We start from the raw sequence: 57,462 nt of genomic DNA, 5'->3' as shown, positions 1-57,462 counted from the left end.
GTCGTCTTGAGGACGTCGCCGGCCAGCGACACATCGACCAGCGCCGTCGTGTTGCCGGAGGCGGCGAGCACGTCGGCGGCGCTGAGCGCCCGGTTGTAGATCGCGAACTCACGGATCTGGCCGCGGAAGCGGTTGTCGCCGTCGTAGTTCGAGCGTCCGATGAAGTTGGCCAATGTGGATCCGCCGCCGATGTCCTTCGGGTCGGTCGTGACGGTGCCGCTGGCGACCTTCACTCCGTCGAGGTAGATCGTGCCGGTGGTCCCCTGGAGCGTGTAGGTCAGGTGCGCCCAGGTTCCGCGCGGGAGGGCGGAGCCGCCCGCGACGGTCTGCTCGGTGGTCCAGTTCCCGGTGGCGAGGCTGGTGCGGTAGTTGTTCCCAGAGGTGAAGAGGTAGCCGTCGCCGGCGCCGTTCGTGGTGTTGCCCAGGCCGTAGAGGAAGTAGGGGCTGGCCTGTGCGGGGTCGATCCAGACGTCGGACTGGATGGTGAGGTCCGTCACTCCGGCGAGCAGGTCGTTCGGCAGCTTCACGTAGTCGTCCGTGCCGTCGAGCTGCAGGGCGCCGTCCTTCCAGGTGCCGCCCGAGGGCAGCGTCCCGTTCTGGTTGTTGCCCGAGCTGTCGCGCACGGTGGTGCCCGAGCCGCCGTCGAAGGTGTAGCGGAGGATCTCGCCGGCCGCGGTGACCGGCTTCGCGGCGGGGCCGGTGCTGCTGGTGCCGTAGGCGGCCATGATGCGCGCCTCTTCGGCGCTGGAGAGGCGCAGCACCGAGCCGTGGCGGAACGGCTTCGTGAACGAGGAAGTGTTCGCTCCGGTCGCTCCGGTCGGCAGCGCCGTGAACTGCAGGCTCGCGAGCGAGTCGGTGACGTACGCGGAGTAACCGCCCGAGTCGCCCATCACGACCCAGCGGCCGTCCGGCAGCTGGTAGACGGTCAGTCCCTCGATGTGGTCCGAGAGGCCGTGCGCCTTCTCCTCGCCGCGGGCGATCACTCGCGTCCACGGGCCGGCGAGGCTCGTGGCCGTGTCGACGACGGTGCGCCAGTCGGAGGTGGAGAAGCGGTAGTAGGTGCCTCCCTCCTTCGCGATGGTCGTGTCGATGATGTTCGGGCCGTCGGCGTTGTTGGTCGGCGAGTTCTCGTCGAGCCAGACCGTCGGAGTCGAGAAGGTCACGAAGTCGCGGGTGGTGCTGACGTAGACGCGCAGGGCCCAGTCGTCGGTACCGACCTGCGTCTTGTCGCGGCCGGACCAGTAGACGTAGTACTGCCCGGTCGTCTCATCCCACATCGCCTCGGGAGCCCACACGTTGCCTGCGTTCGGCGAACCGGCGAACACGAGGCTCTGGTCGCTCCAGTTCACGAGGTCGGTGGAGCGCCAGACGACGAGCTTCTGGCTCGCGTTCACCTGGTCCCACGAGCCTCCGCCCGCGGTGCCCTCAGCGTGCAGATCGGTGCCGAGGATCCAGTACTCATCGCCCGTGGGCGAGCGGACGAGGTGCGGGTCGCGGACGCCGAGGGTGCCGGCGAGGTTGGCGAGGACGGCTTTGTCGTTGTTGAGCTTCGACCAGTGCAGGCCGTCGGTGCTCGAGCCGAAGTAGATCTTCTCGTAGTCGGTCGAGGCGAAGTGGGTCCAGAGGTAGCCCGCGTCGTAGTCGGTGTCGAGGTTCGCGGGGGCGGCGGTGACCGTCACAGGCAGCTGACGGGTCGCTGTGGTGCCCGCGATCGTTGCGGTGAGGGTGACGGGAGTGGCGGCGGCCTGGCGCTTCACCACTCCGGTCGCACTGAGCACGGCGGGGTTCGAGGAGGACCACGCGACGTCGTAGGAGCCGGCCTTCGTGGGCAGCGTGACGGTGCCGCGGACGTCGCCGGCGTTGACGATCGAGAGAGCGTCGAGCGCCTTCTGCGCGTCGGCGTTCACGTCCTTGGCCGGCACGGTGGCGGTGAAGGTGCGGGTGGTCGAGGCCGAGCCGCGGGTGATCGTGGCGGTCAGGGCGACCGGGGCGACGCCGGTGGCGGACGGAGTGACGACTCCGCTGGTCGAGACGACCGCGGTGTTGCTGGAGGCCCACGCGATCGTGGAGCCGTTCGAGCCACTGGTCGGCAGAGTGAGGTTCGCCTGCACCGCAGAGAGGTCGCCGAGGTTCAGTGCAGCGGAGTCGCGCGAGACGCGGGTGCTGTCCGAGGCTTGGAGAGTGGCGACATCGGCGGCGCTGAGCGCCGTGCTGTAGACGCGGAAGTCGCGGACCGAGCCAGCGAGGGTCTTGTCGGCGGTGTAGACGGAGCGGCCGATCGCGTTGGCCGTGGTGGCGCCGTTGCCGATCGCGGCGGGAGTGATCGTGACTCCGGTCTGCTGCGCGACCTGGCTGCCATCGAGGTAGAGGCGGGCGGTGTCGCTCGCGTCGTCGAGTGTGTAGGTGAGCGTCTTCCAGACGCCGCGGGCCAGGTTCGCGCCGGAAGTGACGGTCTGCTCGGTGGTCCAGTTGCCGGTGGCGATGGAGGTCTTGTAGCCGTTGCCGGTCGTGTAGAGGTAGCCGTTTCCGGCGCCGTTCGTCGTGTTGCCGAGGCCCCAGATGAAGTAGGGCGTGCCCTGGTTCGCGTTCACCAGAACCTCGGTGCTGACCGTGATCGAGTTCAGCCCCGCTAGGAGGTTGTCTGGCAGCTTCACGTAGTCGTCGGTGCCGTCGAGCGCGACGCCCGCGGCTCCGCGCGGTGCCGCTCCGTTGACCAGCGTGCCGGTGCGGCCGTTGCCCGAGCTGTCGGCGGCGACCGTGCCGCTGGTCTCGTCGAGCGCGTAGCGCAGGACCAGGCTGTCGGCGGGGGCGGCGCTCGCCGACTGGGCCGTCAGGAGGGGGATCGTCAGCGCGACGGCGGTCGCGAGGACGAGTGGTCGCAGGAAAGGCTTCATCGCGCTTGCTCCAGGATCGGCACCATTGCTGAGGGAGGGGGGGCCGACTGATCGTCAGCGATGTTCACGGTAACACGCCGGCGAGTCGCCCGTGAACCCCCAACCCCGCCCTCTGCGGCTTTCCCTTCGTCGCAGATGGTCGCCACCACGGACCCAGACGAACCATGTGTGACGAGTCGGCCCTGCGCACGGGGTGTTCTGCGCGTTGCCGAGACGAGCCGTGTAGACCACTCCGACGAGCGCGGTTCCGCTTGGGTGCCGGCCGTTACCGTGACACGGTGGCGGCGGAAGAGCGTCGATGCACGGCCCTACTCGCGTTCACCCGCTGACGGCGGAGGAGGTGTGCCCGTTCCTGCGCTGTGGAGAAGAAACTGAAGGATACGCGGGTGTTCACCCGGGATCTCGCGAATCTGATTCTTCCTCAGAGAAAAGCTGAAGACAAGTCCCTGGACGGGGGACCAGGTGCGGATGTGTGGAATCCGGGGCGCAGGGGCTCCGTGAGGGCGGCGCGGCGCTCACGCACGGCGCCCCCTCGTCCGCCGGGGGACGAGGGGGCGCCGTGCGTGCGTGAGCGGGCGGGAGCCCGGTTTACGTCTTGCTGCGGGCCATAACCGCGCGCTGGAGGAGGACGAAGATCAGCAGGATGCCGCCGGTGATGATCGTGGTCGCCTCCGGCGGGATGCCGCCGTCGCGGGTGATCAGGACGTTCATCAGGCCGAGCACCAGGGCGCCGACCACCGAGCCGAGCACGAAGCCGACCCCGCCGGTGAGCAGCGTGCCGCCGATGACGGTCGCCGCGATAGCGTCGAGTTCCCAGCCGGTGCCGGTGATGTTCTGCGCGCTGCCGAGACGGGCCGTATAAACCACTCCGGCGAGACCGGCGAGGGTGCCGCTGATGATGTAGATAAACAGCTTCGTCCGCACGACCGGCAGGCCCATCAGGGCCGCCGACTGCTCGGAACCGCCCATCGCGTAGACCGTGCGGCCCAGACGGGTGCGGTGCAGGACGAAGAACGCCGCGGCCACGACGACGACCGCGATGATCACACCGGGGCTGATCACGAAGTCGTTGACCTTCGGCCCGTCGATCAGCTTGATCGGGGCGGCGAGGCTCAGCACCGCGGAATCCTCGGGGAGGCGCTCCGGGACCGTGCTGAGCATCGAGGCGAGGCCGCGGGCCAGGAACATCATCGCCAGGGTCGCAATAAACGGCTGGACGTTGAAGTACTGAATCAGGACACCCGAGATCACGCCGAAGAGAGCGCCGATCACAACCATCAGGACCATCACGAGCCACGGGTTCCAGCCGGCGTTGATCAGGAGCACGCCGCTCACGCTGCTGAACGCGATCACTGCGCCGACCGAGAGGTCGATTCCGCCGGTGAGGATCACGAAGGTGAGGCCCACGGCAAGGATGATCAGGTGCGCGTTATTGACCAGCAGGTTCGAGATCGTGCTCGCCTGCAGGATGCGGCCGTAGGCGGCCTCGCCGTACACGATCATCCCGAAGAAGATGATCAGCGCGGCGAGGGTGGGCAACTTGTCGAGGTGCTGGCTCAGCCAGCCGCGCGCCCCGGAGGTGCGCTTCGTGCTTGCCGGAGGAGCGGAGCGGGTCATCACGGCACTCATGCGGGGATCGCCTCTTTCTGCGGGGCGCTGCGGCGCGCCTCGCGACGGGATGTGAAGGCGGAGCGGATGCGCTCGGACTGCAGGAGGCAGAGCGCGACGATGACGATCGCCTTGAAGGCGGGGGTCGCCGACGACGAGATTCCGAGGAACACGACCGTCTTGTCGAGGGTGGCGATCAGGATCGCGCCCACGGCGGCTCCGGTGATGTTGAATTTGCCGCCGGCGAGCGAGGTGCCGCCGATGACGACCGCGAGAATCGCGTCGAGTTCGAGCTGGTAACCGGTGCGCGAGACGTCGACCGTCATCACGCTCGCGGTGGCGAAGACACCCGCGACTCCGGCGAGGATGCCGCTGCCGATGTAGGCGGTCATCAGCAGGCCCCGGCGGTTGATACCCGCGAGGCGGGCCGCCTTCGGGTCCATGCCGATGGCCTCGATCATCAAGCCGAGCGCACTTCGGCGCACCAGGACTCCGACGACCACGACAATCGCGATAGCGAGGAGGAACACGACCGGAAGTCCGAAGACGTATCCGTTCGCGAGCCAGCGGAAGGGCTCGTTGGTGGCGGCGGTGTTCTGACCGCCGGTGATCACCTTCGCCAGGCCGCGGCCCGCGAGCATCACGACCAGCGTGCTGATGAAGGGTTGAAGGCCCACCACCGAGACCAGGATGCCGTTCACGGCTCCGAGCACGGCGGCCACCAGCAGCGCAACCGCGAAGGCTCCCGCTGCAGCGCCGAGCGACTCGGGCGCTCCGGCGGAGTTGAGGAACTCCATCGAGACGGCGCCGGCGACCACCATGATCGAGCCGACCGAGAGGTCGATGCCCCCGGTCGCGACGACCAGGCACATGCCCACGGCGATCATCAGGATCGGAGCGGCGGCGCGGGCGATGTCGATGACATTGCCGACGAGGTAGCCGGTGGTCGGGCTGACCGAGACGGCCAGATAGCCGGGGTCCTTCACGACGTTGACGAGGAGGAGCAGGGCGATCGCCACGACTCCCCAGAAGTACTGGCGGCGGATGATCCCGCCGAGGACGGATCCCCGGGCGGGTCGGGTGTCGCTGCTCATGATGCGGCCTCCTGCGTGGCGCTCGCGAGGACGACGACGTCCTCGTCGACGACTCCCTCTGCGGCGATGGTAGTGACGATCGACTCCGCAGTGACAGCGGGACCGTTGAGGATCTCCGCGATCACGCGGTGGTCCTTCAGGACGATGATGCGATCGCTGAGCCGGACCACCTCGTCGAGCTCGGACGAGATGAACACCACGGCGACGCCCTCGCCGGCGAGGGCGATGACTTTCTCCTGGATTTCGGCCTTCGCTCCGACGTCGATACCGCGGGTCGGCTCGTCGAGGATGAGAATCTCGGGGGCGGTGGCGAGCCAGCGGCCGAGGAGGACCTTCTGCTGGTTGCCGCCGGAAAGCTTGCTGATCGGTCGGTCGGGGTCGGCCGGACGCACGTTGAGCTCCACGAGGTACTTGCCGACGATCTCGTCCTTCTCCTTTTTGGAGAGAGGGCGGGCCCAGCCGCGCTTGGCCTGCACGCCGAGGATGAGGTTCTCGCGGACCGAGAGGTCGCGGATGATGCCCTCGTCGCGGCGGTTCTCACTCGAGAACGCGATCTTGTGCGCGAGTCCGGCGGTCGGTGTGGGAACGTCGATCTTTGTGCCGTGCATCGTGATCTCGCCCGTGTCGGGCTTGTCGACGCCGTAGATCAGGCGCGCGAGCTCGGTGCGGCCGGAGCCGAGGAGCCCGGCGAAGCCGACAACCTCGCCGCGGTGCAGGGTCAGGTCGGTGCTCTCGATGGAGCCCTTCTTGCCCAGACCGGTCGCGGTGTAGAGCGGAGCGTCGCGGTAGAGGTGGTCCTGGCTCTCGCGCTCGGAGTCGAGGGAGCGCAGTGTCGCGATGTCCTTGCCGATCATCTTCGAGATCAGCGAGGTGCGGTCGAGCTCGTGGGTGAGGTATTCGCCGACGAAGGTGCCGTTGCGCAGCACCGTCAGGCGGTCGCTGATCGCGTAGACCTGGTCGAGGAAGTGCGAGACGAAGAGGATCGCGACGCCCGCCGCACGCAGGCGGCGAATGACGACGAAGAGGTTCTCTACCTCGTTCGCATCCAGGCTCGAGGTCGGCTCGTCGAGGATGAGCACCTTGGAGTCGCTCACCGTCGAGCGGCTGATCGCGACCAGCTGCTGCATCGCGATCGAGAGCGAGGCGAGCGAGGAGCGGGTGTTGAGGTGGCCGAGGCCGAGCTTCTCGAGTGCGATCTTCGCTGCCTGGTGGGTGGCCTTCCAGTTGATGCCGAAGGGGCCGCGGACCTCGTAGCCGAGCATCACGTTCTCTCCGATGGAGAGGTTCGTGACGAGGTTGACCTCCTGGTACACGGTGGAGATGCCCGCGGCCTGCGAGTCGGCCGTGCCGGTGAGGCGTCGGGTCTCCCCGTCGATCACGATGTCCCCGCTGTCGATGCGGTAGACGCCGGTGAGGGCCTTGATGAGCGTGGACTTGCCGGCGCCGTTCTCGCCCATGAGGGTGTGGACCTCGCCCGGGAACAGGCGGAAGTCGACGCCGTCGAGGGCTTTCACGCCGGGGAAGCTGATCGAGATGTTCGTCATCTCGACGATCGGAGGCGAACCTGTCATGTCGCGTCGTTCCGTTCTCGAGCGGGGCGCAGCCGAGCGGGTGCGCCGAAGGGTCGGAGCGACCGGGGTCGGCGGGAGGGCCGGCCCCGATCGCTCCGGGTGGGTGCTGCCGCGTGTGGGCGCGGCGGCCAGTGGTGCGCGGCGACTAGAACTTGCGGTCGGGCAGCGCTGTGGCGGCGGCCTCGGGCGAGTCGAAGGTCTCGCTCGGGACGACGATCGAGGACTCGACCTTCTCGCCGGCGAGCGTCTTCTTCACTGCGTCGAGGGCGGTCTCGCCGAAGAGCGGGTTGTACTCGGCGACGAAGCTCAGCTCGCTGTCGGCCAGCGCCTGGAGGGCGTTCTTGGTGCCGTCGATCGTGGCGATCTTGACGTCGGTGCCGGGGGTGAGGCCGGCCTCCTGGACGGCCTGGACGGCACCGAGGCCCATCTCGTCGTTCTGAGCGAAGACCAGCTGGACGTCGTTGTTGTTCGACTTCAGGACGGTCTCGAAGACGCTCTTGGCCTCCTCGGTCGACCAGTTCGCGGTCTGTGCGCCGATCTTGGTGAAGGCGGGATCGGCGCCGATGACCTCGTCCCAGCCCTCATTGCGCTCGTTCACGACCGAAACGCCCGCGGGACCCTCGAGGGTGAAGTACTTGCCTCCGCTCGGGAAGGTGGTCTTCGCCCAGTCGGCGACCGAGGTGCTGACCGCGATGTTGTCGGGCGCAATGCGGGTGACGTAGAGGTCGGTGGTGTCCGGCTCGATGCCGCGGTCGATCAGGATGACCGGGATCTCGGCCTCCTGAGCGCGCTCGAGCGAGTCCTCCCAGCCGGAGCCCTCCGTGGCGGAGAGCAGGATGATGTCCACGCCCTCGTCCACGAAGGAGGTGAAGGAGTCGATCTGCGACTTCTGGTCTCCGTTGGTGGCGGGTGCGTACTTGAGGTCGAAGCCGGCGTCCTTCGTGAACGTGTCCTCGATGTTGGTCTCGTTCGCCTGGCGCCATGCGCCCTCGGGGCCGACGGCCACGAAGCCGATGGTGGTGAGGTCACCGCTCGAGCCTGAGCCCGAATCGGAGCCGGAACCGCCCGAGCATCCGGCGAGTCCGAACGCGAGTGCGCCGACTGCTGCGAAACCCAGGAACTGGCCGATACGCCTCGTCTTAGACATAGATCTCCTCCTTGAGATCGCGGGCGCGACGAGCGCGCCCGAGATGGTGGACCCTGAAGGGCCTCGAATACGGGCCTAGCGGCCCGAGGTGCGGTGAGTGCAAGATGTGCAGTAGGCGCCGGCCGAAGCAGCGCCGCGTCGAAATGTTACCGTGAACAATTCTAGCGACGCAACAGCGCGCCGCGCCCCTTCGATAACGATCCGGTCGCGGGCCCCCTCGGACCGGGGATCCGAGCGCTCAGGGAGTGTCGGCGCGGACGTGGACCTCGTTGCCCTCCAGGGTGAAGCGCAACGCCGTGCCGACCGGGTACTCCTCGCGCAGCTGCTCCGAGGCCTCCGACGTCACGGTGAACTGCGCGACCGCGGGAAACGCCCCGGCCGTGCAGCCCTGGAAGAACGGGCCGTCCTGCGGATCGACGGTGCGCACGATGTACAGGCACGAGCCGGCGCTCGGGGAGCGCCGCTGCCGGACGACGGTGAGACCGGTGTCGGCGGGACGGCTCTGCCGCACGACGGTGAGCCCGCCGAAGTCGTCCGTGGTGACCGAGCCGTCGAAGCCCAGTCCCTCCCAGCCGGGGATGTCGGTGCCGTTGGTCAGCGGCAGTACGGCGACCTCGCGGCCGGGCGGCTCCGGGGTTCTCGTGACGAGGAGGGTGGCGCCGACCGCGACGGCGGCCGTCAGCAGGAGCGCCGTCGCCCGGCCGAGGACGCTCCGGGCCCGAGCGGAGCGCGGAGCAGGGGGATGCTCCGGATCGCCGGAGTCGGGCTGTTCGAGGGCGGGAGTTGCCGCGACGGGTGGGGCGGGCTCGTCCGTGGCGGACGGAGCTCCGGCCTCGAGCGCGACCAGCCGGGCACGCGCGAGCGGATCGCGGTCGATGTCCGGACGGCGTCCGTAAGCGCGCCGCCTCAGCTCGGCGAGTTCGTCCCTAGCGTGGTCGTCCACCTCCGGATTCTCGCAGGCCGACGGCTCGCAACCGAGGTCGAGAACCGGCAGAAGGCCGGAACAGGCGCATCACGTCGATGCGGGCCTCGGTTGCGAACCGATCCTCAGCGCGCCGCGGCGGCGTGGAGCAGATCCAGCAGATACGGAGCCACGATCTGCGGCGAGATGCGCAAGTCCAGAAGGAGGAACGGCCGCACAACGGGGTCCTGCCCCGTCCACACGGCGAGGGCGCTCAGGTCCGCCATCGTCCGGACGACCACGCCCTCCGCGCCGAGGCTCGTGGCGACTCCGGCGAAATCAACCTCCGGGATCAGCATCGGGCCTTCGGCGAGGCCCAACGCGCCGTAGACGTTGAGCTCGGCACCGTACGCGGCGTCGTTCCAGACCACGGCGACGCCCCGGCCGCCCGCCACGCGGATGGCGGACTCGAGATCAGCGAGCGCCATCAGGCCGCCGCCGTCGCCGGTGACCAGGACGACCGTCGTCTCCGGTCTCGCCAGCGCTGCTCCCACCACTGCCGGGATCCCCAGGCCGACCGCCTGGAACGCGGTGCCGAGCGTCACCAAGCGCTCGGGTGAGGCGTGCGGCCAGTGCATGATCGGCCAGCCGAGGAAGTGCCCGCCGTCGGTGACGACGACGCGGTCCTCCGGCAGGAGCGCCGCCAGAGCGACGGCCGTGGAGCGCGGATCGAGCCGGCCGTCCGCGGCCCGCTGGTCGCCTTCATCACGGGCCAGGTGCAGGTCCGGGTCGACGCAGTCGCGCCATTCGCCCCGCGAGCGCCTTCGAGTGCGCAACTCCGCGACCAGGGCCTCGGCGACCAGGCGAGCGTCGCCCCGGATGTAGTCGTCGACCCGGCCGTCCGTTGCGGCTGGGGTGATGTCGACCTGCACGACGCGGGTGGCGGGGGCGAACAGTTCACCGCAGCGCAGGAAATGGCGGTCCAGCGACGACCCGATCACGAGCGCGAGGTCGGCGTCGTGCACGAGCGAGAGCGCCCCTGTTGCACCGAAGCCGCCCAGTACGCCGAGGTCGTGGCTGCGGGAGGGAAACGTTCCCAGACCGAGGACGCTCGACGCGGTGACGGCTCCCGTGAGGTCGGCGAGTTCGCCCAGAGCGCCCCCGGCGTCCGCGAGCCAGGCGCCCCGACCCGCGACGAGCAGGGGGCGTTCGGCCGCCGCGATCATGGAGGCGAGGCGGGCGATGTCGGTAGAGGAAGGCACCCTCCGCCCCGCCCGGCGAAGGACCTGCGACCTCGGTAGAGCTGCGGCTTCGGCGGTGGCGAGATCGGCGGGGATCGCGAGCACCACCGGTGTTCGTTCGGCGAGAGCGTGCTCGATCGCGCGAACGGTCGTGTAGGCGGCGTCACGAATGCCGACGGTGAAAGTCCGGACCCCGGCCGCCCGCGCCATCGCCGACTGGTCGACGCCCCAGGGGCGCCTCCCGGTGCTCGGCTCATCGCCCGCGACGAGGAGGAGGGGCGAGCGCGCGAGTGCTGCCTCGGCCAAAGCGGTGAGGGTGTTGGTGAAGCCGGGCCCGCAGGTGGTGGTGGCCGCGGCGAGGCTGCCGCCGGCGCGGAAGTGGGCGTCAGCTGCCACGACGGCGCCGCCCTCGTGGCGGAGCGGAATAAATCGTGCCCGAGGGTGGCGCTCCACGGCGTCGATCAGGTGGGCATTGCCGGCGCCCATCACTCCGAAGACGTGACGGACGGAGAAGGCGAGGCTGTGGGCGACGTGCGCGGAGACCGAGGGCATGCGACCTTTCGAGGAGGAACTGATGCCCCGCCAGGCCGAGGTCACCAGCCGTCAACGCTGACAGCACCCCGGCGGCGAGTCCAGAGTGGTCCTCTCAGAAGAGCTGGAGTGTGCTCCGAGGACTCGGAGCACCGCTCGGTCGGGCTGGTGGCGGTCCTCGGTCTCTCGATCAGTCGTCGTCGAAGTCGTCGTCGTCGCGGTCGGCCGCGATCATCTCGACGATCGTGTCGACGGTGAGCCAGGGGCCGTTGCTGACCTCGCCGATCTTTTCGCGGTCCTTGAAGACGACGATGCGGTCGCTGAGGCGCACCACCTCCTCCAGCTCGGACGAAATGTAGACGACGGTCACCCCCTCCTTCGCGAGCTGCGCGATGTGCGCCTGGATCTCGACCTTCGACGCCACATCGATCCCGCGCGCCGGCTCGTCGAGCACGAGCAGGCGAGGCCGGGTCGCGAGCCAGCGCGCGAGGACCACCTTCTGCTGGTTGCCTCCGGAGAGGTATTTCACCGGGATGTCCGGATCGGCCGGCGAGATGTTGAGCGCCTCGACGTAGGTGCGCACCAGGGTGTCGGTCTCGGCGGCCGAGAGCGGATGCGCCCACCCGCGCAGGGCCTGCAGGCCGAGCACGAGGTTCTCGCGGAGGGAGAGATCGCCGATGATCCCGTCCTCGCGCCGGTTCTCGCTCGAGTGCGCGATGCGGTGGCGCAGCCCGGAGACCGGGTCGGAGATACGGGCCGGCTCGCCGTCGATCAGCACCTCGCCGGTGTCCGGCTTCTCCACTCCGCTCACCAGCGACGCCAGCTCGGTGCGGCCCGAGCCGCGCAGGCCCGCGAAGCCGACGATCTCGCCGCGGTGCAACTCCAGATCGGTCGGGCCCACGGCGCCGCGGCGGCCGATGCCGTGGGCGCGGTAGATCGCCGGGCCGACGGGCTGGCGCCGGTGCTCGCGGCGGTCGGAGCCGATCTGCCGCAGCGCGTCGATGTCCTTGCCGATCATGGTCGCGATCAGCTCGGCGCGGTCCATGATGTGCGTCGGGTACTCGCCGACGGTGTCCCCATCGCGCAGGACGGTCAGCCGGTCGCTGAGCGTGAGGACCTGCTCGAGGAAATGCGAGACGAAGAGGATCGCGACGCCCTGGTCGCGCAGCCTCCGCAGCACGGTGAAGAGGCGGGCGACGTCGCCGAGGTCCAGGCTCGAGGTGGGCTCGTCGAGCACCAGCACCCGCGGCCGGTCGACCATCGCCCGCCCGATCGCGACCAGCTGGCGGATCGCGGGCGAGAGCGAACGCAGCGGCAGATGCGAGTCGAGGTCCTCCAGGCCCAGCTCCGCGAGCATCTCGGCGGCGCGGGCGTGCGTGCGCGACCACGAGATGCCGAAGCGGCCGCGGACCTCGTGCCCGAGCATCACGTTCTCGCCGATGCTGAGGTTGTCGGTGAGGCGCTCGTCCTGGAACACGGCCGTGATGCCGGCGGCTTTCGCCTCCGCGGGGCCGCTGAAACGCCGTACGACGCCGTCGACGAGGATCTCGCCCGCATCGGGCCGGTGGATGCCGGTGAGCGTCTTGATCAGCGTCGACTTGCCCGCGCCGTTCTCTCCCATCAACCCGTGGATCTCGCCGGGCATCAGCCGCAGGTGCGCGTTCCGCAGAGCGGGACCGGAGGAGAAGGAGACGCGGATGTCGGTCATCTCGACGACGGGTGCCACGGCATTCCGGGTCGTCCTCGATGCGATCGCCACGTGCCGTCCTCGGTTCGTGTGCGGCGCGCCGTCAGGGTTCGACGCGCCAGGGGCTGCCGCCGATGATACGCGAGCGCGTACGGCGGGATCGGACCAGGAGAGTCACGATCGGGGAGTAGCCGTGGAGGAGCGGATCACCAGCTCGGTGGGGATCCGGGTGCGCTGCGGGATCTCCTGGCCGCGGATCCGCGCGTGAATCACCTCGGCGACCGTCGTGCCGAGCTTGTCGAAGTCCTGGCGCACCGTCGTCAGCGGCGGGAGGAAGTGGCGGGCCGTGGGCAGGTCGTCGAAGCCGACGATACTGACGTCCTCGGGGACCCGGATTCCGCGCTCGACAAGGCCGTGGATCACTCCGAGCGCCATCTCGTCGTTCGCGACGACCATCGCGCTGAAATCGGGCACCGAGCTCAGACTCGCGGCGAAGTCGTATCCGGAGTCGGGGGTCCAGTCGCCGATCACGATGGGGCGCTCGTGCATCCCCCACGACTTCGCGCGGCTGTGGAAGGCGCGTTCGCGGGCGCGCGCGTCGAGCCAGTCGAGCGGACCGGAGAGGTGCAGCACGTCGCGGTGGCCGAGGTTGCCGAGGTGGTCGACGGCCTGGAACATCCCGGCCTGCTGGTCGACCGAGACGGTAAGAAAATTCGGATCCTTGTCGCTCTTGACGACGAGCGTCGGCACGCCGATCTCGACGGTGCGCAGTGTCGCGACGGAGGAGGAGCGCGGCGCGATCACGCAGAGCGCGTCGATCCCCAGGCCCATCAGATGGTCGATGGCGTCGGCGGGTGTCATCTCGAGATCGGGACGCAGGGCGATCGAGGTGATCGAGTAGCCCTTCTCGCGGGCGGCGCGCTCGATCGCGCGCAGAGTGCTGGAGGGTCCGTATTCGGCGCCGCTCTCGATCATCACGCCGATCCGGTCGGTGCGTTGCGTGACGAGGGATCGGGCGGCGATGTTGGGCCGGTAGTTGAGCTCGTCGACCGCCTCGAGGACCTTCTGGCGGGTCGACTCCTTGATGTTGGGGTGGCCGCTGAGCACCCGCGAAACGGTCATGTGCGAGACGCCCGCGACCGCCGCGACATGCCGGAGGTTCGGCCGATCGGCCATGAGAGGACCTCCTCCGCTCCCCGGGCGGGTGAGCCGCGCCACCCCGGCACGGACGAGGCGGAGAAGGCTCGGCTGCCGGGGGTGAGAACAGCATAGTCAGGCGCGCCCGACCGCTCGGTGGGCGACTCCTGAGCGGGCGGAGATCGTCGCCGGGCGGCGCGAACCGCGCGGCGGCAGCGCGGCCGGATGCTGCGGATACTGCGGCTGGGCGGCGCGGATAGTGCGGCCGGGTGCTGCGGAGACTGCGGCCGGGCGGCGCGGGCGGGTACTGTCGGGAGCCACATGGCACGCGACAACGAACCGACCGTCACCCTCACCGATCCGCTCGAGGAGCGCCTGCGCGCGCAGGTCGCCCGGGAGGGGGAGCGCGCCGTCGCTCTGCGCTCCGCGGCCCTGCTGACCGGCGGCTACGAGGGCGAGTCCTTCCTCCTCACCGTGGGCGGCGAGCACGCGGAGGGGATCCTCCAGGGCGCTCCCTCCCTCTACTGGCCCGAGCTCTGGGGCGCTCGCGCCCTGCTCTACGTCTGGGACGACTCCGCCGCCGACGCGGTGACCGCCGGACTCGCGAATCCGTCGTGGCGCGTGCGCGAGATGTGCGCCCGCGTCTGCGCGGAGCGGGTGCTGGGCGGGCAGAAGAAGCTCGCCCGGCTGACGACCGACGAGCACCCGCGGGTCCGTGCGGCCGGGGCGCGCGCGCTGGTGGCGGCGGCCGTGGCGGGGATCTCCTCCGGTCGCGACGCCAAGGGCGAGTTCGCGGCGAGCGTCGAGGCCGTGTTGACGGGGATGCTCCGCGACCCTGACCGCGACGTTCGCCGGGCCGCGCAGCAGTCGGCCGACGTGCTGCGGGAGGCGCGCTCGGCCTGAGCGGACGGTCGTTCGTGACGAAGGGCTGCCTCGCGGCTCCGGTGACGGCCGTTCGCGACGAGTCGGCGGGCCGGGGGCTCAGCCGACCAGGTACAGCTCCCGAACCCGCGTCGCGACCCTGACCACTGCGACGCGCTCGGCCAACGCACGACTCTTCGACTCGCCCCGCGAGGTGTCCGGCCGCGCTGGCTCACGCTGTCGAAGCGCTGGGGAGTCACGCAAAGGTCCTCCTGGTGCTCTCGCTCGAGCACGAAGGCCCCGCCACGGCCGTGGAGCTCGCAGAACGCCTGCGGATCAGTCAACCGGTCCGCCCTGAGGGCCCCTGTCGGATCTCTCGTCGCGCTCCTCGCCGCCGGCGCGGAGTAGCAGTGGTCGGTTGCTCGCGGTTAAGCAACCTCGCGAGGGAGGCTCTCACCGTAGCGTCAGATCGTGAACCCTGTGCAGGGGGTCGTCCCTCTGCTTGCCCCGTTTCCGGCGGCGCGAGCTCCGGCTCGCGCAACGGTCAGGGAGCACCGCAGAAGGGGAGGCGCCCTCGGGCCGGGAGTCGCTCACCGATGCGCCCGAGGACGACGGGTGCACTTGTCGAAACGCACAGCTGGAACTCGGCACTGGTCAGCTCAGTCCATGACCCCGTCAGCGCTTTCACGTCCCTCATTCCGGCCAGCCCGGCCTCGCTCGCCTTCGCAGCTGCCTCCTTTCGGCACCAAATCCTGATCGTGTCGTCGGGACGGCTGCGTAACCAGGCCGCTTCCTCCGCGGAGAGCACCGGCGTGAGATCCGTCGGTGCGACAGCTCGGACGGGCTCGATGTCGACACCGATGGACCTCGACGCGACGCCTGCGACGACCGCTCCACTCGCGTGCGCGATACTGACCCGGAGGTGCGGCGCGCTCGAAAACCTCGGCACGCCGTGACTGCCGCCACAGACCGCGCACTCCTGGCGAAGTTCGAGGCGATCCGGGCCCAGACCGAACCACCCTCCGCAGACGCGGGCGAGAAAGTGCGCCGCTTCAAAATCGTCCCGATCCGGCGCACGGAGCATGAGCGCGGCGCGTTCCTGTTCCGCGGTCGAGAGCTGGTGGGCAGACACCAGCGGATCGGCCAGGACGGCGGGTGTCAGGCCCCAGAGGACGATCGCCGCTGCGGCTCCCGTCATCGCTGCGAGACGGCGCTCGACGGCCTGGTCATGGCTGCAGGATCCGATGTAGGCGTCGGCTCACAAGCCAGATTCCTGCGACCGACATCACCATGAAATAACCGATGTGTACCAGTATGCCGGCGTCCGGAATCCCGAGCGTGAGCGCTCGCATTAGCTCGATCGCGTGGTACAGCGGGAGGGCCTGGACGATCGGCTGGACCGGTGCCGGGTAGACGGACAGTGGGAAAAAGCTGGTAGAGAAAAAGAACATCGGGATCAGAGCGGCCGTCACCCAGTCGAGGTGCTGAAAGCTCTTGACGAACGTTGTGACAGCCATGCCTGCTGCGGCAAACCCGAAGGAGACGAGGACGAGCGCGGGCAACGCGGCGAACGCCCATGCCGAGGTGATCAGGCCCATCGCGAGCATGACGAGAAGGAACCCTGCACCGTACGCGGCTCCCCGGATCAGGCTCCAGCAGATCTCGCCGAGGGCGATGTCGAACGGCCGCAGCGGCGTTGCGATCATCGCGTCGTAGAGCTTCGCAAATCGCATTTTGAAGAACACGTTGTACGTCGAGTCGTAGATGGCACCGTTCATCGCGGATGAGGCCAGAAGCGCCGGAGCAACGAAGGCGCCGTACGGTACCGATCGTCCATCCACCTGCACGTCGTCGATGAAGAATCCGAGACCAACTCCAAGTGCGAGGAGGTAGAAGAACGGCTCGAAGAACCCCGAGACGAGCGGCACGATACTCCGGCGTGCAACCCTCATGGAGCGCTCGACGACGGCACCGCTGCGGCCGACGGTCCGTAGTTGCGAGGCGTGGGGGGCGAGACCGTTCATGACACGAGCCTCCGGTAGTAGATCCATCTCGCGACAAGCATGCCGGAGATCAGCACGATGAGCAGGATCGCGACGTGCGCGGCGGCCGGTAGAGCACTGAGGGTGCCCAGAGTGGTCCCTCTTGCGAGTTCGTTCGCATGCCAGAGCGGAGAGAGGGTGATCGCGCCCTGCAGCCAGTCGGGAAAGCGCGAGATCGGGAAGTACGTCCCTGAGAAAAGCGTCATTGGCAGCACGACGATCCGGAACAGGATGTTGAATGCCTCACCGTCGCCCTTGCCTACGATCCAGGCCCCGAAGGCAAGCGACCAGGCGGCGCAACCCGCCCCGAGAAGGACCGCCACGGGTATCATCCACATCCCGTTGAACCCGCCCGCGACGCCAAACAGCGACAGGACGAAGTAGAACGCGACGGCCGAGATGGCAACCCGGAAGGCGATCAAAAGGATCTGGCCGTCGGCCACCTGGCCGGGCGTGACTGGCGTGGCCGTGATGCCCACGAACTCCCTTCCCCATGCGAACCGTGCGAAGGCGGGATAGCTGCCCTCCGTCGTGGCGATCTGCAGCGCCGCGGACGTCAGGAGCGCCGGGGCGATATAAGCGAGGTACGAGGCGCCGCCGAAGGCCTCAGGATCGGAGGTGTCTACCAACGTGCCGAGGCCGAGGCCGACGGCGAGGAGGTAGATGACCGGTGCGCCAATCGCTTCTGAAAGGCTCGCCGCGAACGCGCGGCGCCAGATCAGGAGCAGGTACTCGAATACGGCCCGACGGGGGCGTGGAGAGCGGGGGGCCATCGTTGCCATCACTCGATGAGCGATCGTCCGGTGAGGATGAGGAAGACGTCCTCGAGCCCGGACCGGCGGATGAGTGTAGACAGGGGGCGAACGCCCGCGGCCAGCGCGCTGGCGAGTACGCTCTCGCCGTTCTCCGTGTAGACGAGCAGGCGGTCGGGGAGTACCTCGACACGGTCGCAGAGCCGTAGGACCTCAGGTTCAGCGACCCGCTGTGCTCCGGGCTCGAAACGAAGCTCGAGGACCTCCGGGGTTGAATAGCGGAGTATGAGCTCGGCCGGGGCTCCCTCGGCGATGATTCGCCCCTCATCCATGACAACGAGACGGTCGCACAACTGTTCCGCCTCATCCATGTAGTGCGTCGTCAGCACGAGCGTCACGCCCTGTTGCTTGAGCTGGAAGAGCTTGTCCCACAGAACGTGGCGCGCCTGCGGGTCCAGGCCGGTGGTGGGCTCGTCGAGGAGCAGCAGCTCCGGAGAGTTCATGAGTGATCGCGCGATCGTCAGACGCCGCTTCATTCCGCCGGACAGATCATCGACGCGCGTATCCGCTTTCTCTGCGAGCTGGGCGAAGTCGAGCAGCTCCAGGCTGCGTTTACGGCAGTCGGCGCGCGACATGCCGAAGTAGCGGCCGTAGACGAGCAGGTTCTCGCGCACCGTCAGCTCGGCATCGAGATTGTCCTGCTGCGGCACGACGCCGATGCGCGCGCGGATGGTGACGCCGTCGCGCTCCGGGTCGAGCCCGAGCACGGTGAGCTGGCCGCCGCTGCGGGGAGAGACGCACGCGATCATGCGCATGGTCGACGACTTGCCTGCACCGTTCGCACCCAGCAGCCCGAACGTCTCGCCGCGCGCCACTTCGATGTCGATTCCGCGTACGGCGTGCACAGAGCGTTATTCATAAGGTCTGATTCGGGCGTGTCGTTCCGAGGCATCGGCTTCCCATTCGGGAGAATAGAAGTTCCAAAGCTCGCTATTTTCGGAACGGGAAGCCGATGCGGTACGACTCTACTACAGGCCTGGATGCGGAGCAATTGACGGAGCTGATCTGTCGGATATGGCAGATTGTCACGGGGAGGGGTGAGATTTCGGGACGCCCGGTGCTGCTGAACATTCGCGAGCAGGTCGTTATGACTCTGATCTTATTGCGGCAGAACGTGAACCAAACGACTATCGCGGATATGTTCGGTGTGTCGCAGCCCACGATTTCTCGCGCATATCGGCGGATCGTCCCGCTGATCGAGCAGGCCTGCTGTTTGTCGGGGGTGTGTTTAAAGACGGCTATCCAGGGCCGAGTGGTCCTGGTCGACGGCACCGATGTTCCCACCGGGAACCGCGCCGTGACGGGGAGAGCGAACTACTCCGGGAAGCGACACCGTCAAGGGCTGAACGTGCAAGTTGCCTCGGACGTGAACGGTAACTTGCTTTGCGTGTCCGATCCGACCCCCGGCGCTCGGCACGACCGAGCGACCATCAGCCTGTGTGGATGGGAACCGATTCTCGATAATGCCGAGTGGATAGCGGACCCAGCGTACGTCGGAACCACCGCAGTCACTCCCCGGAAAAAATTTCACCACGGACAACATGATGACAACACACGTACAGCCAACCGATACATCTCCTCCATCCGTTCGGCGGTCGAAAGATGCATCGCGCACTGGAAGAACTGGAAAATCCTCAAGACCGGCTATCGCGGACGTCTTACAGAACTTCCCAACCTCATTCGCACCGTCACCCGCCTCGAACTTTACCGACTCGGCTGGTAAATGCTTATGAATAACGCTCACAGTCTCAGGCTGAGCGGCGCCCTTTCGTCGTCCGCCTCGGACCGGGTGTGATTTGATCAGCCCGTGGGCACTGACGGCAGCATCGCGCAACAAGAAATTCCCCATTCCCCCAGAGTATCAGTGATGATCTCTCCTCACATTCACGCAACGAACGGACGCTTCTCATGATCGGACGACCCTCGATCCTGATCGTCGGAAGCGGGATATCGGAGGAGTACCGCGGCTACGCGCTTCGCTCCGTCGCCGAGGCATGCGCGGTTGTCCTCCTCGACGACGCGGCGCCGACCTGGCAAAGGCCGCTGATCGCGGGGTCGGCGCAAGCGGACCTGTCTGACGGCCCGTCCGCGGTCCACGCCGCTCTCGCCCTCGCGAGAAGCCACCCGATCGCAGGGGTGTTGAGCTGGGACGAGCGGCGGATCGAGTTGGCGGCCGTCATCGCAGCGGAGCTGGGTCTGCCGCACAGTCCCCCAGAGGCGGTCCGCAACTGCAGAGACAAGTGGAGCGCGCGGCGCCTCTTCGATCGGGCGGGTGTGCCATCCGCCCGGGCGAGGTTAGTCGCGACGCTGGATCAGGCGAGAGCGGCAGCGGCCGCAATCGGCTACCCGGTCGTCCTGAAGCCACGCGCCCTTGCGGGCAGCATCGGCGTCGTCCGCGCAGATACGGAGGACGCCCTCGAAGCTGACTGGGCGTCAGTCGCAGGTGCCACGCTGACGGGTATCGAAGCGTCGGGAGAGGTTCTCGTCGAGGAGTACCTCGACGGTCCGGAATTCAGTGTCGAGTGCCTCAGCCAAGACGGCGCGGTCACGGCGCTGGCCGTCACCCGGAAGTCACTCGGCATGGCGCCCTACTTCGAGGAATTGGGTCACGTAGTCGATGCGGTCGACGCCGCAGGCAAGGAAGAGGCGGCAATCGCGGACGCGGCGACGGACGCAGTCCGTGCGCTCGGGATAACGACGGGCGCGACGCACGTCGAGGTGCGGTTGACCACCTCCGGGCCCAGACTCGTCGAGGTCAACGCGCGGCTCGGGGGCGACCTCATCCCACACCTCGTCCACCTCGCGACCGGGATCGATCTCGTCCGCGCCGCCGCGGATGTCGCGGTCGGCGCTCGTCCGGGCTTGGAGCCGACGAGCGCTCGCTCGGCCGGAATCCGCTTCGTCTACCCGCCCCACGCCGGAGTTGTCCGAGAACTGGGTTCCGCACCTGAGCTGAGCGCCGACCCGCGCTTCTCCCGGCTTGTCTGGATGAGCGATCCTGGCGATCGGGTCGCGCTCCCTCCAGAAGAGTTCGTGGACCGCCTCGGCTTTCTCATCGGAACGGGCGACTCGGCGCAGGCGGTCACGGATTTCCTCGGATCCGCGGAAGCGTTTCTCGAGGTGGACGTGCAACCGCGATCAGGCGCCTAGCGGGAACCACCGCTCCACAACGCGGGCGACGCCCTCGTCGTCGTTCCCGGTCGTGATCTCCATCGCGGCAGCCCGCACATCGTCGTGTGCGTTGCCCATCGCCACAGGGTGCCCAGCCCAGGAAAAGAGCCCGAGATCGTTGGGCATGTCGCCGAACGCCACGGCCGTGCGCGCGTCGATGCCCCATGAGGATGCCAGCGCGTGGACGGCCGCCGCCTTATCGACACCGGCGGCCATGAGCTCGACGAGTCCGAAGTCTGACGACACACTCACCTCAGCGGCGCCGGCGGCCGCGTCGCTGACGACGTCGACCAGCGAGCCGACATCGAGATGACTCCGCACCAGGACCTTCACGACCGGCTCGCTCACCAGTTCTGCACGCGAGCACACAGAGAAGTCCGCATCGCTCCATAGCCCGAGGTCGTGGTCGTCGACGCGGCCGCACTCAGCCCCGGCGCCGACCCGGTGCACGGCCAGGGAAGCGCTCGGGTCCGCTGCCGCCAGCCGTCCGATGATCGAGACCAGCACGTCCGTCTTGAATGGCGTCGAGGCGATGACCGCGCGCGCGTCGAGGTCGAACACGATGCTGCCGTTCGTGCAGACGGCCACGCCGGAGAATCCCGCATCGGTGATTGGATCCAGCCACCACGGTGGGCGGCCGGTCGCGAAGAGGACCCGGCAACCCGCTGCCACAGCCCGCTGTATCGCATCCGTGGTTCGCGGTGATACCCGACCGTCTGAACCGAGCAGTGTTCCATCAACGTCGCACACGATCAGGGGTGGAGCGGCGGGCGACATCACCGCCCCCTGCGCATGGTCGCCGCGATCTCGAGCGTGCGGTAGCCCTGCACGAGGTTGGACCGCATCCACTCAGGTTCGCCGACCAACGTGAACGACTCGACCTGCTCGACGAGAGCGGCCACGAGCTGCCTGATCTCCACGCGCGCGATAGCGGCTCCCAGGCAGTGGTGCGGCCCGTTGCCGAAGCCGAGGTGACGGTTACGGGGTCGATCGGGGATGAAACGGTCTGGATCGTCGAAGACGCGAGGATCGCGATTGGCCGCGGGAAGCCATGCCACGACGGCTTCGCCCTTCGCGATAGCGCGATCGCCCACGGAGGTGTCCTCGGTTGCCACGCGCAGCACATGAGCAGCCGGTGACGTCCAGCGGACAACCTCTTCGACCATCGGATCGAGCAGTTCTGGATCGGAGCGGATCCGACCGAGGACGTCCGGGTGAAGGCTCAGGGCGTGGAAGACCCCCGTGACAGCGTGCCTGGTCGTCTCGTTGCCTCCGATCAACACGTTGTCGCAGTTGATGACGACGTCCTCGATCGTCATGCTCGGGTCCTGGAGCATCGCCGAGATCAAGTCGGATCCCGGCTCGCGCAGACGGCGCTCCGCGAGCTCGAAGAAGTACTGCAGGATCGCCATGTGTGCCTCCATCGGGTTCATCCGATTGAAGCTCGGGTCCTGTCCACCGAAAGCATGATTGGTGAGAGCGATGAGACGCTCTCTCTCGCTCGCCGGGGCGCCGAGCACCTCGCACACAACCGCCGCGGGCAAGCGCGGCCCGATGCTGCGCGCGATGTCCACAGGTTCGGAGGCGCGCAAGAGCGCGACGATATCAGCGGTCTCCGTGTCGATGAGGCCGTGCAGCTCCTGAGTGCGCAGGCGGGAGAGGAAGGGGCCCACGAGCGCACGGAGTGCCCTGTGACGGTCGCCGTCAGTGACGACGATCATGCTCCCGCCCGATGTGTCCGGGTGCTCCGCGTCGAACCCGATCATCATCCCGTACTCCAAGGTGAAAGGAGCGCGCGGCGAGAGGACCCGACTGCAGTCCGCGTACGAGAAGACGGACCAGAAGCCGCTCGGCGAGTCGCCGGGATCGCTCCAGATACACGCGTCGTCCATCGCCATCCGCCGCCAGAACTCGACCCGGTCCTTCGTCATGTAGCGGTCGGGCGACGCCAAGTCCTGCGGGGTCACGCGCGAGCTCCCGCGGGAGGCTCGTCACGGAGAGTCGGACCCAGGCCCCGCCAGACGTCGTCGATCCGCGCGGCGCACTCATCCTCGTTACCGAAAGTCCCCTCGTCGAACCAGCCCGGAGGATTCGGACGGTCTGCGAACCAGATCGAGTGGTGTCCCCGCGCGTTCACGACGACCTTGTCAGTTCCGGGGGCGCTCATGACTCCGCTCCGGGACGCGGAGGCACCGCGTCGACCCATTCGGCGATCCGACCGGCGCAGATCGCCGCCGAGTCCCTACCGGAGTCGACCTCGATGTCGTACACGACTCGCCGGTGGACGGATTCGGCCTGGTGCGCAGCCATTCCGAGCGACCGATCACCGCGCGCCCGCTCCCGCTCCGTCGCGATTCCTGGAGCACACCGGACGCCGACCCAGACGATGTCGAGTCCATCGAGATGATCGCGCAATCGCTCCTGCGACTCCGACCCGTCCAGGAACACATCGTCCAAAATGATCCGCGCTCCGGCGCGAGCCATCGCGACAACGCCTGCCATCCACGCCGCTTCGAGCCGGCGGAACCCGCCGCCGAGTTCTACGGCGCCGTCATCCCCGTATGAGACGCCCTCATCGGCCCCGTCGAGATGAGGCGGTAAAGCATCCACCAGGGTGTCGATGGAGATGCTCAGGTGCGGTTCGGGCAGAATCTCTTGCAGGCTCCTGGCAATCGAGGTCTTGCCGGAGCTTGACCCGCCGTTCACGACGATGATGTCCGGGGTCACGATGTGCTGCCTCCTTCGGGCAGGACGTGGACGCGATACCGACCGGTGATTGTTGCGATGTCGTCCTCCAGTCCGGCGGCGCTGGAGCCGACCAGAACAAACCGTCCGCTCGCCTCCCACACGCCGGGGTCAGCGCCGACCACGTCGCCGGACTGCGGATATCGCGCCGCGGCGACCGATCGTGGTAGGTCGTCGACACCACTGACGCGGACCACGATGCCGCGGTCCGTTTGCTCGAACGGCGTGTACAACCACCCGGACGCCCGCCCCGGCATCCTTTCGAGCATGGTCACGGGACCAGCGGTCACCTCGCTCGGATCGCCCAGGCAGGCGAGAACCGCCTCCCGTGCCAGGTCGACGCCGTAGGCGAGCTGGATGTGGTCTTGGATACCGGCGCCACCGAAGCGATTCGCGATCTCCAGAAAGACGAACGAACCATCCGGGAGCAGAAATGCTTCTAGATGAAAGACGCTCGACGTCAGCCCGACCGCGTCGAGTACGTCGGCAGCGAAGTGGAGCGCCGCATCCAGCGTGGCGGGATCGTCGATCGTCACGGAGGCGAGAGGGGTGGTGTTGAAGCGGAAATCGAAGCAGCTGGTCACATAGGACGATCCGCAGAGGAAAATGATCTCGCCGTCGCGGACGACTCCATCCAGATGGCAGACGGTTCCGTCGACGAACTCCTCGACCTCGTGGTCGTCTGGGCAGCCGTTGCGCCGCACCTCGTCGAGGAGTTCGGTCGTATCGGCGAAGATGCGCACTCCGAGACTGGCGGCCTGGCTGCGGGGCTTGAGAACTTTCCGGCCTGGGAGCGGCCCTAGGGCATCGGCGAGGTCCTTCGCAGTCGTACCGGCGTCCACCGGCCAGAACCGAGGCGTCACGATACCTGCGCCAGCAACCGCTTGCTTCATCACAACTTTGTCTCGACAAAGTGTGGCGGTCCTCACGCTCGTGCCTGGCACGCCAAAGCGTTCTCGGAGGCGGGCCGCGGGCAGGGTGGTGTGTTCATGAATCCCGACGATTCCATGCGGCGGTCCGAGCTTCGTCGCGAGCGCTGCAACCAACTCAATCATCTGCGGCGACGCGCGATTATACTCGTCGAGATCATCACCCGCGGCCACGTCCAGTTCTCCGATGGCCCGGATGCCGGGGAGGGCGCGCGCGGCGAGTCGGCGGGCACTCTTGGCTCTGAGGAGCACGGAGTAAGCGAAGCGCTCGGGCTCGAGAGTGTGCTCCTCGGCTTCGTAGAGACCGACGAGGACGACGTGAGGCAGTTGCTCCATGTCAGCGGGCCCGTTCGGCGACGACGTAAGGGAACACGGCTTCCTCCTGGCGGGCCAGGGTCTGGATCACTGTGAGGCCTGCCGCCGCGAGGTCTGCGATGTCCAGCAGGATCGGCGTGTGTCCGAGTAGAACCGCTGTTCCACCGAGACGGAGCGTGGCGACCAAACGGGGCAGGATCTCTCGCGCCTGAACCGTCGTCACGACCTCCGAATTCAGGAACCGGATGAAGAGGATGTCTACCGAGCCCTCTGTGGGGACGGGGTTGGCGGCGTCGCCATGATGCGCCTCGTCGAGCAACTCCGCGGAGTAGCTGACCATCTGCCGGCTGAGGTCCTGGCCAATGGTGTAAACGGCGAAAGGGGCGGACGCGGCGAACTCCGACAAGAAGCGACCCGTCGAGCAGGCGGGATCGTAGGCGACCACCGCGCGACCGACCGGTGCCGGGTACCCGGCGAACCTGCTGCGGGTGAACGCACGGATGTGCCGTTCGCCCAGAGCGAGGAAGTCGGCTCGCTCCCGGCTCACCTTCCATCCGTCGGGCGGGCTGCTCTTCTCGGTCCCGGGTGAGGAGTATTTCGGGAAGGGGAAGGTCACCGCGGTCGTGCTCTGCATCGCGTCGTAGATGCGGCGCCGCTCGTCGATGCCGAGCGGCGCGGCGACGAGACGCGCGTCGGAGTCCGAGGTGCGTAGGGAGTGCAATCTTCCGATGATGTTAAACCAGCGGATTCTGCTGCAGAACACCCCCGGCATGTCGTCGTCGACGACGTAGTCCGAGATCGTCTTAATTCCCGCGTACCACTGCCCGTCGACCTCGAAGACGAAGAGGCGCTCTGGGTACTCGAGCAGTGGTTCGTGGAACACGACAAGGCTGTCGCCGCAGCGCCATCGATCGAAGTCTCCCATGGTGAGCTCGTCACGAATGCAGATCTCGTCGGCGACGAACTCGATGGACGGGTCACCCGTGCGGACCCAGGCCCCAGTCGTGTCAGCGCTCACCGTCTACCGCCCCCTCGAGCTCGAAGAGTCCGCGGAGCCCGCGGAGCACTGGACGATCTCCGGCTACTGCGAACGGCCACCCGTACCCGTCGAGCGATTTGCTGATGGCGGACAGCACGCGTGGGTCGGCTTCGGATTGGGCCGCTTGGCGGAGCCAGAGCTCCGGATCGACGTGGCCCGACTCAGTAAGACCGAGCTCGGCGATGATCTGAGCGGCGGAATAGCTGCGCTCGATCACGAGGTGACGACGACCGGTCCGCGTCGGAGGGAACAACGCCTCTTCGACGACCGTGGAGACGTCGACCATGGGTATCTCGCCGCGGAGGACGGGGAACATCCCGTTCTCGAGCGAGAGTCGGAACATCTGCGCGAAGGTGTCGAGCTCGAGGAACTCGCGTTCGGTCGCGTCGTGGCCGTAGACGAGGCCGCAACGGAGGATGTCGACTGCGCAACCGATCGTGGCGAGAACATCGACGACGCTCTCGCTGATCGCCTTCGACTGCGAGTATGGATCATCGATTGCCGACAGTACTGCCGCAGAGAGCGGCTCGAAGCGCTCGCCGACGGAGGCCGCCGAGAGGAAGACGAAGCGTTCGGCGCCCAGACGTGCAGCCGCACGGACGACGTCCGCGGTGCGAGCGACGCTGTCGAGAAGGTGTTCCCTCAGCGGGAGTGCGTGATTGACATTGTATCCGGCATGCACGACCACATCGCAGGTGTCGGCTTCCGCGGTGCCCTCGGCGATGGCGGCTAGTTCGTCGTAGTCGACGACACGGACCGTCGCGAAGTCTTCCGCCGCGCGACCGAGCCTGTCGCTGTGCCTGCGGACCAGGTCGGCACGCGATGTTGTGCTCACGACCGTGATCGCATCGAACTCATCGATGGCGCGCTCGAGGATGCGACCGCCGATGAAGCCACCCGGACCGCTGAGCAGGAGGGTGCGTCTGTCACCGCAGATCCGGGGTCGCTCTATCCCGGCCAAGTCGGCGCGAAGCCGATCGATGTGGAGCTGCGCTTCGCGGAGGACCGCTGTCTCGCTCGCCGCCCCCTCTTGCTCGACATCCGCCGCGATCGCCTCGACGAACGCGCGGATCGTGAAGTCGTAGTTCATGTGGGCGAACGCCTCTCGCACCTCGTCCTCGCCGTAGACGCTGGCGAGTTTCATCTGGAGGCGCACGAGCGACATCGATGTCCCGCCGGCTCGAAAGAGCGAGGTTGCTTCATCGAGCGGGCGCCCGATCACCTCGGTGACGAATGCGGATACCGTCTGCGCCACCGTCGGGACCTGCTCCACTGGAGCATTACCCGCAAGAACCTGTTGGACCACTGCGGCGCGATCGATCTTGCCGTTGTCCGTCAGCGGAAGGGCTGGGATCGAGACGACCCGGTCCGGCATCTCCCAGGGCGCGAGGGTCTCCGAGAGCGAGTTGCGCAGCACTTCCTCGGAGAGCGATGACTGCTCGCGCACGAGCACGAGCTCATCGTCGTTGGCTACGAGCACTGCGGAGCCGGCTGCGGTACGCGCGATCCGGCTCTCCACGTCGACCGGCGAGATTCGGTGGCCGAGCCGTTTGATCTGGTCGTCGATGCGTCCGCGGTAGAAGATCACGCCGTCCACGATTTCGACGTCGTCGCCACTGAAGTACGCGCGCATCCCATCGAGGACCGTGAACGGCCCGCCGTGCTCATCGCCGCCAACGGCGTATCCGAGAGCAACGCCCGGCCCGAGGAGGACCAGCTCGCCCCGGCCGTTCTCGCGCAGCGACCCGTCCACCCGAACCAGGGCGGCGAATCCATCGATCGGTCGTCCGATGGAGGTGCTGAACTGAGAGGACTCGTAGATCGAGAAGCAGACCGTGGCCTCGGTGGGGCCGTAAGCGTTCAGGACGCGGCTGTGTGCGGACGCTTCCTCGAACTCGGCTGCATGCAGCGCTTCGCCCGCGAAGACGACCGTACCGATCCGCTCCCGCGCCGAGCGACCCAGCCTCGCGTACACGGATGGGGGCAGCGTGATCAGGTCGCAGCCGTGCTCTGCGAGGTGACGCTCGACGCTCGGAAGCCACGGGCCTCCGTGATGAGCGGGGACGACGAGTGTCGCTCCGGCTGCAAGGGTGACCAAGATCTCGGCGATCGATGCGTCGAAGGACAGGGAGGCGAACTGCACCACACGATCGCCCGCTCGAAGCCCGAATGCCTCGCGCTGCGACCGGCACAGCGCCCCGATGCCCTCGTGGCCGACATCGACGAGTTTAGGTTGCCCGGTAGAGCCCGACGTGAAGATGGAGTAGGCGACGGCGGATGACGCGACACGTGATGCGGCCTCAGCGGTCTCCGATGCCATCTCGGCGTCCACGAGCGTCCACGGGCCGCGTCCGCGCAGCGTGACTTCTTGCTCGCCGTCGAGGCAGATCACGGACGTGACGTGCGCAGCTGTGAGGGACTCGACGATGCGGGGGGTCGGAGTGTTCGGATTGATCGGCGTGTAGATGCGGCCGGAGCGTAGAACGGCGAGTGCCCAGACGATAGCGTCCGCGGAGTGCTCGCCGACCAGAGCAACGCGTCCGCCCGTCGGTGTCTCGGCGAGCCTGGCCGCCCGGCGGCGGGTCACCTCGTCCAGCTCGCGATAGGTCCACTGCCGCCGCTCGTCCGTCAGCGCCGTCGCATCGGGCCGATCGGTGAGAATACCGTCCAGCAGTTCGGACACAGTCGCGTGCATGAGACCCCCAATTCGCCCCATCCACCGTAGCGAGCACGGGGACGGTAATTCGGCCAGCATAACCGCACGACTCCTCAGGTTGTACGATCACCCCATGGGGATGGGCAGCAGTACGGCAATGACGCCGCGGGCGGGTTGGCCGGTCAGTCGGATTTCCGAGACTTTGCATGACGCCGCTCTTGCGACCGGTCGGGCGGCTGACATAGCCGTCGAGCAGGGGTCATCTGTGCTCACATACGCCGAGCTTGCCGCGCAGAGCGCGGACGTTGCACGCGCGCTCCTGGACAGGGAGATCGGGCCGGGAAGCTTCGTCGCCGTACGATTCGGCCGCTCCATCGACACGGTGGTCGGCCTGATCGGCATCCTCCGCGCCGGCGCGGCATACGTCGCCCTCGATCCACGTCATCCTGTCGAGCGGACCCGACGCATCCTGGCGCAGTGCGAACCGGTTGCGACCCTGACGACGGCGACGGCACCGGAAAATCTGGGTTCCGAGATGACCGTCGCCGGGTTGCTCGCGGAGCGCAGAGGTCTTCCTCCCGGCGACCTCCCCGCCGTCTCGTCGACCGCGGCCGCTTATGTCACCTATACCTCTGGTTCGACCGGCGTTCCTAAGGGTGTCATCGCCGAGCACGGCGGGGCCTCCGTCTTCGTGTCCGCTATTGTGTCGCGCCTGGCGATCACCAGGGACACGAGGTTCCTCCAGTTCTACCCTCTGACCTTCGACTCCGCCGTGGTCGATCTCCACGCCGTTCTGGCCGGCGGAGGGACCGTTGTCATGCCGCCGGCCGACGTTGATCCCGCGAGCCAGGAGCTCGTCGGTTTCCTGCGCGAACGGAGCGTGACGGCCGCGATGCTCCCGCCCGCCCTTCTCGCCGAACTCTCGGAGGAACCCGCTCTTTCGGCGCTGACGACCCTCGCGTACATCGGCGAGACGTGCCCTGATGCGGTGGCCGAGCGCTGGGGGAAGAGTCGGCGCCTAGTGAACGTCTACGGCCCGACCGAGGTCACAGTCGCGGCGACGGCGTCCGATACACGCGATCCCGGACGGGCGCCCACGATCGGTGCGCCCCTGGACGGCTACCGGGTTCACGTGCTCGACGCGGAGATGGCGGAAGTTGGCCCCGACGAGGTAGGCGAGATCTGGGTCGGCGGTCCAGGCCTCGCCCGCGGCTACCTCGGGCGACCAGGATTGACGGCGCGCGTCTTCCGTCCTGACCCGTTCGGCTCCGAACCGGGCGGACGCCTCTACCGCACCGGAGACCGCGCCCGCGCCCTCTCTAGCGGCGGACTCGAACTCCTCGGGCGCACCGACGACCAGTTGAACATCCGCGGCCACCGCATCGAGCGAGCAGAGGTCGAAGGCGCCATCACAGCTCAAAATGGGGTGCGCGCGTGCGCCGTACTCGCCCATGGGAGCGGGGCCGACGCACGACTCGAAGCCTTCGTTGCGGGTGACGCCGACAACGATCGCCTCTCCGTCGGGATTGCCGCGATCCTTCCCGACTACGCACTACCGAGGCTGCACCGCGTTCGTGCGCTCCCGGTGAACGCCCACGGCAAGGTCGATCGTGCAGCACTGCTGCGTCTGCTGGACGCGCCCCCCGCCCAGCAGATGTACATCGGGCCGTCCGACCCCGCGGATCATCGGCTCCGAGGCGTAGTGCAGGAGGTCCTCGGCGACACGACCGTCGCGCCGGATGCGTCCTTCATCGCCTCAGGAGGGAACTCCCTGCACGCGGTCCGCGTGGTCTCTCGGATGCAGGAGCGATTCGGCACAGCACCGCGGATCCGGGACCTGCTGGGGCCCGCGACGCTCCGCGAGCTGGACGACGCTCTCGCTTCCGGGAGCGCGAGCACACGCGCGGATCTGCCGCTCCTCGCGCCGATCGATGGCGCCGGCGACCACCCGGCCTCCCTGCACCAGGAACGGATGTGGTTCCAGACCGCGCTGTACCCCGGCGCGTCCGTCGCGTACAACGAGACCTCTGCTGGCCTGGTGGATGGACCTCTGGACGTTGAGGCGCTCGAGGCGGCGGTCAACAGAGTCGCCGAACGCCACGAAGCGCTGCGCTCCGGACTCCACCTTGTCGGCGACGCGCTCCTCGTCCGCGTGGAGGACGAACCGGCCCTCCGCATCCGCCGCGCGGACGTGTCGACCGAACCCGACCCGCGCGCAGCAGCGCAGCGGATGGCAGACGACCTCGCGCGCGAGCCGTTCGCAGTCGACGTCGCCCCCCCTCGTCCGCGGACTCGTCGTCTCCCTCGCGGACGAACAGCATCTCGTCGTCTGGACGATGCACCATCTCATCGCCGACCAGCTCTCGTTCGCCGTGTTCGAACGGGAGCTGGCAACGAGTTATGGGATCGAGCTCGGGGAGGACGTCCAGCACCACTCTCAGGCGCGGCCCTTGCAGCCCCGCGATCACTCGCGCTGGCAGCGGGCCGTCGCGGCTGGCGTGGCAACTTCCGCCGCTCTCGAGCGCAGGCGGGCAGAGCTCGACGGGGCCCCGACGACGCTCGACTGGGGTCGAGAACGAGTCGGGCGCTTCGCTTTCCAGGGAGTCCGCGGCGCCACCCGCTCCTCGACGCACCTGAGGAGGTCCGTGACGCAACTCGCAACGCGCGCGCTCGTCACTCCATACACCGTGTGTCTAAGCGCCTATGCAATCCTTCTGAGTGGACGCACGAAATCCTGCGACCTGCTCGTCGGCACGCCGATTGCAGGACGAACAACCCCCGCTGCCGAGAGCGCCCTCGGCTACTTCGCTATCACCGTCGTGGTGAGGATCCGGCTCCGGGAGGACGAACCGTTCCGTTCGCTGCTCGAACGGACGAACCTCGTCGTTCTCGAGGCGTTGGAGCATCAGCATGTGGGCTTCAACGACGTGGTCCGCGCGGTAAATCCCTCGGGGCAGCCGGTGCCGGGGCAGCCGCTCGTGCAGGCAGTGCTCGCCTTCCAAGGCGACATTCGCCCCGCACCGGAACTCCTTGGAACGACTTCCCGTACCGTCCTAGTAGACAACGGGTCCGCCCGCGTCGACCTCGCGCTAGAGATATTCGAGGACGCCGACGAGTATCAGCTTCTCGCCATCGCTAACGCACAGCTCTTCGCGCGACCGGACGTTGACGCTGCGCTCCAGGACTATCTCTTCGTGCTGGGGCGTGCGCTCGCGGAACCCGACGCGGAGATCGGCGCAACGATCGCGGCACTCATCGATAGGCTGGGCGGCGACGCCTCATGAGGGCCGTTCGGCGGGTGTGAGATCGACCGGGCGACGCTCCGGAAGGGTCCCTAGGACCGCATCAATTTCGTTCATCGTCGGTTCCTCCAGCCGAACACCCGATGCCCGGACGGTCTCCTCCAGCTGGGCCGGCCGAGAGGCGCCGACGATCGCCCCGGCGACGGCGTCATTCGACAGCACCCAGGCGAGCGCGAGCTGAGCGGTCGTAAGCCCCAGATCTCGAGCGATGGGCGCGAGCCGTGCGATGGCATCCACGATCGGCGACGTCAGGAAAGGAGCGATCTCCTCCCTGGTCAAAGGGTCAGCAGCGCGACTGCCGGCGGGCGGTGCGGCATCGACCGCGTACTTTCCAGTCAGGACGCCCTGGGCGAGTGGCGACCACACAATCTGCCCGATACCGCAGTCCTGCGACGCCGGTACGACCTCCGCCTCGATGGCTCGCCAGAGCATCGAGTACTGGGGTTGATTCGCGATGAGTCGCAAGCCGAACTCGCGTGCGACGGCTTGGCCCGCCCGGATTTGGGGAGCCGACCACTCGGAGACGCCGACGTACAGGGCCTTGCCCGCACGCACGATATCGGCGAACGCCTGCATCGTCTCCTCCAACGGCGTCTCCACGTCGTACCGGTGGGCCTGGTAGATGTCGACATGATCGGTCCCCAGGCGGGTGAGTGAAGCGTCGATCGCGGTGAGGATGTGCTTGCGGGAGAGTCCGGAATCGTTGTGACCGCCGGCCCCGGTAGGGAGGTACACCTTGGTGAGGATCTCGACAGAGTGTCGGGGTACGTGCCGCAGAGCCTGACCGAGAATTACCTCAGCCCGCCCGTCTGCATAGGCATCTGCTGTGTCGAAGGTGCTGATACCGAGGTCCAGTGCGGCGCGCACGATGGCTATGCTGGCGTCGTCCGGCGTCCGGTCGCCCTGCGTGAGCCAGGTACCGAGCACGATCTCCGAGATTTTCAGCCCGCTCGCGCCGACATGTCGATACTGCACGGCGCCCACCCTAGCCGAGTGACCTTCCCTTGCCGCCGGCCGGCGACCCCGCGGAGCGGCGCCCGTCCTGCATCTCCTGGGGGCATCTTCAGTGCATTGCCACCTCGTAGTTCTTCTCGGTCGTCAGCGTGGGGTCCGGATGGGGATCATCCACCGGAGCGCAGCGTGCTTCGTGCTGCTCCGAGATCTGGCTGGTCCCGTTGCGGCGTTCCGCCTCTTGGTCCGGTTGCGGCGCCTCGAGCGATATCTCGGACAACGATCGTTTACGAGCACCCGTCAACGAGTCGACGGAGTAGAGGTCGGAGTCCGCGAGATCTCCTGGTCGGTCGAGCGCGGCCACATGCACGAAACTCGTGGTCGAAATCAGAAAACTCGTGGTCGAAATCAGATCAGCCAGAACCGCCCTCGTGACGTTTCCGAGCAGTACTGTTCCGGTGTGATCTCCCGCCCACTCAGCGCCGCCGACAAGGCGAACGCCGGGCTCCCAGTGAGCTCGCTGCGGTCTCCTCCGGTGTCGAGCTCGAGGGAGAGGTGACCTGATGGCGATCGTCGGCCACCCCCGCGTCTCAACGCTGGATCAGAACCTGCACTCGCAGATGGACGCGCTCTCCGCCGCCGCCGCGGTGAGACCTTCAGTGACAAGCTCACCGGGGAGAACGCGAACCGTTCGGGTCTCACGGCGTGCCTCGACCTCCTCCGCGACGACGCTGACGACGTCCTGCTCGCCTTCAGCACGGACCGTCTCGGTCGGTCGATGTCCGACGTCGTTTCGATCGTCGGTCAGCTGCAGCGCCGGGGTATCCAGTTCCGCTCCCTCACCGAACCGTTCGACACCACGACCGCCGGTGGAGACCTCTTTTCCCCAACTGCGCTGCCTTCGCGCAGATGAACGGCCGCATCACCTCCGACCGCACCCAAGCCGGCCTCGCCGCTGCTCGCGCTCGAGGACGTCACGGCGGACGTCCGAGCGTGGTCACTCCGGAGCGGCTCTCGGCCGCGCAGCACATGCGGACATCGACTCCGCCGACGCCCTGGGCGACGATCGGCTCCACGCTCGGGGTCGACGCATCGACGATCCGCCGTGCGGTCGAGATCGCCTCAGCGGACGCGACCGGCGCCGACGGTCTCTCGGGACATCGGCAGAGCAGATCGAGGACTACCGGGTCCGCCTGCGCTCTCTCATCTGGGCGGCACGGCTCCTGCGAGAGCTCAGCCACACGAAGGACGAGGGCGCCGTCCTCGTCGCGGTCAACTGGGCGTTCGATGCCGTCTACGACCTTTCCGAGGCCTACTGGATCCTGACCGGTACGAAGAAGCCATCGCTGGAGTGGCAGAACGACCACCTCGCGTCGCTGACCCCGACCGCAGGCGAGAAGGTCGGCGGGCTCCTCGCCGTGCGTGGGGCGATGACCCACCGGCTACTCCGATCGAGCGTCCTCAGCCCGTTGCGCGATCTGCCCTACGACTTCGCGAAGCTCACAGACTGGGTCTGGGCGGAGCAGTCCTGGCCAGCCGCCCAGCGCCTCGAGCGTCGAATGAGCTGGTACGTCGACCACGTCAGCACGAGACCGCTCTGGCACGCCTTCGACGAGGCCGAATACTGGTTCGTCACAAACAGCCCCGTCTCATTGACACCCCTGAATCCGGACGACACCGAGGGTTGGGTCTACGGCGTCTCGCCTCAGTATCAGGACACGTAGTCCGTCTGACGGGGAGCATCGACGTCGCCGACCTGGCGGAGTGCAGCGCCCGTCCGCGGTTGGTCTTCGGCACGTGCACGCGGCCGGACTGCGCGACCGCCTCGCTCGGTCCTTCGACCTGACCGAGGTCGCCGCGTCATCTTCGACGGCAGCAGTCGGCCGACGTGCTGCGGGAGGCGCGCTCGGCCTGAGCGGACGGTCGTGCGTGACGAAGGGCTGCCTCGCGGCTCCGGTGACGGCCGTTCGCGACGAGTCGGCGCCCACCGCGAGACGGCCCGTGCCTGGGTGACCCCGGCAGGGCCTGGCTCGCACGGGCTCGCGCTCCTACGGTCGTGCTGCAGTCGTGAGCACAGAACCGGAGGGGGTCGCCGTGTCGGACGAGCCGTCAGTGAGCATCGGCATCCCGTACGTCGACGGGGGGACGTCCGCGCAGGTGCTGGACGTGTACGGCAGGACGGTGTCCCCGGCGGAGGACGCCGCTCGGCCGGCCGTCGTGCTGGTCCACGGCGGAGGGTGGTTCCGGGGGGACAAGAGCAAGGAGCGAGCGCTCGCGACGATGCTGGTCGACGCCGGCTACCTCGTGTTCGCGGCGGACTACCGCGAGGCCCCGGACTCGATCTTCCCGGCCAGCAGGGACGACGTGCTCGCCGCCGAGCGGTGGGCCGTCTCGTCCGAGTGGGCGTTCGACCGGAGCGGGCTGGCGTTCTTCGGCGGATCGGCGGGCGGGAACCTGGTCGTGGAGGCCGCCATCGCCACCGGCCGGCCCGCCGTCAGCTGGTCGGGGATGTTCGATCGCCTCGGCATCGTCGAGGCGACGGACGGCCTCCCGGCCACGCCGACGACGCAGGACCTCGACGCCATGAAGAGCGCCGACATCAACCAGACCGGCCGGAACGACGCCTTCCTCCGCTGGACAATCCTCAACGAGGTCGGAGGCGACCGGGGGCTGCTCGCCGCCGCCTCCACCTCGCGCCACGCCTCGCCGGACGGCGGACCGGTGTTCCTGGCCAACTCGCTCGACGAGTTCGTGCCCGTGAGCGACGCGCAGGCGGCGCTGTCCGCGGTCGGAGTCGCCAGCACGCTGCAGCTGATCCCGGGCACCCGACACGCGGAGGGGTACACGGAGGCGCCCCTCGGCCCCTCGCTCGCCTTCCTCCGCGACGCCCTCCCGGCGGCCCGGGCATGACGGTGCCGGAGTTCGCCGGAGTCGGCAACGTCTTCTCCTTCGTCGACGACCTCGACGTGGCGGTCGCCTGGTACTCGGCGCGGCTCGGGCGCGACCCCGTCGTCCGGGACGGGGCGCTCGTAGCCTTCGACCTGGACGGCACCCGCCTGACGCTGCACGAGCGGGATGAGCTGAACCGGCCCGGACCCGCTGGGACGAGCCCGTACTGGACCGTCCCCGACGTCGACGCTGTCGTCGCGGACTGGACGGCGAACGGCGCCGTCGCCCACCGCGGTCCGAAGACGGCGTTCACGGGGGAGCGGCTGTGCCAGCTGCTGGATCCGTTCGGCAACCTCTTCTCGGTGCGGCAGGTCGTGCCCGGTGGCTGAGGACGTCGCGCCCGCTCCCGCCGCCTCCGCGCCGGTTCAGCCCTCCGCCTGGGCGCCCCTGGCGATCACCGCCTTCCGGGTGCTGTGGTTCGCCCAGCTGGGCAGCAACATCGGCACCTGGATGCAGACCGTCGGAGCCCAGTGGTATCTGGTCGAGGCGGCTGCGGGTGCGGCGGTCGTCGCGCTCGTGCAGACGGCGAGCCTGGCTCCCTCGATCCTGGTTGCCCTGCCCGCCGGTGTGCTGGCCGACTCGCTCGACCGGCGGCGGCTGCTGATCTGGGGCTCGTCGGCCAGCGCCGTGCTGGCGGCCGCTCTGACGGTCGTGGCGGCGGTCGGCGCGCTGACTCCCTGGACGATCCTGGCCTTCACCTTCCTGCTCGGCGTCACCTCCACCCTGACCTCGCCCGCCTGGCAGGCGATCCAGCCCGAGCTCGTGCCCCGGAAGCTGATCGCGGCGTCATCGGCTCTCGGCGGCGTGACGGTGAACGGCGCCCGCGCGGTCGGACCCGCGCTGGCGGGAGTCGTCCTCTCGGCGTTCGGCGCCCCCGTGGTCTTCGGCATCAACGCGCTGAGCTTCGTCGGCGCCGTGCTCGCCCTCCTCTGGTGGAAGCGGCCTCCGCAGACCGGTCTCGACGACCGCGAGCAGTTCGGTGCTGCGCTCACGGGAGGGATCCGGTACGTCGCCTCCGCGCACCTCGTCCGCCGGATCCTGCTCCGCTCCGCGCTCTTCGCCCTGCCGGCCAGTGCGCTCTGGGCTCTGCTGCCGCTCACGGCGAAGCGGCTCCAGCTCGACTCGAGCGGCTACGGCTTCCTCCTCGGTGCCCTCGGCGCCGGCGCCGTGCTCGGCGTCTTCGCCCTGCCGCTCGCCCGGCGGAAGCTCTCGGACGACGTGGTCATCGCGGCGAGCGCCGTGCTCTTCGCGGCGGGGACGCTCGCGGCCGCCTTCCTCCCGCTCGCGCCGACGCTGCTCCTGCTCGTGCTCGCGGGGCTGGCCTGGATCGGCACGCTGACCGTGCTGAACGCAGCACTGCAGCTCACCCTGCCGCAGTGGGTGCGGTCGCGCGGGGCCTCGATCTACATCCTCGTCTTCATGGGGACGATGGCGCTCGGCTCGATCGGCTGGGGTCTGGCGGCGCAGGTACTCGGCACCTCGGACGCCTACGCGGCGTCGGCCGCCCTGCTCCTCGTCGTGGCGGCCAGTGTGCGGGTGCTCCCTCTGCTGCCGGGGACGGGCACCGTCGACCGCAGCATCTCGATGTCGTGGCCCACGCCCACGCTGGTGTTCGAGCCGCAGCCCGCGGACGGTCCGGTGCTCGTGCAGATCTCCTGGACGGTCCGGCCCGGCTCCCTCGCCGCATTCCAGTCGGCGATGCGCCTCCTCGAGAGCTCTCGACGCCGGACCGGCGCCTCGAGGTGGGCCCTCTACCGCAGTGGGGAGGAGGCCGACGTGCAGCTGGAGACGTTCCTGGTGCCCTCCTGGGGCGAGTTCCGGCGGCAGGAGACCCAGCGGCTCACCGGCCGCGACCGCGAGATCCGCGCGGCGGCGCTGGCGCACGCCGACCGCGATCCGGTCGAGCGCCACTTCTTCCCGAGTCGGGCCGCGTCGTCCTGAGGGGCAGAGACATCGCGCGAGGGGGACGGAGGGAGGGGGCGGCGAGTCAGCCGCCGGCGGAGGAGCCGAAGCCGGACTTGCCGGAGGAGCCGAAGCCGCCGGAGAGGGTGGCCTTGGAGCCGACGGTCGAACCGGCCGGCGCCTTCTGCACGACGTCGGGCTGCGTCGCTCCGCGCGCCGCGAAGCCGCCGGAGCCGACGGGCGCCCAGCTGGTCGCGCGCGTCGAGTTCCAGCGGGACGACGCGAAGATCAGCGGGCCGATCCAGTAGCCGCCGGCGTAGTGGCCGCGGTACTCGTCGGTCGACTCGCACAGCTGCTCGGGGTCGTCGCCGACCTGCTCGCCCTGCGCCTGCAGCTGCGCGATCTGCTCCTGCACGTCGGCGAGGCAGTCCTCGCGGCTCGCGTACACGGGGCGCTCGGCGTTCTCGGGGATGACGTAGTCCTGACCGTCCGCACCGGTGGCGACGACGCCGTCGGTCGACGGGTCGCCGCTGGCCAGGGCGACGGCCAGGCCGACCGCGCCGACTGCGACCACGCCGCCGATGATCAGGCCGCGGCGGTTCTTCGCGATGCCGCTGATGCCGACGCTCCGCGAGCGGTGGGGAGCGGTGCGGGTGGCGCCCTCGGAGTCGGCGGTGCTGCTGCGCGTGCCGGTGCCGCTCGCGGGCTCACGGCTGCCCCAGGTGTCGCCGGAGCGGGGCGTGCCGGAGCCGTCGTTGCCGGAGCCGTCGTTGCCGGAGTCGCCGTTGCCGGAGTCGCGGTCGCCGGAACCGGGTGCGCCGGAGCCGGGTGCCCCGGGATCGCGGGTCCCGGAGTCGCCGGGGGTGCGGTCGTCGTCCGTCATCGGGTCTCCTCGTCCTGGGGGCGGGCCCCGCGGGTGTCCTGCGGGCGGTCGGGCTCGGGGACGCCGTACGCGGGCGCGGGGGTGCCGGGCTCGGGGGCGCCGAACGGGGGAGCGGGCTCCTCGCCTGCGCCGCGCGGGGGCCGGCCGGCGGCCGACGTGCCGTCCGCGGTCGGCGCAGCCCCGTCACTCCGTCCGCCCTCGATGAAGTGGGGGACGAACTCGGCCAGATCGCCGGTGATCGGGCCGCTCGTCTCGCGCACGTCGATGCCGGCCGGGGTCTCGCCGACGATCCAGCTGCCGAGGACGACGGTCTTCCCGTCGATGCGGGCCAGCTCGGCGCGCTCCTGGTGGATGAACCCCTCCGCGCCGTAACCGCCGCCGTTCTCGGCGACGACCGTGCCGTCGGCGTCGAGGACCGTCACGTTCGCGCCCTCCCGGCCCAGGCGCGGCTTGCGCACCTGCGCGGTGCCGGCGAGCGGCTGCACGGAGGCGGGCAGCAGGTTCGGATGACCGCGGAACATCTCCCAGAGCACCACCAGCAGCTGCTTGTTGCTGAGCAGGAGCTTCCACGCGGGCTCGACCCAGCGGGTGCGCTCGCGCCGGTCGAGGAGGAGCCCGCCGAACTGCTCGCCGAGCATCCACTCCCAGGGGTAGAGCTTGAAGACGTGCCGGATCGGTTCGCCGTCGGCGTCGAGGAAGCCCGCGCCGTCGAGCTCGTAGCGGATGTCCTCGACGAAGATCAGCTTGGGGTCGAAGCCGGCCTGCGCGGCGGTCTCGGCCATGTACGCCACGGTGTCGGCGTCCTCGACGATCAGCTCGCCGTCGCCGGAGTCGTGCAGCGACGCGAGGTGCAGGCGGGCGCCCTCGTGGAGCTGCCAGCGTTCGAGACGGAGGTGGCGCCACTGCTCGATCAGTTGCTCGTGCAGGCTGTTGAACTGGTCGGCGTCCGGCCCGCGTGTCTCGACCAGCCACTGCCACTGGGCCGCGGCCGTCTCGACCAGCGAGGTCGGAGTGTCGGCGTTGAACTCGAGCAGCTTCACTGCGCCCGCAGTGTCGTAGGCGAGGTCGAAGCGGCCGTAGACCGTCGGGTCGTCCTCATCCCAGGAGGTCCGCACCAGGTCGTGGAAGCGGGGCGGGATGCCGAACTCGGTGAAGCGGCCCTTGCGCACCACGAGCTCGCACGCCTCCATGCAGAGGTCGAACAGCTCCGAGGTCGTGCGCTCGAGCAGGTCGATCTCGGCGGGCTCGAAGGAGTAGGCCGCGGACTCGTTCCAGTAGGGGCGGCCGCCCTCGGAGGGGAGGTCGTAAAAGCTGAAGCCGATCTCGTCGCAGCGGGCTCGCCAGTCCGCTCGCGGAGTGAGGGTGTGTCTGCGCATGGTGTCCGATCAGTCTAGGTCTGGGGGTGCGCGGGAGGGCAGGGGTGGCGTCGCTCGCCGCGCTAGCCTCGACGGGAGCGAAAGGCCGTGCCATGACCGCACCCCTCCCGCTCGCGGGCGTACGCGTCCTCGAGCTCGGCAACTTCATCGCCGCACCCACGGCGGGGCGACTGCTGGCCGACTTCGGCGCCGACGTGATCAAGGTGGAGCGGCCGGGCACGGGGGACGAGCTGCGCCGGTGGCGGCTGCACGAGGGCTCCGAGACCTCGCTCCTCTTCCACACCATCAATCGCAACAAGCGCTCCGTCACGCTCGACCTGCGCACGGACGAGGGCCGCGACACCGTCCGCCGGTTCGTCGCCGAGTGCGACGTGGTGCTCGAGAACTTCCGCCCCGGCACGCTCGAGCGCTGGGGGATCGGACCGGACGTGCTCGACGAGGCCCGCCCCGGCATCGTGATCGGCCGCATCTCCGCGTTCGGGCAGACCGGCCCGCTCTCGGCCCGACCCGGGTTCGCGGCGGTCGCGGAGGCGATGGGCGGGTTCCGTGAGCTCGTCGGCGACCCCGACCGGCCGCCCGTGCGCGTGGGCGTCTCGATCGGCGATTCGATCGCGGGCCTGTACGCGGGCTACGGAGTGATGATGGCGCTGTTCCAGCGCGAGACCCGCCGCGCTGCGGGGCTCGGTCCGGCGCCGCTGGCGGAGCGGGTGATCGACGTAGCGCTGCATGAGGCGATGTTCTCGATGACGGAGTCGCTGATCCCCGACTATCAGGCGCACGGCATCGTCCGGGAGCGCGTCGGTGGACGGATGGAGGGCATCGCCCCGACCAACGCGTACACCTGCGCCGATGGGTCGAGCATCGTGATCGCGGGCAACGCGGACGCGATCTTCCAGCGGCTGATGGCGGTGATCGGCCGCAGCGACCTGGGCGAGGACCCGGCGCTCGCCTCGAACGAGCAGCGCTGGCTGCGGCGCGACGAGCTGGACGCCGCGATCGGCGCGTGGACGGCGGGCCGCACCGGCGCCGAGGCGCTCGCGGTCCTCGATGACGAGGGGGTCCCCTCCGGCCCGATCTACACCGCCGCCGATATCAGCGCGAGCGAGCAGTACGCGGCGCGCGACATGATCCAGCCCTTCGACGTCGAGGACGCCGGCGGCACGCTCCACGGCGTCGGTTTCCCCGGGATCGTGCCGGTGCTCGGCGGGCGCTCGCTCCCGATCCGCTCGCTCGCGCCCGACCTGGGGCGGGACACGGAGGAGGTGCTCGGAATGCTCCGGGGCGCCGATCCTGCTTCTCCCTCCGCTGCCGAGGAGGCCGGGCGGTGACCGCGCTCGCCGCTGCGCGCCTGCGCGACGTCACCCTCCGCGACGGCCTGCAGCTCACCGGCAAGCTCCTGACGACGGAGCGCAAGGTCGACCTCGCGCGCACGCTGCTCGCCGCAGGGGTGCCCGAGCTCGAGATCGGCTCACTCGCGCGCGGCGACCTCGTTCCTCCGATGGCGGACACCCTCGACGTGATCGCCGCGCTCACCCCCGAGGAGCTGGAGCGGTGCTGGGTGTGGGTCGCGACTCCGCGCCACGTGGAGCGGGCCGCCGCCGCGGGGGCCCGGCGCTTCCAGTACTGCTTCTCGGCGTCCGACTCGCACAATCTGGCCAACGTCGGCCGGCCGACGGAGGCGAGCCTGGCCGCGATGCCCGAGGCAGTCGCGCTCGCCGAGAGCGTCGGCGGGCGGATCCAGCTGTGCATCGCCACCTCGTTCACCTGCCCGTTCGAGGGGCCGGTCGATCCGGATCGTGTGCTCGCGATCGCGCGCGATCCGCGGGCGGAGGGTGCGGCCGACGTGGTCGTCTGCGACACGCTCGGGCAGGCCCACGCCGCAGAGGTGTCGTCGCTGGTCTCGCGCGTCGCCGCCGAGACTCCGCCCCGCGAGATCGTGTTCCACGGGCACGACACCTGGGGCTCGGGCGTCGCGAACGCGATTGCGGCCGTGCAGGCCGGGGCGGCGGCGGTCGACGGCGCGCTCGGCGGCCTCGGCGGCTGCCCCTTCGCCCCGGGCGCCAGCGGCAACACGGCGACCGAGGACCTCCTGTTCGCTCTGCGCCCCGACTGGTTCACGCCCGGTGCGCTCGCGGTCCTCGTCGGCGAGTCGGAGTCGCTGCTCGCCGAGCTCGGCGAGCCCGGCCGCTCCAAGACCGCACAGGGCGCCCGCTCGAACGCGCCCGCCTTCCCCTGGGCCCTGCCCGCCTGAACCTTCCGGAGTCCGCCGTTCCGATTCGTCGCGAACGGTCGCCTCCCGGTGGAGATGACGACGGTTCGCGAGCGGGGGCGCCGGGGTCAGCGCGCGAGCAGCGTGCCGAGGCGGGTGTGCTCGGTGCGGAGGACGTCGACCAGGAGTGTGGTGTCGGGGGCGGCGAGCCAGCGCTCAAGGGAGAGATCGAAGAGGGCGGAGGCGGTGAGCGCGACGAGGGCGGCGTCGTCGGGGGCGACTCCGGCATCGACGAGAGCGGCCCGCATGCTCTCGGCGAGAGCGGCCGACGTGAGCAACTCGCGCTCGCGCAGCTGCGGCTCCGAGCGGACAACGGCGCGGCGCGCGGCGATCTGGGCGCGCCAGGTCTGGAGGTCGCCCGAGGCCGCCGCTTCGAGGCCGTGCATCACCAGGGCCATCGGGTCCAGGCCGTCGGGGGCGTCGGCGAGCAGGCGGCCGACGACCTCCGGGAACTCGCGCTCGCGGAGGAAGAGGACGTCGCGCTTGTCGGCGAAGTGGCGGAAGAAAGTGCGGGTGGTGAGTCCGGCGCGCTCCGCGATCGCGGGGACGGTGGTGCCCGCGAAGCCGTGCTGGGTGAAGAGCTCCATCGCTGCGCGTTCGAGGCGGAGGGCGGCGTCGGGGGCCCAGCGTGGCATCCGCCCAGGATAGCTGACGACACGACGTGTCATCAGGAGTAGTGTGATGACACGTCCTGCCATCACTCTCGACTGGAGCCGCCCGTGCCCGAGAACACCGCCGCCCTGCTCACCGCCCCACGGGCCGACCTCGTCGTCCGCCCCGCACCGATGCCCGTCGCCGGCCCGGGGGAAATCCTGCTGCGCACTCGCGCCCTGGCCGTGAATCCGGTCGACGACATGAAGCAGTGGACCGGGGATCTGATGTTCCGGTGGGTGCAGTACCCGGTGGTGCTGGGGGAGGACGTAGCGGGAGTGGTCGAGGCGGTCGGCCCCGGAGTGACGCGGTTCGCCGTCGGCGATCGGGTCGTCGCGTACGCCGTCGGGATGGAGCGCGGGCGGCGGAATCACGATGAGGGCGCTTTCCAGGCGTTCACGGTCGTGCGCGAGGACCTTGCGGCGCCGATCCCCGACCAGCTGAGCTTCGAGGACGCGGTGGTGCTGCCGCTCGCGGTCACGACGGCGGCGGCGGCGCTGTTCCAGAAGGACCACCTTGCCCTGCCGCACCCGAGCGTCCCGGTCGCCCGACGGGAAGGACGGTCGTGATCTGGGGCGGGACGACGAGCGTGGGGAGCAACGCGATCCAGCTCGCCGTCGCTTCCGGGCACCGGGTGGCGACGACAGCGTCGCCGCGGAACCACGAGCGGATGCGTGAGCTGGGCGCCGAGATCGTGCTCGACTACCGCAGCCCCACCGTGGTCGCCGACCTGGTGGCGGCGCTCGCAGGACACGAGGTCGCGGGGGTGCTCGCGATCGGCACAGGGTCCGGCGCTTCGTCGGTGGCGATCGCCGCCGCCACCGGGGTGCGTCGCGTCGCCCTGGCCAGCCCCTCCGTCTCGTTCGGCTCGCTCCCGCGGCGGCGCGGGATCAGCACCGCCTTCGTGCGGACGATGCTGCGCCTGGCCGGCGGCACGGCGGCGCTGCAGATCGCGGCCCGACGCCGCGGCATCCGCGCCCGCTTCATCTGGGGCGGCTCGCCCATGACGAACGAGGTGGGACCGATGCTCTGGCGCGACCACCTGCCCGCCGTGCTCGCCGAGGGCCGCCACGTCTGCGCCCCGGCGCCCGAGGTGGTGGGCGACGGACTCGCCGCGCTGCAGCCCGCTCTCGACCGGCTGCACCGGGGCGTCTCGGCGATGAAACTGGTCGTTCGGCTCTGAGTGTCCGGGGTGCCGGCCGCGCCTCGACTACTCCGCTCAGCGACCAGGGGCAACCGGGTCGTGCCGCTCGCGCCTCCGGAAGCGGCCGCTCAGGCCCGGCCCTGCAGGATCAGGTTCCAGTACACCCAGGGCAGCACGCGGCGGTCGGCGATGAAGGTGATGCGCCGCTCCTTCGCCAGGCCGGTCCAGAAGGGGATGGTCGGCTTCGGGCGGTAGCGGTCGTCGAACTCGGCGAACACGACGCTCGAACGCGAGACGACGAAGGGGCAGACCGAGTAACCGTTGTAGACGCGGGGCAGCGGGCGGCCCTTCTGCGCGGCGACCAGGTTTTTCGCGAGCGTGGTGGTCTGCTGGCGCAGGGCTCCTCCTGACTTCGAGTTGACCGTGGCTGCGGCGTCGCCGAGCGCCCAGACGTCGGGGAACCGCGGGTGCCGCAGGGTCAGCGGGTCGACCTCGACGAAGCCGCCTTCGTCGCCCTCGGCGGCCAGTCCGGTGCCGGCGAGCCAGTCGGGGGCCGACTGCGGAGGGACGGCGTGCAGCACGTCGTAGGCGATCGTCTCGCGCGGGCCGTCGGTCCGGCGCTGCGCCCGGTCGGGGCCGGGGAGCGCTGGGGCGCGGTCGTCGACGGCGAGGACGACCCTCCGCTCGCCCGCGTCCACCTCGACCAGCTCGCGGCCGTAGCGGACCTCGATCCCGTACTCCGTGACCTTCCGCTCCAGCTCGGAGTCGATCAACGGCATCCCGAACAGGGTGGGGGTCGGCACCACGAGCACGACGCGGATGCGGTCGAGGACACCGGTCGCCCGCCAGTAGTCGCAGGCGAGGTACATCGGCTTCTGCGAGGCGCCTGAGCAGGTGCCGGGGCCGCCGGGCTGCGTGAAGACCACGGTGCCCGAGCGGACCTCACGGAGCACGCGAGACGCCTTGCGCGCGTACTCGTACTCGTAGTTCGACACTCCGAACGGCGAATCCATCGCCTCCTGCAGCCCGGGGACTGCGGCCCAGTCCATCTGAATCCCGGGACAGACGATGAGCTGCCCGTAGCCGATGCGATGGCCGGAGAGGGGGGTGACCGAGTGCGCGACCGGGTCGATCGTCTCGACTCGATCCTGGATCCAGGCGACCCCCTTCGGGGTGACCGAGCCCTGGGGCCGGGTCGCGGCGGACGCGGGAGCGGTGCCTCCGGCGACATGGGAGAGCATCGGCTGGTAGACGTGCGTAGACCGGGGTTCGATCACCGCGACGTCCGCGACTCCGGAGCGCCGCAGCCGCCCCGCCGTGGAGAGGCCGGCGTTGCCGCCGCCGATGATGAGGACGTCGTGGCGGGCTGCGCCGGGATCGGTCATGGCCTCACCCTAGGCTCGCGCGCTGGCGCGGGGACGGGGTTGCGCGCAGCCCCGGAGGCCGACGGACGCTCCTTGTGTTCATAACGCAGGATAAATTCGGTTCGACCGGCGGGAACAGGCGGATCGAGCGCCCTGCTCCGCCATCCTTCCTGAGTTGTGAACATCCTGTGGCGTCCAGGGCCCGCCGGTACCCTGAGATCGTGTCCGTCTCTCCCACGTCGCTGTCGCGCTCCCGCGTGCGCGCCGCCGCGGCGTACCCGAATCGGCTGCTGCTGACCAAGCGCGCCTCGGGCACCAACGGCTGGCTCAGCTCATGGGGGACGAACGCGCACGGCGAGATCGCCGGCTGCCCGCCGCCGCGCGCCTGACCCGCGACCGCCCCTCCTCCGGAGCCAGCGGCCGCGTCCCGCGCTCGCCCACCCCTCCGGACGGAACCCCTCATGCCCCACCAGTCCCTGCCCTCCGACCAGGCCCCCCACTCGATCTGGAGGGGCTTGCGCCAGACCCTCCAGAAGGACACCGTCGGCGGGGCGTTCCTGCTCACCGCGACCCTGCTCGCGCTGATCGTCGCGAACAGCCCCGCCTCCGCGCTCTACACGGCCGTTCGCGATGTTCGCTTCGGCCCCGAGGCCCTGCACCTCGAGCTGAGCGTCGGATCGTGGGCGGCCGACGGACTGCTCGCGATCTTCTTCTTCGTGGTGGGCCTGGAACTCAAGGAGGAGTTCGTCGCGGGCAAGCTGCGCGACCCCAGGACGGCGCTCGTGCCGATCGTCGCGGCCGTCGGCGGCGTGGCCGTCCCCGCGCTGATCTTCACCGCCGTGAACCTGCCTCGCGGCGGTGCTGCGCTCGATGGCTGGGCGATCCCCGCCGCCACCGACATTGCCTTCGCGGTCGCGGTGCTCGCCGTGGTCGGCCGCTTCCTCCCGCCGGCGCTGCGGACATTCCTGCTCACGCTCGCTGTGGTGGACGACCTCATCGCGATCACGATCATCGCCGTCTTCTACACCGCCGGCATCGACGTGCTGATGCTCGCTCTCGCGCTGGTGCCGCTGGCGGTCTTCGCGGTCTGCGTGCAGCGCGGCGTGCGCGCGTGGTGGGTGCTGATCCCGCTCGGAGTCGCGACCTGGGCGCTCGTGCATGCCTCGGGCATCCACGCGACGGTCGCCGGTGTGCTGCTCGGCTTCACGGTGCCGGTCGTCGCCACGACGCGCGCCCGGGTGCAGGTGGGGGCGGATGCGGAGGGCCGGCCGGTGTACGACGGCCTCGCCGCCCACTTCGCCGACCGCTGGAGCCTGCTGTCGACGGCGGTCGCGGTGCCCGTGTTCGCGTTCTTCTCGGCTGGAGTGACGGTCGGCGGCGTCGCGGGCCTCGTCGACTCGTTCCAGGACTCCATCGCCGTCGGCATCATCGCAGGCCTCGTGCTCGGCAAGCCGCTCGGAATCGCCGGGAGCACGTTCCTCGTGACCCGGTTCCGCGGTATCGGGCTCGATCCGTCGCTGCGCTGGGCGGACGTGATCGGCATGGCGTTCGTGGCGGGCATCGGATTCACCGTCTCGCTGCTCGTCGGCGAGCTCTCGTTCGGCGCGGGTAGCGAGTCCGACGACCACGTGAAGGTCGGCGTCCTGGCCGGCTCGTTCCTCGCGGCGGTGATCGGAGGAGCGATCCTCGCGGTCCGCAACCGCCACTACCGCCGTGTGCGGGACTGACGGCGGCGATCCTGCTACGCCCGTTCATGCTGGTCGAGGAGCGGCCGTGGGCGGCTCGAGACCCCGATGCTCGGAGGGGTGGATCGCGAGTCGTTCGCCTGCGCGCGCTACCCTCGCCCGTGCTCCTTCGAGCACCCGCCCCCGACCCCAGGAGCCCCGATGGCCGCCCCCACCGTCCTCTTCGTCTGCATCCACAACGCGGGCCGCTCGCAGATGGCCGCCGGCTATCTCCGCGCGCTCTCGGGCGGCGCCGTCGAGGTCCGCTCCGGCGGCTCCGAGCCCGGCGACAGCATCAACCCGGTCGCGATCCGGGCGATGGCGGAGGAGGGCATCGACATCTCGCAGGGGGTGCCGCAGCTGATGACGACCGAGCAGGTGCAGGCGTCCGACGTCGTGATCACGATGGGCTGCGGTGACGTCTGCCCGGTCTTCCCGGGCAAGCGCTACGAGGACTGGGACCTCGCCGACCCGCACGGGAAGGACCTCGACGAGGTGCGTCCGATCCGCGACGACATCAAGCGGCGCGTGCAGACGCTCGTCTCGGAGCTGCTGCGAGCCTGAGTCGCGGCCCCACCGGCGGCTCGCGGGCAGTAGGTTGCGGGGATGAGGTGGCGAGCGGGAGTGGTGGCGGTGCTCGTCCTTGCGCTCGTCGGGTGCACGCCGCAGTCCGGGGTCGCTCCCGAGCCCGAGACCACGGTCGCCTCCCCCGCAGGGCAGGTGGTCGGCAACTACGGCGACCTGCACGTCGCCCCCGACGGCTCGATGCTGTTCTGCTTCTCCGACGTCGACCCCGGATTCACCGGACTCTGGCGCGAGTGCCAGGACGGGATCCGCACCGACGGCGTCGACCCGGCCGCGGTGGACGCGACGCTCGGGGAGACGGCGACCGCCGATCCGGGCGGACACCGCTGGGCCGGCGCAGCGGCAGGCAAGCGTACGACGGAGGACGGCACGGCCGTGTACACGGTGTTCCTCGCGGGCACGCGGACCGAGGACACGTTCACCGTGACGGCGGTCGGCGAGGGCACCTACCGGGTGCCGTCCCAGTACCAGGAGCTGCAGCCTGGCGTGCCGGGCGGGTTCCTGGTGCGGCTCGATCCGATCCTCGCGCCGTCGCCGACGGACTAGCCCCTCAGACGGACTAGCCCCTCAGGTCGCCCGATCAGCCTCGACCCGACCGCCTAGAGCGGCCGCGGCCGGTACCGCTCGATCAGCGCGTCGAACAGCCCGTTCATCCGCTCGTCGACGACTCGTCGCGACGGATCGGCGTCGTACCACTCCACGATCTCGCGCGCACCGTCGCTGAAGCGCACCGAGGGGGAGTAGGCCGGGACGAGGCGGCGGATCTTCGCGGTGTCGAAGACCATCGAGTGCGCCTTGTCGCCGATGATGCCGGCGCCGAGCTCGGGGTCGGCCGCGGCGATCGCGTCGGAGGCGACGTGGACGAGGCGCGGTTCGACTCCGGCCGCCGCGGCGAGGCAGCGGTGGATCTCGTCCCAGGTCGGTGTCTCGTCGCCGGTGATGTGGAAGGCCTCGCCGATGGCGGCGGAGGCGCCGAGCAGCCCGACCAGGCCGACCGCGACGTCGTCGGCGTGCGTGAGCGTCCACAGCGAGGTGCCGTCACCCAGGACGACCACTTCCTGGCCGCGGCGCATCCGGTCGACGACGGTCCAGCCTCCGTCGACCGGCAGCGCGGTGCGGTCGTAGGTGTGCGAGGGGCGGACGATCGTGACCGGGAAGCCGCTCGCGCGGTACTCGGCGACGAGCAGGTCCTCGCAGGCGATCTTGTCGCGCGAGTACTGCCAGTAGGGGTTGCGCAGCGGAGTCGATTCGGTGACCGGGAGGCTGCGCGGCGGCTTCTGGTACGCCGAGGCCGAGCTGATGAAGACGTACTGGCCCGTCCGGCCGGCGAACAGGTCGATGTCCTGCTGCACGTGCTCGGGGGTGAAGGCGACGACGTCGATCACGGCGTCGAAGCTCCGGTCGCCCAGGGCGGCGGTGACGGAGTCGCGGTCGCGGCCGTCCGCCTGCACCGCACGGACGCCCTCGGGCAACGGCCGGAGCGACGTCCGGCCCCGGTTCAGCACGGTCACGTCGTGGCCGACCCGCAGTGCCTCGCGGACGCAGGCGGCGCTGATGATGCCCGTCCCGCCGATGAACAGCACGCTGAGCGACATGGATCCTCCTCCGACGGCGCCCGCAGTGGACGCCATCCCGATTCCCGCACATCGCGGCCCCGAGCGGGAGACCCTTGACCGCGCCGGCGCTCGGGCCGACTAGCGCTCGACGGGACGCGGCTGCTCGTCCTCCGGAGTCCGGACGAGTAGCGCCTCGGGGGCGACCGCGGGCGCGATCCGCTGCTCGATCCAGCGCCCCCAGGCCGTGCCCGCCAGGATCAACGCGATGCCGACGAAGCCGACCGGCGCGATCGCATCGCGAGCGAGCGCGACTCCGACGACCGCGGCCCACACCGGCTCGGTGCCCAGCAGGAGGCTGACCCGCGACGGGGAGGTGCGGCGCACCGCCCAGGTCTGCACGAGGAAGCCGAACACGGTGCAGACCAGGACGAGGTAGAGGAACAGGCCGGCGCCGACGGGGTCGAGCCCCGCGACGTACTCGGGCATCGGCACGCCGACGACGAGCGAGGCGGCGCTGAATACGACGGCGCAGGTGCCGAGCTGCACCGTCGTCAAGCGGAGGGAGTCCATCGGCGCCCGGGCCGAGAGGCGGTGCATCGAGGTGACGTGCACCGCCCGCACGACGGCGGCGCCGAGGATCAGCAGGTCGCCGGGGGAGAGCGGGCGGAGGGCGCCGTTGCCCGCGAGCAGCGCGACTCCGACGACCGCGACGACGCAGGCGAGCAGGAAGCGGCCCGGGAGTCGGCGCTTCGACACGGCGGAGTCCAGGATGGGGGTGATCACGATGGTCAGGCTGATGATGAGGCCCGCGTTGGTGGCCGAGGTGCCGGCGATGCCGTAGGTCTCGAGCGCGAAGATCGTCGCGAGCAGCCCGCCGAGGGTGACGCCCACTCGCCACTCCGCCGCGGTGATCCGATGCCGTCGCACCACGACGATCGCGGCCAGGCAGAGGGCGGCGAGGGTCATCCGCGAACCGAGCAGCGCCAGCACGCTGGAGTCGGAGACGAGCTCCTTCGCGGCGAAGTAGGTCGAGCCCCAGGAGGCGGCGACCACGAGCAGGAGGAGGTCGACCCGGAAGCGGGAGAGGAGAGCGCGCACGGCTCATGGTGCGGCACCGGGACGCCCAGGACAAGGCCGGCTCTTCTTCGCCGACGCGGGAGGGGAAACTGATGGACCGGCTCCCTTCTTCTGCTCAGCGAAGCGGCTCGCCAATCCCGATGGCCTGACCCGAGCGCCTCAGCGCGCGAAGGAGCATCTCCACGCCGAGGTGATCGCTCCCGTTCGCGGGAAGCACGCTGCCGGCGCTGTCGAAGCCGCGGACGAGGACGTGATCCAGACGCACGAGCGGAGCATCCGCAGGCCAGGTCGGCCGCAGATCGGGAGCCTCGTCGGCAGCGTCTCGGAGAGGAGCGACCACGGGGTCGAGCGAGCCGCCGTTCAGATCGCCGGCGACCAGGAGCCGATCCGACTCGTCGTCGGCGAGCTCGGCGCGCAGCTCGGTCAGCATCGTCTCGCGTCCGCCGTCACCGGTCACGCGGAGGGAGGCCGCGTGCACGACGTAGAGGCGGACAGGTCCGGCGTCGGAGGCGACGTCGACCCGCAGGGCCCTGTTCCAGCTCAGGCCGAGAGCGAGAGGAGACCCGTCGCTGAGGGGAAGCGTGCTCCAGACTCCGATCGACCCGACGCGGTACAGGTAGGGGAACTGCCCCGCGAGGGCGTCGGCGATCGCCTCCGCGGACGACGGCGTGAGCTCCTGCAGAGCGATCACGTCCGGATGGCGCGCCGCGAGGGAGAGCGCGGTGGCGGCCGCGTCCTGGTTCTCGGCGTGCACATTCTCCGTGATGATCGACAGCGTCGCCGTGTCGGGGGCGATCCGCGCGACGAGCGCCGGCGCGAAGATCGCGGTCCAGGTCAGGGCGAGGGCGAGCAGCCCGGCGGCGATCCCCCGCGAGCGCAGGGCGGCAGCCAGCAGAGCCGCCGGAACGACCAGGGAGAGCGACCACGGCAGAAGGGTCCCGACGAGGGAACCCGGTGCGCCGAGAGCGGCGAGCGGGCGAGGAGAGAGGAGCAGTCCGCTCGTCGTCAGCAGCAGGGTCACCACGGCGACGACAACCGCGGTGCGCCCCACGGATGTGCGCGGTCTCCGTACGGGGGGAGCGGGCGTCGGTAGGGCGATCGTGGTCGTGGGCAGCATGGGCTCAGCGTCCGGGACGTGGATGAGGGGGAGGTGAGGTCAAGCGACCGGGAGCACGATCCGGATCGTCGTGCCGCCTCCCGGCGAGTCCTCGGCGGTGATGCGGCCCCCGGAATCCGCAACGATCTGCGCGGCGATCGCCAGCCCGAGGCCGGAGCCCGGCGTCCCGCGAGAGGCCGCACCGCGCCGAAACCGCTCGAACACGCGCTCGCGCTCGGCGCGGGGGATGCCGACGCCCTGGTCGACGACGTTGATGACCACTCGTCGAGCGTCGTCGAGGTCCACCTTGATCCGAACCGGCCGACCGGCACCGTACTTACCGGCGTTGTCGAGGACGACGTCCAGGAGGCGGGTGAGCCGTCCGTCCGGAACGAGCGCCTGCACGCCCTCGACAGCGGTCTCGACCGTGACAGGACTCGGCCACCGGCGCTGGGCCGCGGTCGCCGCCGCCCGAGCGGCGCCGACGACCTCCACCGCGGTCAGAGCGGGAGGACGTGCCCGGTCGCCCCGAGCGAGCTCGACGAGGTCGTCGATTGTCAGCGCCATAGCGTCGAGCTCCTCGACGAGCGCGGTGCGGAGGGTGGCCTGCGTCGCGTCGTCGAGGATGTTCGCGCCCGTGAGCAGTTGGATATTCGTCCGCAGTGTCGTCAGCGGGGTCCTCAGCTCGTGAGAAGCGTCGGCGACGAAATCACGTTGCGCGTCCTGAGCGATCGCGAGCTCGGCGAGCATCGCCGTGAACGAGCGGGACAGGCGCCCCAGTTCGTCGTTCCGAGCGGAGTCCGGCCCGAGATCGAGGGGTGCGTGCGGGTCCGCTTCGGCTCGGACTCGGCGGACCGCGTCGTCCAATCGCCGCACGGGGCGCAGGGCTGCCGTGGCGGCCGCTGCCCCGAACGCCGCGGCGAGGAGGACTCCCGCAGATCCCGTCACGGCGAGGGCGAGTGCTGTGCGCTCCAGAGCCGTATCAGTCTGCCGAGTCGGAAGGCCGACCATGACTGCGCCGCCGTCCCCCACGGGCAGGACGAGCACCCGCACCCCCTCTGACGTGTACCGCTCCCGCGGTGAGGTCCCGTCGATCACGGCCAGCACCTGGGCGCTGGTCCGCAGGGGGCCGTCGGCGGCGGCGGACATGCGATCGACACGTCGGACGCAGGCGGGCTCGATGACGTAGCGACAGGTGGACCCCTGGCCGCCCGTCCACTCCGGATCCGACACCAGCAGGCGCTGCACGCGAATCGCCTCACGGTCCAGCGCCGTGTCGAGAGAGCCGCGGAGCTGATCGGAGACGACGAGCCAGGTCAGGGCGGCCACGAGAACGACGGCGAGTGCGACCGCCCCGGCGACGACCGCGGCCAGGCGGCGTCGCAGCGATCCGCTCCGCACGCCGGTCACGGCTCGAGCCGGTAGCCGAGGCCGCGGACTGCGCGTATCGCAGGCGCGCCGGTGGCGGATGCCACCTTCTTGCGCAGGGAGCTGACGGTGACGTCCAGCGCGTTCGAGGCGGGGGCGCGGCCGGTCGGCCAGGCCGCGTCGCTCAACTCATCCCTGGTGCGCACCCGCGAGGGATCGCGGAACAGCAGGTCGGCGATGAGCGTCTCGAGGCGCGTCAGCTCGGTCTCGCCCGAGGGGCCGGTGAGCCGTCGCTGCTGCGTGTCGAGAGCGACGCCGCGCCAGAGGGGTGCTGCGGAGGCTGACGCGCCGCGACGGATCAGGGCACGCACCCGGGCTCGCAGTTCGTCCACGTCGAACGGCTTCCCGAGGTAGTCGTCAGCCCCGGCGTCAAGTCCGGCGACGCGGAGAGGAGCGCTGTCGTGCGCGGTGAGCATCATCACCGGCACGTCGTCACCGACAACCCTGAGCGCGCGGCACACCGCGGATCCGTCCAGGAGCGGCATGTTCACATCCAGGACCACCGCATCCGGATCGTGCTCGGCCACGGCCGCGAGGCCGGCGCGTCCGTCGGCGGCCGTGACCACCCGATGTCCGTCAGTCTCGAGGGCGACCCTGATGCCGAAGAGGAGGTGGGGGTCGTCGTCGATGACGAGCACGATACTCACGATTCCGTGCCCCTCTTCTTCTTACCCAGCGGTGTCCGGTGACCCGCTGAATGGTAGAAGAATGCGCTGCCGGTCTCTGCCGGGGGCGCGTCCCGCTCCCGCGGCGGCGCCCCCTGCCTCCCGGCCGAGCGGGATATCGCCGAGCAGGCGTGGCAACCGTGCGCCGTGCTGGGCGGAAGGGGTCAGGTGGTCTCCTCGCCGTCGTGCTGCAGACGCGCCTGAACGCGGCGGACGGCCGAGGCGATGCCCACCGCCAGCGCCGTCTTGAGCGCGAGCATCAGGCGTGGACCGGTGAGAGCCTCCCGCCCAGGCGAGGGCGCTGCGCGACGTCCGGGTGCGGGGCATCCCGGCACCCTCCGGGAGGGTTCGGCCCAGCTCGCTCCGCTTGAGAGCGTCGGTCGCGGCGCTCCGGCGCTCGCCGCGGTCGCGCGGTTCACAACTCAGGAAGGATGGCGGAGCAGGGCGCTCGATCCGCCTGTTCCCGGCGGCCGAACCAAATTTATCCTGCGTTATGAACGGTTCCGCGGCGGCGGACCATTGCGGGAGAGGGAAACGCCCCGCGAATGGGGGCCGTTGAGTGCACGCACGTTGCCTGTTACCGTGAACAGGACCGCACAGCAGGCGGTGTCGGAGACCTCGAGGTGGAGGTACCGCCGAGTCCTGCGAAGCGCGGTACGTCCCTCCCGAGGCCGCAGAGCCTTTCTTCCCGAGGCCGCTCCGGCGTCGGAGCCCCGCACTCCCGGGGGCGCGCCGCCCACGGTGCGCCTCCGGGCCCCACCCTTGACGACGGAGTCACGATGACGACCGGACCAACGCGCTCCGACGCCGAGCGCCCCCGAGCCGCGGGGCTCCGGCGCCGCCTCACCGCCGGGCTGCTGATCCTGCTCGCCGCGGTGATGGCCCTGCCCCTCACCGCCGCCTCACCGGCTGTCGCCCTCGGCGAGCCGACCTTCACCAACCCGATCGCGCCGGATACTGCGGACCCGACGATCGAGTTCCACGACGGCAACTACTACATGGTCGCGACCACATGGGACAACCGCGTCGTGATGCGCAAGGCGCCCACCCTCGCGGCGCTGGGAACCACCGCTCCGACCACGGTCTACACCGACACCAACCCCGGCCGGAACGCCGCCATGTGGGCGCCCGAGCTGCAGCGGCTCCAGGGTCCGAACGGCTGGCGCTGGTACCTGATGTACACGATGGGGGCCGAGGGGAACGTCGACCGTCAGCACCTCCAGGTGATCGAAAGCGCGGGCGACGACCCGATGGGCCCGTACACCTACAAGGGTCGGCCGATTCCCACCGACGACTGGAACATCGACGGCGCCTACCTCGAGCTGAACGGCGAGCTCTACATCACCTGGTCGGCGTTCTCGCCCGAGCCGAACCGGCTGCAGAACAACTACATTGCCAAGCTGTCCAACCCGTGGACCGCCAGCGGTCCCCTCACCGTGCTCTCGTCGCCCACCGAGCCGTGGGAGACCATCGGCGCCCCCGTCAACGAGGGCCCCGTCCCGCTGCAGAAGGATGGCCGCACCTGGATCGTCTACTCGGCGAGCTTCTGCGGCACCGAGGATTACCAGCTCGGCACCCTCGAGTACGACGGCACCGGCGACCCGGTGCTGGCCTCCTCCTGGACCAAGAGCGACGGCCCCGTGTTCTCGACGGCGAACGGCGAGTTCGGTACCGGCCACAACGACTTCTTCGACTCGCCGGACGGCACGGAGACCTGGAACCTCTACCACGCGAACCCCGGCCCGAACGACGGCTGCAGCCGCCAGCGCTCGGCCCGCGCGCACATCGTGGACTGGACCGCCGACGGCGAGCCCGACTTCGGCACTCCGCTCGGCACCTCGGCCCGCATCCCCGTGCCCAGCGGCGAGAACGCGCCGCTCACGGCTCGGGTCGAGGGCGCACCCTGGCAGTTGGTCAGCCGCAGTACCGGCCTGTGCGTCACCGTCTCCTCCGCGCAGAGCGGCGACGGCGCCGGAGTCGTGCAGGGTCCCTGCTCCAGCCCGCGCGCGAACTGGATGCTCGACGCCACCGGCGAGGGCGCCCTCCGCGTGATGAACGCCTCCAGCGGCAAGGCGCTCGGCCCGGTCGGCTGCGCCACCGGCTCCGCCGGACTCCAGCAGTCCGCGTGGCTCACCACCGGCTGCCAGCAGTGGACGGTCGCTCCGGCCACCGGCGGCTACTCCACCCTGACCAACCGCGCCAGCGGCACGCTGCTGGAGGCGTCCGGGACGACCGTGCGCCAGGCGGCCGCCACCTCCGCGGCGGCTCAGGAGTGGGTGCTCCGCCCCGCCGGACCCGTCGCCGTCAACTCGTTCGTCACCGGCAAGACCGTCGACCTGCCGAACTGCTCCACGGCCGGCAACGCGGTGCTCCAGCAGCAGGATTGGCTCGGCTCGCCCTGCCAGCGCGTCACCTTCGGCTCCGCCCCCGACGGAGCGCTCGAGATGCACCTGGTCTCCGCCGCCGCTCCGTGTCTCGCGGTCACCGGAGGCTCCACCGCCGACGGTGCGACCGTCACCCAGGGCGCGTGCGGCGTCGCGGGCAGCCGCTGGCGCCTCCGCCCGGGCAACGACGGCACTGTCGAGCTGCGGGCCGCGCACAGCGGCAAGGCGCTCGACCTGTCGAACTGCTCGGCGCAGAACGGCACCCGGATCGGCCAGTGGAGCGTCCTGAACAACGACTGCCAACGCTTCCGCGTCTCGCTCGGCGCTCCGGCGTCGACGGTGCCGCTACAGCCGGTGGCGACCTCAGCCGCGCGCTGCGTCGCTGGCACGGTCGTGGTGACCACGGTCGTGAAGAATGCGGATGACCTGCCCGTCGACGTCACCATCGGTACCGGCGCCACGGCGAAGCGGGTCACCGCGCTCGCCGGCGGAGCGAGCACCGCCACCGCCCTGACGACCCGCCAGACCAGCGTTCCGGCCGGATCCACGACGGTCGCCGTGGCGGGCACCGACGACGCGGGCCGCACCGCGACCGTCACCGCGAACCACCCCGCCCTCACCTGCGGCTGACCCGCGCCGATCGAGCAGTCGCGCCGTCGTGCTGGTCGAGTGGCCGCGCAGCTGCTGAGTCGCTGACGCGCCTCGCCCGCGTCGAGACGGCGCGGATCTACCCCCTCGCGGGGCCGACCGGATTCAGCTGCCAATGACTGCCAACAGACGGATGTCCCCGGCCCTCTTCGCCACTCTCGTGCTGGCTCCCGTCGTCGCGGTTCACGTCGTGATGCAGGTCGTGACTGCCCCAGGGTTGTCGTGGGAGCTTCTTTCCGTCCTGATCATCTACGCCGCGTTCTGGCTGAGCGTCTTTGCTGTGTGGCGCAGAACCGGCCGTCGGCGTCCCTGAGCGAGGTGCGGGAGACGTCCTGATCCCCTTCCTCCTCGTTCGGCGGGGAGTGGGATGAGGCGCTCGGCTCGTCCGCCGGTGCTCGCGCGAACGGCCGAGCCGCCGCCGCTTCGCTGAGGCCCCGCCGCCTCGACGGTGCCTCGGCGCACACCGGGTGGTCCTGACCCGCCGGAGCAGGCCCGGGCCGCCCACATTCGGGCACGGCAGGCTGGAGGGATGAGCGCGCCAGGAACCACTGACTCCTACGACCGCGTCCGCGTGCGCGGGGCCCGCCAGAACAACCTCCGGAGCATCGACGTCGACGTGCCGCGCGACGCCCTCGTCGCCTTCACCGGCGTCTCCGGATCGGGGAAGAGTTCGCTCGCCTTCGGCACGCTTTATGCGGAGGCGCAGCGCCGCTACCTCGAGTCGGTCGCCCCTTATGCGCGGCGGCTGATCGACCAGGTCGGCGTTCCGGACGTCGGTCGACGCGGGCAACACGGTGATCGTGGTCGAGCACGACATGCGCGTGGTTGCGGACGCCGACTGGGTCATCGACCTCGGGCCGGGAGCGGGCCGCGCGGGCGGCTCGGTCGTTGCGACGGGGACGCCGGAGGAGGTGGCGGAGGCGGCGGGCAGCCGCACCGCTGCGTACCTCCGCGCGGCTCTCGACCGGCGCCGCTGAATGGACGCCCGCGTTACCTGTTCGTTATGAAAAATGCGCCCACACGACCAAACTAGCGACACCCTGGGAATCGGCAGGTCGCAGGTGAAAACTCTCCCGTATGAACCAGACAGCGGCACCCGTGCGCGAGCACCGAGCGCGATACCTCCT

50 protein-coding genes and 4 pseudogenes (2 of these 54 running past the window's edge) are annotated in these 57,462 nt (G+C 69.7%); 23 read left to right on the top strand and 31 right to left on the bottom strand.

The annotated features are described in order from the left end of the window. The 9 genes from A6122_RS14560 to A6122_RS14520 all read right to left on the bottom strand — a co-directional run. On the bottom strand, positions 1–2,894 hold the 5' portion of the coding sequence (locus tag A6122_RS14560; RefSeq protein ID WP_068256386.1) for a family 43 glycosylhydrolase. The gene continues 1,678 nt to the left of window position 1, outside the view; only the first 2,894 of its 4,572 coding nucleotides appear in the window; its start codon is at positions 2,892–2,894; the stop codon falls past the left edge of the window. Between the two features lie 588 nt (positions 2,895–3,482). Continuing rightward, positions 3,483–4,523, bottom strand: coding sequence for an ABC transporter permease subunit (locus A6122_RS14555; RefSeq protein WP_068256383.1), 1,041 nt, complete (start codon positions 4,521–4,523; stop codon positions 3,483–3,485). Next, entirely contained in the window at positions 4,520–5,596 is a 1,077-nt protein-coding gene (locus A6122_RS14550) for an ABC transporter permease (protein WP_068256381.1), read from the bottom strand. The genes A6122_RS14555 and A6122_RS14550 overlap by 4 nt, the downstream gene beginning before the upstream one ends. Then, entirely contained in the window at positions 5,593–7,167 is a 1,575-nt protein-coding gene (locus A6122_RS14545) for a sugar ABC transporter ATP-binding protein (protein ID WP_068256378.1), read from the bottom strand. Before A6122_RS14545 ends, A6122_RS14550 begins: the two co-directional genes overlap by 4 nt. A gap of 145 nt (positions 7,168–7,312) precedes the next feature. After that, entirely contained in the window at positions 7,313–8,314 is a 1,002-nt protein-coding gene (locus A6122_RS14540) for an ABC transporter substrate-binding protein (RefSeq protein ID WP_068256375.1), read from the bottom strand. Between the two features lie 238 nt (positions 8,315–8,552). Then, positions 8,553–9,257, bottom strand: a complete 705-nt coding sequence (locus tag A6122_RS14535; RefSeq protein ID WP_068256372.1) for a hypothetical protein — start codon at positions 9,255–9,257, stop codon at positions 8,553–8,555. 104 nt (positions 9,258–9,361) lie between these two features. Beyond that, positions 9,362–11,008, bottom strand: coding sequence for a thiamine pyrophosphate-binding protein (locus A6122_RS14530; RefSeq protein ID WP_068256369.1), 1,647 nt, complete (start codon positions 11,006–11,008; stop codon positions 9,362–9,364). A 169-nt stretch (positions 11,009–11,177) separates the two neighbouring features. Further along, on the bottom strand, positions 11,178–12,695 hold the full coding sequence (locus tag A6122_RS14525) for a sugar ABC transporter ATP-binding protein (protein WP_068257726.1): 1,518 nt from the start codon (positions 12,693–12,695) through the stop codon (positions 11,178–11,180). A 153-nt stretch (positions 12,696–12,848) separates the two neighbouring features. Next, complete coding sequence (locus A6122_RS14520; RefSeq protein WP_068256366.1) at positions 12,849–13,850, bottom strand: LacI family DNA-binding transcriptional regulator; 1,002 nt, start codon at positions 13,848–13,850, stop codon at positions 12,849–12,851. 282 nt (positions 13,851–14,132) lie between these two features. Between A6122_RS14520 and A6122_RS14515 the strand changes: the two genes are divergently transcribed. Continuing rightward, the gene (locus tag A6122_RS14515) at positions 14,133–14,714 is read left to right on the top strand and encodes a HEAT repeat domain-containing protein (protein WP_068256363.1); all 582 of its coding nucleotides are present in this window, start codon (positions 14,133–14,135) and stop codon (positions 14,712–14,714) included. A gap of 502 nt (positions 14,715–15,216) precedes the next feature. On the opposite strand, the gene A6122_RS17815 is transcribed toward A6122_RS14515, so the two are convergent. From A6122_RS17815 to A6122_RS14495, 4 genes are all read right to left on the bottom strand, one after another. Beyond that, positions 15,217–15,756, bottom strand: coding sequence for a 4'-phosphopantetheinyl transferase family protein (locus A6122_RS17815; RefSeq protein ID WP_418320023.1), 540 nt, complete (start codon positions 15,754–15,756; stop codon positions 15,217–15,219). A gap of 142 nt (positions 15,757–15,898) precedes the next feature. After that, positions 15,899–16,696 (bottom strand): ABC transporter permease, encoded by a 798-nt coding sequence (locus A6122_RS14505; RefSeq protein ID WP_068256357.1) that lies wholly within the window; start codon positions 16,694–16,696, stop codon positions 15,899–15,901. Then, complete coding sequence (locus A6122_RS14500) at positions 16,693–17,496, bottom strand: ABC transporter permease (protein WP_146076689.1); 804 nt, start codon at positions 17,494–17,496, stop codon at positions 16,693–16,695. Before A6122_RS14500 ends, A6122_RS14505 begins: the two co-directional genes overlap by 4 nt. Continuing rightward, positions 17,496–18,371, bottom strand: coding sequence for an ABC transporter ATP-binding protein (locus tag A6122_RS14495; protein ID WP_068256354.1), 876 nt, complete (start codon positions 18,369–18,371; stop codon positions 17,496–17,498). The genes A6122_RS14500 and A6122_RS14495 overlap by 1 nt, the downstream gene beginning before the upstream one ends. A gap of 107 nt (positions 18,372–18,478) precedes the next feature. Between A6122_RS14495 and A6122_RS16175 the strand changes: the two genes are divergently transcribed. After that, the gene (locus A6122_RS16175) at positions 18,479–19,249 is read left to right on the top strand and encodes a transposase family protein (RefSeq protein WP_084415715.1); all 771 of its coding nucleotides are present in this window, start codon (positions 18,479–18,481) and stop codon (positions 19,247–19,249) included. 185 nt (positions 19,250–19,434) lie between these two features. Then, positions 19,435–20,676 (top strand): ATP-grasp domain-containing protein, encoded by a 1,242-nt coding sequence (locus tag A6122_RS14490; protein WP_068256351.1) that lies wholly within the window; start codon positions 19,435–19,437, stop codon positions 20,674–20,676. On the opposite strand, the gene A6122_RS14485 is transcribed toward A6122_RS14490, so the two are convergent. From A6122_RS14485 to A6122_RS14455, 7 genes are read right to left on the bottom strand one after another with little or no spacing between them, the layout of a single operon-like run. After that, positions 20,665–21,474, bottom strand: a complete 810-nt coding sequence (locus A6122_RS14485; RefSeq protein ID WP_068256348.1) for an HAD family hydrolase — start codon at positions 21,472–21,474, stop codon at positions 20,665–20,667. The genes A6122_RS14490 and A6122_RS14485 overlap by 12 nt on opposite strands. Next, complete coding sequence (locus A6122_RS14480; protein ID WP_208855030.1) at positions 21,474–22,664, bottom strand: cytochrome P450; 1,191 nt, start codon at positions 22,662–22,664, stop codon at positions 21,474–21,476. The genes A6122_RS14485 and A6122_RS14480 overlap by 1 nt, the downstream gene beginning before the upstream one ends. Next, positions 22,661–22,864, bottom strand: a complete 204-nt coding sequence (locus A6122_RS17810) for an MbtH family NRPS accessory protein (protein ID WP_068256345.1) — start codon at positions 22,862–22,864, stop codon at positions 22,661–22,663. The genes A6122_RS14480 and A6122_RS17810 overlap by 4 nt, the downstream gene beginning before the upstream one ends. Continuing rightward, positions 22,861–23,424, bottom strand: coding sequence for a chloramphenicol phosphotransferase CPT family protein (locus A6122_RS14470; protein WP_208855029.1), 564 nt, complete (start codon positions 23,422–23,424; stop codon positions 22,861–22,863). Before A6122_RS14470 ends, A6122_RS17810 begins: the two co-directional genes overlap by 4 nt. After that, positions 23,421–24,707, bottom strand: a complete 1,287-nt coding sequence (locus tag A6122_RS14465; protein WP_068256342.1) for an ATP-grasp domain-containing protein — start codon at positions 24,705–24,707, stop codon at positions 23,421–23,423. Before A6122_RS14465 ends, A6122_RS14470 begins: the two co-directional genes overlap by 4 nt. Before the next feature lies 1 nt (position 24,708). Next, a complete protein-coding gene (locus tag A6122_RS14460) occupies positions 24,709–25,704 on the bottom strand; it encodes a class I SAM-dependent methyltransferase (protein ID WP_068256339.1) in 996 nt (331 codons plus the stop codon). Continuing rightward, positions 25,694–28,420 (bottom strand): AMP-binding protein, encoded by a 2,727-nt coding sequence (locus tag A6122_RS14455; RefSeq protein WP_068256336.1) that lies wholly within the window; start codon positions 28,418–28,420, stop codon positions 25,694–25,696. The genes A6122_RS14460 and A6122_RS14455 overlap by 11 nt, the downstream gene beginning before the upstream one ends. Between A6122_RS14455 and A6122_RS17805 the strand changes: the two are divergent. Both A6122_RS17805 and A6122_RS17800 read left to right on the top strand, forming a co-directional pair. Continuing rightward, positions 28,419–30,647, top strand: a pseudogene (locus tag A6122_RS17805) (non-ribosomal peptide synthetase); the annotation flags it as partial. The gene A6122_RS14455 and the pseudogene A6122_RS17805 sit on opposite strands and share 2 nt — an antisense overlap. A gap of 25 nt (positions 30,648–30,672) precedes the next feature. Next, positions 30,673–31,665: pseudogene (locus A6122_RS17800) on the top strand (condensation domain-containing protein); the annotation flags it as partial. On the opposite strand, the gene A6122_RS14430 reads toward A6122_RS17800, so the two are convergent. Then, positions 31,660–32,658: an aldo/keto reductase family protein gene (locus A6122_RS14430; RefSeq protein WP_068257718.1), complete on the bottom strand. Its 999-nt coding sequence runs from the start codon at positions 32,656–32,658 to the stop codon at positions 31,660–31,662. The pseudogene A6122_RS17800 and the gene A6122_RS14430 overlap by 6 nt on opposite strands. 88 nt (positions 32,659–32,746) lie before the next feature. Further along, positions 32,747–32,998 carry a hypothetical protein gene (locus A6122_RS14425; RefSeq protein ID WP_068256321.1) on the bottom strand — a complete coding sequence of 84 codons (252 nt, stop codon included), beginning with the start codon at positions 32,996–32,998 and terminating at the stop codon, positions 32,747–32,749. A 342-nt stretch (positions 32,999–33,340) separates the two neighbouring features. Between A6122_RS14425 and A6122_RS17795 the strand changes: the two are divergent. From A6122_RS17795 to A6122_RS14405, 5 genes and pseudogenes are all read left to right on the top strand, one after another. Then, positions 33,341–33,547, top strand: a pseudogene (locus tag A6122_RS17795) (recombinase family protein); the annotation flags it as partial. After that, positions 33,504–34,358: a hypothetical protein gene (locus tag A6122_RS14420; protein WP_068256318.1), complete on the top strand. Its 855-nt coding sequence runs from the start codon at positions 33,504–33,506 to the stop codon at positions 34,356–34,358. The pseudogene A6122_RS17795 and the gene A6122_RS14420, both read left to right, overlap by 44 nt. Positions 34,359–34,701: 343 nt before the next feature. Then, on the top strand, positions 34,702–35,544 hold the full coding sequence (locus tag A6122_RS14415; protein WP_167542398.1) for an alpha/beta hydrolase: 843 nt from the start codon (positions 34,702–34,704) through the stop codon (positions 35,542–35,544). Beyond that, positions 35,541–35,912 (top strand): VOC family protein, encoded by a 372-nt coding sequence (locus A6122_RS14410; protein WP_104261835.1) that lies wholly within the window; start codon positions 35,541–35,543, stop codon positions 35,910–35,912. Before A6122_RS14415 ends, A6122_RS14410 begins: the two co-directional genes overlap by 4 nt. Then, positions 35,905–37,524, top strand: a complete 1,620-nt coding sequence (locus A6122_RS14405; protein ID WP_068256310.1) for an MFS transporter — start codon at positions 35,905–35,907, stop codon at positions 37,522–37,524. Before A6122_RS14410 ends, A6122_RS14405 begins: the two co-directional genes overlap by 8 nt. A gap of 46 nt (positions 37,525–37,570) precedes the next feature. Here the strand turns inward: A6122_RS14405 and A6122_RS14400 are convergent, their stop codons facing one another. Both A6122_RS14400 and A6122_RS14395 read right to left on the bottom strand, forming a co-directional pair. Further along, a complete protein-coding gene (locus tag A6122_RS14400) occupies positions 37,571–38,368 on the bottom strand; it encodes a hypothetical protein (RefSeq protein WP_068256307.1) in 798 nt (265 codons plus the stop codon). Continuing rightward, positions 38,365–39,744, bottom strand: coding sequence for a glutathionylspermidine synthase family protein (locus tag A6122_RS14395; RefSeq protein ID WP_068256304.1), 1,380 nt, complete (start codon positions 39,742–39,744; stop codon positions 38,365–38,367). Before A6122_RS14395 ends, A6122_RS14400 begins: the two co-directional genes overlap by 4 nt. 92 nt (positions 39,745–39,836) lie before the next feature. On the opposite strand from A6122_RS14395, the gene A6122_RS14390 reads away from it, so the two are divergent. Next, the gene (locus A6122_RS14390; RefSeq protein WP_068256301.1) at positions 39,837–41,072 is read left to right on the top strand and encodes a CaiB/BaiF CoA transferase family protein; all 1,236 of its coding nucleotides are present in this window, start codon (positions 39,837–39,839) and stop codon (positions 41,070–41,072) included. Beyond that, positions 41,069–41,995 carry a beta/alpha barrel domain-containing protein gene (locus tag A6122_RS14385; RefSeq protein ID WP_068256299.1) on the top strand — a complete coding sequence of 309 codons (927 nt, stop codon included), beginning with the start codon at positions 41,069–41,071 and terminating at the stop codon, positions 41,993–41,995. The genes A6122_RS14390 and A6122_RS14385 overlap by 4 nt, the downstream gene beginning before the upstream one ends. 86 nt (positions 41,996–42,081) lie before the next feature. Here A6122_RS14385 and A6122_RS14380 read toward each other — a convergent pair whose 3' ends face one another. Then, complete coding sequence (locus tag A6122_RS14380; RefSeq protein ID WP_068256296.1) at positions 42,082–42,648, bottom strand: TetR/AcrR family transcriptional regulator; 567 nt, start codon at positions 42,646–42,648, stop codon at positions 42,082–42,084. 84 nt (positions 42,649–42,732) lie between these two features. On the opposite strand from A6122_RS14380, the gene A6122_RS17440 reads away from it, so the two are divergent. Both A6122_RS17440 and A6122_RS17435 read left to right on the top strand, forming a co-directional pair. Then, the gene (locus A6122_RS17440) at positions 42,733–43,233 is read left to right on the top strand and encodes an alcohol dehydrogenase catalytic domain-containing protein (RefSeq protein WP_237358205.1); all 501 of its coding nucleotides are present in this window, start codon (positions 42,733–42,735) and stop codon (positions 43,231–43,233) included. After that, positions 43,230–43,847 carry an MDR/zinc-dependent alcohol dehydrogenase-like family protein gene (locus A6122_RS17435; RefSeq protein WP_237358204.1) on the top strand — a complete coding sequence of 206 codons (618 nt, stop codon included), beginning with the start codon at positions 43,230–43,232 and terminating at the stop codon, positions 43,845–43,847. The genes A6122_RS17440 and A6122_RS17435 overlap by 4 nt, the downstream gene beginning before the upstream one ends. An 89-nt stretch (positions 43,848–43,936) precedes the next feature. Here the strand turns inward: A6122_RS17435 and A6122_RS14370 are convergent, their stop codons facing one another. Further along, positions 43,937–45,193: an NAD(P)/FAD-dependent oxidoreductase gene (locus tag A6122_RS14370; protein ID WP_068256293.1), complete on the bottom strand. Its 1,257-nt coding sequence runs from the start codon at positions 45,191–45,193 to the stop codon at positions 43,937–43,939. Between the two features lie 200 nt (positions 45,194–45,393). Here A6122_RS14370 and A6122_RS14365 point away from each other — a divergent pair, with 200 nt between their 5' ends. The 4 genes from A6122_RS14365 to A6122_RS14350 all read left to right on the top strand — a co-directional run bounded on the left by A6122_RS14365 (position 45,394) and on the right by A6122_RS14350 (position 48,027). Continuing rightward, positions 45,394–45,561 carry a hypothetical protein gene (locus A6122_RS14365; protein ID WP_157593827.1) on the top strand — a complete coding sequence of 56 codons (168 nt, stop codon included), beginning with the start codon at positions 45,394–45,396 and terminating at the stop codon, positions 45,559–45,561. A gap of 72 nt (positions 45,562–45,633) precedes the next feature. Continuing rightward, entirely contained in the window at positions 45,634–46,899 is a 1,266-nt protein-coding gene (nhaA, locus tag A6122_RS14360) for a Na+/H+ antiporter NhaA (RefSeq protein ID WP_068256288.1), read from the top strand. A gap of 159 nt (positions 46,900–47,058) precedes the next feature. Further along, on the top strand, positions 47,059–47,460 hold the full coding sequence (locus tag A6122_RS14355; RefSeq protein WP_068256285.1) for an arsenate reductase ArsC: 402 nt from the start codon (positions 47,059–47,061) through the stop codon (positions 47,458–47,460). 42 nt (positions 47,461–47,502) lie between these two features. After that, on the top strand, positions 47,503–48,027 hold the full coding sequence (locus A6122_RS14350; protein ID WP_146077305.1) for a hypothetical protein: 525 nt from the start codon (positions 47,503–47,505) through the stop codon (positions 48,025–48,027). 53 nt (positions 48,028–48,080) lie between these two features. Here A6122_RS14350 and A6122_RS14345 read toward each other — a convergent pair whose 3' ends face one another. The 5 genes from A6122_RS14345 to A6122_RS14325 all read right to left on the bottom strand — a co-directional run bounded on the left by A6122_RS14345 (position 48,081) and on the right by A6122_RS14325 (position 53,285). Continuing rightward, complete coding sequence (locus tag A6122_RS14345; protein ID WP_068256280.1) at positions 48,081–49,076, bottom strand: SDR family oxidoreductase; 996 nt, start codon at positions 49,074–49,076, stop codon at positions 48,081–48,083. 99 nt (positions 49,077–49,175) lie between these two features. Further along, complete coding sequence (locus A6122_RS14340; protein ID WP_068256277.1) at positions 49,176–50,135, bottom strand: DMT family transporter; 960 nt, start codon at positions 50,133–50,135, stop codon at positions 49,176–49,178. Positions 50,136–50,229: 94 nt separating this feature from the next. Then, a complete protein-coding gene (locus A6122_RS14335; protein WP_068256274.1) occupies positions 50,230–51,165 on the bottom strand; it encodes an endonuclease/exonuclease/phosphatase family protein in 936 nt (311 codons plus the stop codon). A 105-nt stretch (positions 51,166–51,270) separates the two neighbouring features. Continuing rightward, positions 51,271–52,620 (bottom strand): HAMP domain-containing sensor histidine kinase, encoded by a 1,350-nt coding sequence (locus A6122_RS14330; RefSeq protein ID WP_068256271.1) that lies wholly within the window; start codon positions 52,618–52,620, stop codon positions 51,271–51,273. Beyond that, on the bottom strand, positions 52,617–53,285 hold the full coding sequence (locus A6122_RS14325; protein ID WP_084416093.1) for a response regulator transcription factor: 669 nt from the start codon (positions 53,283–53,285) through the stop codon (positions 52,617–52,619). The genes A6122_RS14330 and A6122_RS14325 overlap by 4 nt, the downstream gene beginning before the upstream one ends. 797 nt (positions 53,286–54,082) lie before the next feature. Between A6122_RS14325 and A6122_RS14320 the strand changes: the two genes are divergently transcribed. The 5 genes and pseudogenes from A6122_RS14320 to A6122_RS14305 form a co-directional block, all read left to right on the top strand. Then, positions 54,083–56,317, top strand: a complete 2,235-nt coding sequence (locus tag A6122_RS14320) for a family 43 glycosylhydrolase (protein ID WP_068256265.1) — start codon at positions 54,083–54,085, stop codon at positions 56,315–56,317. Between the two features lie 133 nt (positions 56,318–56,450). After that, positions 56,451–56,648, top strand: coding sequence for a hypothetical protein (locus A6122_RS14315; protein WP_146076806.1), 198 nt, complete (start codon positions 56,451–56,453; stop codon positions 56,646–56,648). Between the two features lie 216 nt (positions 56,649–56,864). Beyond that, positions 56,865–57,092 (top strand): annotated as a pseudogene (locus A6122_RS17430) (hypothetical protein); the annotation flags it as partial. A gap of 43 nt (positions 57,093–57,135) precedes the next feature. Continuing rightward, complete coding sequence (locus tag A6122_RS17050; RefSeq protein ID WP_167542315.1) at positions 57,136–57,312, top strand: hypothetical protein; 177 nt, start codon at positions 57,136–57,138, stop codon at positions 57,310–57,312. 100 nt (positions 57,313–57,412) lie between these two features. Further along, on the top strand, positions 57,413–57,462 hold the beginning of the coding sequence (locus A6122_RS14305; RefSeq protein WP_068256256.1) for a molybdopterin-dependent oxidoreductase. It continues 1,540 nt past the right edge of the window; 50 of the gene's 1,590 nt are visible here — the first part of the coding sequence; the start codon lies at positions 57,413–57,415; the stop codon falls past the right edge of the window.

It is taken from the genome of Rathayibacter tritici (genome assembly GCF_001641005.1).
In the GTDB taxonomy this organism is placed as follows: Bacteria; Actinomycetota; Actinomycetes; order Actinomycetales; family Microbacteriaceae; genus Rathayibacter; species Rathayibacter tritici.
Note: the sequence above shows the minus strand (reverse complement) of the source record. Positions and strands in the feature narration are given on the sequence as shown.

Excerpts from the sequence above, each read along its gene's own strand:
- A6122_RS14555 (WP_068256383.1), bottom strand. The coding sequence starts at position 4,523 with ATGAGTGCCGTGATGACCCGCTCCGCTCCTCCGGCAAGCACGAAGCGC.
- A6122_RS14520 (WP_068256366.1), bottom strand. The coding sequence starts at position 13,850 with ATGGCCGATCGGCCGAACCTCCGGCATGTCGCGGCGGTCGCGGGCGTC.
- A6122_RS14515 (WP_068256363.1), top strand. The coding sequence starts at position 14,133 with ATGGCACGCGACAACGAACCGACCGTCACCCTCACCGATCCGCTCGAG.
- nhaA (WP_068256288.1), top strand. The coding sequence starts at position 45,634 with ATGCCCCACCAGTCCCTGCCCTCCGACCAGGCCCCCCACTCGATCTGG.
- A6122_RS14540 (WP_068256375.1), bottom strand. The coding sequence starts at position 8,314 with ATGTCTAAGACGAGGCGTATCGGCCAGTTCCTGGGTTTCGCAGCAGTC.
- A6122_RS14545 (WP_068256378.1), bottom strand. The coding sequence starts at position 7,167 with ATGACAGGTTCGCCTCCGATCGTCGAGATGACGAACATCTCGATCAGC.
- A6122_RS17815 (WP_418320023.1), bottom strand. The coding sequence starts at position 15,756 with ATGCTCCGTGCGCCGGATCGGGACGATTTTGAAGCGGCGCACTTTCTC.
- A6122_RS14380 (WP_068256296.1), bottom strand. The coding sequence starts at position 42,648 with ATGCCACGCTGGGCCCCCGACGCCGCCCTCCGCCTCGAACGCGCAGCG.
- A6122_RS14410 (WP_104261835.1), top strand. The coding sequence starts at position 35,541 with ATGACGGTGCCGGAGTTCGCCGGAGTCGGCAACGTCTTCTCCTTCGTC.
- A6122_RS14395 (WP_068256304.1), bottom strand. The coding sequence starts at position 39,744 with ATGCGCAGACACACCCTCACTCCGCGAGCGGACTGGCGAGCCCGCTGC.
- A6122_RS14530 (WP_068256369.1), bottom strand. The coding sequence starts at position 11,008 with ATGCCCTCGGTCTCCGCGCACGTCGCCCACAGCCTCGCCTTCTCCGTC.
- A6122_RS14455 (WP_068256336.1), bottom strand. The coding sequence starts at position 28,420 with ATGCACGCGACTGTGTCCGAACTGCTGGACGGTATTCTCACCGATCGG.
- A6122_RS14350 (WP_146077305.1), top strand. The coding sequence starts at position 47,503 with ATGAGGTGGCGAGCGGGAGTGGTGGCGGTGCTCGTCCTTGCGCTCGTC.
- A6122_RS14355 (WP_068256285.1), top strand. The coding sequence starts at position 47,059 with ATGGCCGCCCCCACCGTCCTCTTCGTCTGCATCCACAACGCGGGCCGC.
- A6122_RS14490 (WP_068256351.1), top strand. The coding sequence starts at position 19,435 with ATGATCGGACGACCCTCGATCCTGATCGTCGGAAGCGGGATATCGGAG.
- A6122_RS14485 (WP_068256348.1), bottom strand. The coding sequence starts at position 21,474 with ATGTCGCCCGCCGCTCCACCCCTGATCGTGTGCGACGTTGATGGAACA.
- A6122_RS14525 (WP_068257726.1), bottom strand. The coding sequence starts at position 12,695 with ATGACCGACATCCGCGTCTCCTTCTCCTCCGGTCCCGCTCTGCGGAAC.
- A6122_RS14465 (WP_068256342.1), bottom strand. The coding sequence starts at position 24,707 with ATGGAGCAACTGCCTCACGTCGTCCTCGTCGGTCTCTACGAAGCCGAG.
- A6122_RS14315 (WP_146076806.1), top strand. The coding sequence starts at position 56,451 with ATGACTGCCAACAGACGGATGTCCCCGGCCCTCTTCGCCACTCTCGTG.
- A6122_RS14320 (WP_068256265.1), top strand. The coding sequence starts at position 54,083 with ATGACGACCGGACCAACGCGCTCCGACGCCGAGCGCCCCCGAGCCGCG.
- A6122_RS14345 (WP_068256280.1), bottom strand. The coding sequence starts at position 49,076 with ATGTCGCTCAGCGTGCTGTTCATCGGCGGGACGGGCATCATCAGCGCC.
- A6122_RS14370 (WP_068256293.1), bottom strand. The coding sequence starts at position 45,193 with ATGACCGATCCCGGCGCAGCCCGCCACGACGTCCTCATCATCGGCGGC.
- A6122_RS14550 (WP_068256381.1), bottom strand. The coding sequence starts at position 5,596 with ATGAGCAGCGACACCCGACCCGCCCGGGGATCCGTCCTCGGCGGGATC.
- A6122_RS16175 (WP_084415715.1), top strand. The coding sequence starts at position 18,479 with ATGCGGTACGACTCTACTACAGGCCTGGATGCGGAGCAATTGACGGAG.
- A6122_RS17810 (WP_068256345.1), bottom strand. The coding sequence starts at position 22,864 with ATGAGCGCCCCCGGAACTGACAAGGTCGTCGTGAACGCGCGGGGACAC.
- A6122_RS14390 (WP_068256301.1), top strand. The coding sequence starts at position 39,837 with ATGACCGCACCCCTCCCGCTCGCGGGCGTACGCGTCCTCGAGCTCGGC.
- A6122_RS14500 (WP_146076689.1), bottom strand. The coding sequence starts at position 17,496 with ATGGCAACGATGGCCCCCCGCTCTCCACGCCCCCGTCGGGCCGTATTC.
- A6122_RS14400 (WP_068256307.1), bottom strand. The coding sequence starts at position 38,368 with ATGACGGACGACGACCGCACCCCCGGCGACTCCGGGACCCGCGATCCC.
- A6122_RS14505 (WP_068256357.1), bottom strand. The coding sequence starts at position 16,696 with ATGAACGGTCTCGCCCCCCACGCCTCGCAACTACGGACCGTCGGCCGC.